General features: G+C 73.8%; 40 protein-coding genes and 1 pseudogene. 29 read left to right on the plus strand and 12 right to left on the minus strand.

The window, feature by feature from the left end; genetic code table 11:
• The first annotated feature begins 179 nt into the window (after positions 1-179).
• The 3 genes from ACIA79_RS32555 (at position 180) to polX (ending at position 3,231) form a co-directional block, all read left to right on the plus strand.
• Positions 180-602, plus strand: coding sequence for a hypothetical protein (locus ACIA79_RS32555; protein ID WP_399432021.1), 423 nt, complete (start codon positions 180-182; stop codon positions 600-602).
• A gap of 349 nt (positions 603-951) precedes the next feature.
• A complete protein-coding gene (locus ACIA79_RS32560) occupies positions 952-1,440 on the plus strand; it encodes a phospholipase (protein WP_399432022.1) in 489 nt (162 codons plus the stop codon).
• Between the two features lie 72 nt (positions 1,441-1,512).
• Positions 1,513-3,231 (plus strand): DNA polymerase/3'-5' exonuclease PolX, encoded by a 1,719-nt coding sequence (gene polX, locus ACIA79_RS32565; RefSeq protein WP_399432023.1) that lies wholly within the window; start codon positions 1,513-1,515, stop codon positions 3,229-3,231.
• Positions 3,232-3,317: 86 nt separating this feature from the next.
• Here polX and ACIA79_RS32570 read toward each other — a convergent pair whose 3' ends face one another.
• Complete coding sequence (locus tag ACIA79_RS32570) at positions 3,318-6,023, minus strand: SpoIIE family protein phosphatase (RefSeq protein WP_399432024.1); 2,706 nt, start codon at positions 6,021-6,023, stop codon at positions 3,318-3,320.
• A gap of 76 nt (positions 6,024-6,099) precedes the next feature.
• Here ACIA79_RS32570 and ACIA79_RS32575 point away from each other — a divergent pair, with 76 nt between their 5' ends.
• The 4 genes and pseudogenes from ACIA79_RS32575 to ACIA79_RS32590 all read left to right on the plus strand — a co-directional run.
• On the plus strand, positions 6,100-6,501 hold the full coding sequence (locus tag ACIA79_RS32575; protein ID WP_031080677.1) for a cell division protein SepF: 402 nt from the start codon (positions 6,100-6,102) through the stop codon (positions 6,499-6,501).
• Between the two features lie 55 nt (positions 6,502-6,556).
• Entirely contained in the window at positions 6,557-7,858 is a 1,302-nt protein-coding gene (locus ACIA79_RS32580) for an AAA family ATPase (RefSeq protein WP_399432026.1), read from the plus strand.
• Positions 7,851-8,219 (plus strand): nucleotide pyrophosphohydrolase, encoded by a 369-nt coding sequence (locus ACIA79_RS32585; RefSeq protein ID WP_399432027.1) that lies wholly within the window; start codon positions 7,851-7,853, stop codon positions 8,217-8,219. Before ACIA79_RS32580 ends, ACIA79_RS32585 begins: the two co-directional genes overlap by 8 nt.
• A 125-nt stretch (positions 8,220-8,344) precedes the next feature.
• Positions 8,345-8,815 (plus strand): annotated as a pseudogene (locus tag ACIA79_RS32590) (DUF6099 family protein); the annotation flags it as partial.
• A gap of 251 nt (positions 8,816-9,066) precedes the next feature.
• Here ACIA79_RS32590 and ACIA79_RS32595 read toward each other — a convergent pair.
• Positions 9,067-9,243, minus strand: a complete 177-nt coding sequence (locus tag ACIA79_RS32595; RefSeq protein WP_399432028.1) for a hypothetical protein — start codon at positions 9,241-9,243, stop codon at positions 9,067-9,069.
• 203 nt (positions 9,244-9,446) lie between these two features.
• On the opposite strand from ACIA79_RS32595, the gene ACIA79_RS32600 reads away from it, so the two are divergent.
• Positions 9,447-10,370, plus strand: coding sequence for an LLM class F420-dependent oxidoreductase (locus ACIA79_RS32600; RefSeq protein WP_399432029.1), 924 nt, complete (start codon positions 9,447-9,449; stop codon positions 10,368-10,370).
• 82 nt (positions 10,371-10,452) lie between these two features.
• On the opposite strand, the gene ACIA79_RS32605 is transcribed toward ACIA79_RS32600, so the two are convergent.
• Together ACIA79_RS32605 and ACIA79_RS32610 are read right to left on the minus strand one after the other, a co-directional pair.
• Positions 10,453-12,999, minus strand: a complete 2,547-nt coding sequence (locus tag ACIA79_RS32605) for a polynucleotide kinase-phosphatase (RefSeq protein ID WP_399432030.1) — start codon at positions 12,997-12,999, stop codon at positions 10,453-10,455.
• Complete coding sequence (locus ACIA79_RS32610; protein WP_399432031.1) at positions 12,996-14,567, minus strand: 3' terminal RNA ribose 2'-O-methyltransferase Hen1; 1,572 nt, start codon at positions 14,565-14,567, stop codon at positions 12,996-12,998. Before ACIA79_RS32610 ends, ACIA79_RS32605 begins: the two co-directional genes overlap by 4 nt.
• A gap of 302 nt (positions 14,568-14,869) precedes the next feature.
• On the opposite strand from ACIA79_RS32610, the gene ACIA79_RS32615 reads away from it, so the two are divergent.
• The 4 genes from ACIA79_RS32615 to ACIA79_RS32630 all read left to right on the plus strand — a co-directional run bounded on the left by ACIA79_RS32615 (position 14,870) and on the right by ACIA79_RS32630 (position 21,011).
• Positions 14,870-16,855, plus strand: coding sequence for a hypothetical protein (locus ACIA79_RS32615; protein WP_399432032.1), 1,986 nt, complete (start codon positions 14,870-14,872; stop codon positions 16,853-16,855).
• A 60-nt stretch (positions 16,856-16,915) separates the two neighbouring features.
• Positions 16,916-18,148 (plus strand): arginine deiminase, encoded by a 1,233-nt coding sequence (locus ACIA79_RS32620; protein WP_399432033.1) that lies wholly within the window; start codon positions 16,916-16,918, stop codon positions 18,146-18,148.
• Positions 18,149-18,369: 221 nt separating this feature from the next.
• A complete protein-coding gene (gene argF, locus ACIA79_RS32625; protein WP_399432034.1) occupies positions 18,370-19,368 on the plus strand; it encodes an ornithine carbamoyltransferase in 999 nt (332 codons plus the stop codon).
• A gap of 170 nt (positions 19,369-19,538) precedes the next feature.
• Positions 19,539-21,011 carry an amino acid permease gene (locus ACIA79_RS32630; RefSeq protein WP_399432035.1) on the plus strand — a complete coding sequence of 491 codons (1,473 nt, stop codon included), beginning with the start codon at positions 19,539-19,541 and terminating at the stop codon, positions 21,009-21,011.
• Here ACIA79_RS32630 and ACIA79_RS32635 read toward each other — a convergent pair.
• A complete protein-coding gene (locus ACIA79_RS32635) occupies positions 20,983-21,414 on the minus strand; it encodes an ATP-binding protein (protein WP_399432036.1) in 432 nt (143 codons plus the stop codon). The genes ACIA79_RS32630 and ACIA79_RS32635 overlap by 29 nt on opposite strands.
• Before the next feature lie 368 nt (positions 21,415-21,782).
• Between ACIA79_RS32635 and ACIA79_RS32640 the strand changes: the two genes are divergently transcribed.
• Positions 21,783-22,610 carry an enoyl-CoA hydratase family protein gene (locus tag ACIA79_RS32640; RefSeq protein ID WP_399432037.1) on the plus strand — a complete coding sequence of 276 codons (828 nt, stop codon included), beginning with the start codon at positions 21,783-21,785 and terminating at the stop codon, positions 22,608-22,610.
• Positions 22,607-24,898, plus strand: coding sequence for a bifunctional salicylyl-CoA 5-hydroxylase/oxidoreductase (locus ACIA79_RS32645; protein ID WP_399432038.1), 2,292 nt, complete (start codon positions 22,607-22,609; stop codon positions 24,896-24,898). Before ACIA79_RS32640 ends, ACIA79_RS32645 begins: the two co-directional genes overlap by 4 nt.
• Here ACIA79_RS32645 and ACIA79_RS32650 read toward each other — a convergent pair.
• On the minus strand, positions 24,879-25,694 hold the full coding sequence (locus ACIA79_RS32650) for a PaaX family transcriptional regulator C-terminal domain-containing protein (protein ID WP_399432039.1): 816 nt from the start codon (positions 25,692-25,694) through the stop codon (positions 24,879-24,881). The two genes, ACIA79_RS32645 and ACIA79_RS32650, sit on opposite strands and share 20 nt — an antisense overlap.
• A 4-nt stretch (positions 25,695-25,698) precedes the next feature.
• The gene (locus ACIA79_RS32655) at positions 25,699-27,324 is read right to left on the minus strand and encodes an AMP-binding protein (protein ID WP_399432040.1); all 1,626 of its coding nucleotides are present in this window, start codon (positions 27,322-27,324) and stop codon (positions 25,699-25,701) included.
• 108 nt (positions 27,325-27,432) lie between these two features.
• On the opposite strand from ACIA79_RS32655, the gene ACIA79_RS32660 reads away from it, so the two are divergent.
• From ACIA79_RS32660 to ACIA79_RS32700, 9 genes are all read left to right on the plus strand, one after another.
• On the plus strand, positions 27,433-28,542 hold the full coding sequence (locus ACIA79_RS32660) for an acyl-CoA dehydrogenase family protein (protein WP_399432041.1): 1,110 nt from the start codon (positions 27,433-27,435) through the stop codon (positions 28,540-28,542).
• The gene (locus ACIA79_RS32665; protein ID WP_399432042.1) at positions 28,542-28,940 is read left to right on the plus strand and encodes a RidA family protein; all 399 of its coding nucleotides are present in this window, start codon (positions 28,542-28,544) and stop codon (positions 28,938-28,940) included. Before ACIA79_RS32660 ends, ACIA79_RS32665 begins: the two co-directional genes overlap by 1 nt.
• Positions 28,941-29,188: 248 nt before the next feature.
• Complete coding sequence (locus ACIA79_RS32670) at positions 29,189-31,525, plus strand: collagenase (protein ID WP_399432043.1); 2,337 nt, start codon at positions 29,189-29,191, stop codon at positions 31,523-31,525.
• A 107-nt stretch (positions 31,526-31,632) separates the two neighbouring features.
• On the plus strand, positions 31,633-32,814 hold the full coding sequence (locus ACIA79_RS32675; RefSeq protein ID WP_399432044.1) for an NAD(P)/FAD-dependent oxidoreductase: 1,182 nt from the start codon (positions 31,633-31,635) through the stop codon (positions 32,812-32,814).
• Complete coding sequence (locus ACIA79_RS32680; protein ID WP_399432045.1) at positions 32,811-33,083, plus strand: (2Fe-2S)-binding protein; 273 nt, start codon at positions 32,811-32,813, stop codon at positions 33,081-33,083. The genes ACIA79_RS32675 and ACIA79_RS32680 overlap by 4 nt, the downstream gene beginning before the upstream one ends.
• Positions 33,073-34,521, plus strand: coding sequence for an FAD-dependent oxidoreductase (locus ACIA79_RS32685; RefSeq protein WP_399432046.1), 1,449 nt, complete (start codon positions 33,073-33,075; stop codon positions 34,519-34,521). Before ACIA79_RS32680 ends, ACIA79_RS32685 begins: the two co-directional genes overlap by 11 nt.
• Positions 34,518-35,423, plus strand: coding sequence for a dihydrodipicolinate synthase family protein (locus ACIA79_RS32690; RefSeq protein WP_399432047.1), 906 nt, complete (start codon positions 34,518-34,520; stop codon positions 35,421-35,423). The genes ACIA79_RS32685 and ACIA79_RS32690 overlap by 4 nt, the downstream gene beginning before the upstream one ends.
• Before the next feature lie 2 nt (positions 35,424-35,425).
• Positions 35,426-36,427, plus strand: coding sequence for a proline racemase family protein (locus ACIA79_RS32695; RefSeq protein ID WP_399432048.1), 1,002 nt, complete (start codon positions 35,426-35,428; stop codon positions 36,425-36,427).
• A 38-nt stretch (positions 36,428-36,465) separates the two neighbouring features.
• Positions 36,466-37,155, plus strand: coding sequence for a GntR family transcriptional regulator (locus ACIA79_RS32700; RefSeq protein ID WP_399432049.1), 690 nt, complete (start codon positions 36,466-36,468; stop codon positions 37,153-37,155).
• 21 nt (positions 37,156-37,176) lie between these two features.
• On the opposite strand, the gene helR is transcribed toward ACIA79_RS32700, so the two are convergent.
• From helR to ACIA79_RS32715, 3 genes are all read right to left on the minus strand, one after another.
• Positions 37,177-39,345 carry an RNA polymerase recycling motor ATPase HelR gene (helR, locus tag ACIA79_RS32705; RefSeq protein ID WP_399432050.1) on the minus strand — a complete coding sequence of 723 codons (2,169 nt, stop codon included), beginning with the start codon at positions 39,343-39,345 and terminating at the stop codon, positions 37,177-37,179.
• Between the two features lie 317 nt (positions 39,346-39,662).
• The gene (locus ACIA79_RS32710; protein ID WP_399432052.1) at positions 39,663-40,160 is read right to left on the minus strand and encodes a GNAT family N-acetyltransferase; all 498 of its coding nucleotides are present in this window, start codon (positions 40,158-40,160) and stop codon (positions 39,663-39,665) included.
• A gap of 177 nt (positions 40,161-40,337) precedes the next feature.
• Complete coding sequence (locus ACIA79_RS32715) at positions 40,338-41,399, minus strand: polyprenyl synthetase family protein (protein WP_399432053.1); 1,062 nt, start codon at positions 41,397-41,399, stop codon at positions 40,338-40,340.
• A 441-nt stretch (positions 41,400-41,840) separates the two neighbouring features.
• On the opposite strand from ACIA79_RS32715, the gene ACIA79_RS32720 reads away from it, so the two are divergent.
• The 4 genes from ACIA79_RS32720 to ACIA79_RS32735 all read left to right on the plus strand — a co-directional run bounded on the left by ACIA79_RS32720 (position 41,841) and on the right by ACIA79_RS32735 (position 47,789).
• Entirely contained in the window at positions 41,841-43,808 is a 1,968-nt protein-coding gene (locus ACIA79_RS32720; protein WP_399432054.1) for an ABC1 kinase family protein, read from the plus strand.
• A gap of 450 nt (positions 43,809-44,258) precedes the next feature.
• The gene (locus ACIA79_RS32725; RefSeq protein WP_399432055.1) at positions 44,259-45,050 is read left to right on the plus strand and encodes a DNA-binding response regulator; all 792 of its coding nucleotides are present in this window, start codon (positions 44,259-44,261) and stop codon (positions 45,048-45,050) included.
• 316 nt (positions 45,051-45,366) lie between these two features.
• Positions 45,367-46,158 carry a LuxR family transcriptional regulator gene (locus ACIA79_RS32730; protein WP_399432056.1) on the plus strand — a complete coding sequence of 264 codons (792 nt, stop codon included), beginning with the start codon at positions 45,367-45,369 and terminating at the stop codon, positions 46,156-46,158.
• 764 nt (positions 46,159-46,922) lie between these two features.
• Positions 46,923-47,789, plus strand: a complete 867-nt coding sequence (locus tag ACIA79_RS32735; RefSeq protein ID WP_399432057.1) for an SDR family oxidoreductase — start codon at positions 46,923-46,925, stop codon at positions 47,787-47,789.
• A 132-nt stretch (positions 47,790-47,921) separates the two neighbouring features.
• Here ACIA79_RS32735 and ACIA79_RS32740 read toward each other — a convergent pair whose 3' ends face one another.
• Together ACIA79_RS32740 and ACIA79_RS32745 are read right to left on the minus strand one after the other, a co-directional pair.
• Positions 47,922-48,773, minus strand: a complete 852-nt coding sequence (locus ACIA79_RS32740) for an ABC transporter permease (RefSeq protein ID WP_399432058.1) — start codon at positions 48,771-48,773, stop codon at positions 47,922-47,924.
• On the minus strand, positions 48,770-49,750 hold the full coding sequence (locus ACIA79_RS32745; protein WP_399432059.1) for an ATP-binding cassette domain-containing protein: 981 nt from the start codon (positions 49,748-49,750) through the stop codon (positions 48,770-48,772). Before ACIA79_RS32745 ends, ACIA79_RS32740 begins: the two co-directional genes overlap by 4 nt.
• Positions 49,751-50,143: 393 nt before the next feature.
• On the opposite strand from ACIA79_RS32745, the gene ACIA79_RS32750 reads away from it, so the two are divergent.
• Both ACIA79_RS32750 and ACIA79_RS32755 read left to right on the plus strand, forming a co-directional pair.
• Positions 50,144-51,700 carry an aminotransferase class III-fold pyridoxal phosphate-dependent enzyme gene (locus ACIA79_RS32750; RefSeq protein ID WP_399432060.1) on the plus strand — a complete coding sequence of 519 codons (1,557 nt, stop codon included), beginning with the start codon at positions 50,144-50,146 and terminating at the stop codon, positions 51,698-51,700.
• 98 nt (positions 51,701-51,798) lie between these two features.
• Positions 51,799-53,013, plus strand: a complete 1,215-nt coding sequence (locus ACIA79_RS32755) for a cytochrome P450 (RefSeq protein ID WP_399432062.1) — start codon at positions 51,799-51,801, stop codon at positions 53,011-53,013.
• Positions 53,014-53,432: the final 419 nt, after the last annotated feature.

Here is a 53,432-nt window from a genome sequence, read left to right on the forward strand (position 1 = left end):
CGTCGCCCAGCTCCTGCTGGAATCCGTCAAGACCCCGGTCGACCCCACGGGCGAGACCACCTCCGAAACGGAACCGGAGCCCGAACCGGTGAAGTAGCCCGACCGTCGGCGCGACGCCCGGTGACCCGCCGGGCGTCGCGCCGGCGCCCCGCGAGGCACCGACGATTGAGTCAGGACAGATGCCTACGAAGCAGGTGCCGCCGCCGTCGGGCGCGCGGCGGCGTTCGGAACGGACCCGCAAGGGCTACGCCACGGACTGGAGCGCCTGGTCGAAGTTCTGCGCCGAGTCCGGCCTCCCCTTATCGGCCGTCACCTCCACCACTCTCGTGCGGTTCGTCGACTGGCTGTGGACGCAGCCGGGCTGGAAGAAGGGCACCCGCACGGCACCGTCCACCATCGACCGGCGCATCGCCGGCACGGTGGTCACGGCCCGTACCGACCACGGGCTCATCCTGGAGAGGAACGTCGCGCGCAGCGCCCGCCGCCGGCTGAAGCAGCTGGTCGCCCAGATGGAGGAGGGAACCGAGACGCGCGGCCGGGGCCCTTGGCCCTGGCGCGAGAAGGACACCCCCGCCCCGCCGGCCGCCACCACCGCCCGCTGAACCAGCGGCGATGTCCGCGGCGCCCACGGTCGACCCTCCTCGAACTGCTGCGGAGCGCTCATGACGCGCACCCCGGCGAGCGGCGCGACGGACAGGTCCACGTGGTGCGGGCGGAGGGCGAGGTGTGCGGCGTTCACGCACTGACCCGCACCGACGAGCCGCCCGGCGAGCCGGGCGCCCGCGCCCCGACCGGCGCCGTACGGCGAAGAGTTCGCTGCGCCCCCCTGGGGCCGTTGGTATGACGTGGCGTCAACTTGCCAGCCGCGTATGGGCAACGACTTCCGTGTCAATGCTCCCTGCGTGCGCCCGGCTCCTCCGGGCTCCCCCTGCGCCCGCCCGGAGGTCACGTATGCCTCGTCGCTCCGTCCGCCGCCTCGCCGCAGTCGCCCTCGCGCTCCCCACGGCGCTCCTCCCGGCCGCCGGGGCGTCGGCGGCCCCGCCGCCGGACAAGGCGCAGGTGCTCAGCTCCTGGACCCAGACCTCCGCGACCAGCTACCGGGCCTGGTACGCCGCCCGGCAGAACCAGGCGGCGTGGCGCGCCTACGCCTTCGACTGGTCCACCGACTACTGCTCCGGCTCGCCCGACAACCCCCTCGGCTTCCCGTTCAAGTACGCCTGCGCGCGGCACGACTTCGGATACCGCAACTACAGGAAGGCCGGCACCTTCACCGCCGCCAAGCAGCGCCTGGACAACGCCTTCCAAGCCGACATGAAACGCGTCTGCGCGGCCTACTCCGGCACCAACCGCACCAGCTGCGACCGGACGGCCTGGCTGTACTACCAGGCCGTCGTCCTCTTCGGCGGCTCCGCGGCCCCGGGCGCCCCCGCCCGCGCCTGACCGGTTCCGCGACCCCGGGCGCCCCCGCCCGCCGCGCATGCCCGCCCCGCCGCGGCGGCGCATCCTGGAGGCATGGCCCGAGCCAACGAAGAGGTGCAGGCACTGCTCCAGGAGTACGCCGACCTCATCGCCATCACCGGCGGCGACGCGTTCAAGGCGCGCGCCTACGAGAAGGCCGCCCGCGCGGTCGGCGGGTACCACGCGGACGTGTCCACGCTGGACGCCGGGCAGCTGCGCGACATCCCCAACGTCGGCAGGTCCATCGCCGACAAGATCGTCGAGTACCTGGCCTCCGGCCACGTCTCCGCCATCGAGGAGCGTCGCGACGCCATCCCCGCCGGCGTCCGCGAACTGATCACCATCCCCACCCTCGGCCCGAAGAAGGCCATGGTGCTCCACGAGGAGCTCGGCGTCTCCTCCGTCGACCAGCTCCTCGACGCCATCCGCCACGAGCGGCTGCGCGACCTCAAGGGCTTCGGCGAGAGGACGGAGGAGAACATCCTCCACGGCATCCGGCTCCTGCAGAAGGCCGGGGACCGCATCCTCCTCGACGCCGCCATGGACACCGCCGAGCAGATCGTCTCCGAACTCTCCGCGATCGGCGGCTGCGAGCGCTGCGCGTACGCCGGGTCGCTGCGCCGCATGCGCGAGACCATCGGCGACATCGACGTCCTCGTGGCCGCGGAGCGGTCGGCGCCGTTCATGGACGCCCTGGCCGGCCTCCCGTACACCGCCGAGGTCATCGCGCACGGCGCGAAGAAGACCTCCATCCGCACCACCAAGGGCCTCCAGATCGACGTCCGCGTCCTGCCCCCCGACTCCTGGGGCGCGGGCATGCAGTACTTCACCGGCTCCAAGGCGCACAACATCCGCACCCGGGAGATCGCCGTGCGCCACAAGCTCAAGCTCTCGGAGTACGGCCTCTTCGAGGCGGAGAGCGGCCACAGGATCACCTCGGAGACCGAGGAGGAGATCTACGCCCGCCTCGGGCTGCCCTGGATCCCGCCGACCCTGCGCGAGGACCGCGGCGAGATCGCCGCCGGACTGCGCGGCGACCTCCCCGACCTGGTGCGGGAGAGCGACATCAGGGGCGACCTGCACACCCACACCGACCTCACCGACGGGCTCGCCCCGCTGGAGGAGATGGCCGCCGCGGCCGCCGCCCGCGGCTACGCCTACTACGCGGTCACCGACCACGCCCCGGACCTCGCCATGCAGCGCATGACCAAGGAGAAGATGCTCGCCCAGCGCGAGCGCGTACGGGCCCTGGACCGGGCCCACCGCGGCATGCGGCTGCTGCACGGCACGGAACTCAACATCGGCCCGGACGGCACGGTCGACTGGCCCGACGACTTCCTCGCGACCTTCGACCTGTGCGTGGCCTCCGTCCACTCGCACTTCAACCAGAGCCGTGAGGCCCAGACCCGCCGCCTCGTCCGCGCCTGCGAGAACCCGCACATCGCCGTCATCGGCCACCCCACCACCCGCCTGCTCGGCAAGCGCCCCGGCATCGACGCCGACTTCGACGCCGTCTTCGAGGCGTGCGCCCGCACCGGCACCGCCCTGGAGATCAACGCCCACCCCGACCGCCTCGACCTGTGCGACGAGGACATCCTGCGGGCCAAGCGGTACGGGGTGAAGTTCGCGATCGACTCCGACGCGCACGCCGTCACCCACCTGCCCCACCTGCGCTACGGCGTGGGGACGGCCCAGCGCGGCTGGCTCACCAAGGACGACGTCATCAACACCTGGCCGCTGACCGCACTGCGCCGCTTCCTGCGCGCGTCGTAGGACACCGCGCGGACCGAGCCGGCCCCGTCGGTGAAGCCCGGCCGGGCACACGGTGCGGCACGCCGTGCGGGCCCTCGGCGAGCCCCTCAGCGCGGCCGGGGGCGCAGCGACAGCTCGGCCCAGACGACCTTGCCGCCGCCCGTGTACCGGGTGCCCCAGCGCTCCGCGAGCTGCGACACCAGGAACAGGCCGCGTCCGCCCTCGTCGGTCTCCGTCGCCAGGCGCAGGTGCGGGGCGGTGCTGCTGCCGTCACCGACCTCGCAGACCAGGGACCGGTCGCGGATCAGGCGTACGCGGATCGGGGCGGTGGCGTGCCGGATGGCGTTGGTGACCAGCTCGCCGATGATCAGCTCCGCGGTGAACGCCTCCTCCGCCAGGCCCCACGCCTCCAGCGTCCGGCCGGCCTGCGCCCGCACCCGCCCGACGGCCTCGGGCTCGGGCGGCACGTCCCACGCGGTGGTGCGGTCGGCCGTCAGCCGCCGGGTGCGCGCGACGACCAGGGCGATGTCGTCCCGGGGGCGCTCGGGCAGCAGGGCGTCCATCACCGTGCGGCAGGTCTCCTCCGGCGTCCGGCCCGCCCGCGCCAGGGTGCGGCCCAGCAACTCCATGCCCTCGTCGATGTCGCGGTCGAGGTCACGGTCCTCCAGCAGCCCGTCGGTGTAGAGCACCAGGCTGCTGCCCTCGGGCAGCCGGATCTCGGCCGTCTCGAAGGGCAGCCCGCCCAGGCCGAGCGGCGGACCCGCCGGCACGCCCGGGAACACCGCGCGGCCGTCGGGGTACACCACCGCGGGGCCCACGTGCCCGGCGCGGGCCATGGTGCACACGCCCGAGACGGGGTCGTACACGGCGTACAGGCAGGTCGCGCCGGTGATCGCCGTGGCACCGCCGGCGCCGTCCGCGGGGCCGGCGTCCCCGTCGCCGCTCTCCTCCTGGTCGATGCGGGCCACCAGCTCGTCCATGTGCCACAGCAGCTCGTCGGGAGCCAGATCGAGCGTGGAGAAGTTGTGCACCGCGGTGCGCAGCCGCCCCATCGTGGCGGCGGCGCGCACCCCGTGGCCCACCACGTCGCCCACGACGAGCGCCACCCGGGAGCCGGGCAGCGGGATGACGTCGAACCAGTCCCCGCCGACGCCGCCCCGCCCGGCCTGCGCGGGCAGATAGCGGTGCGCGATGTCGAGGGCGGTGTGCTCGGGCAGGGAACGCGGCAGCAGGCTGCGCTGGAGGGTGACCGCCATGGCGTGCTCGCGGGTGTAGCGGCGGGCGTTGTCGATGCTCACGGCGGCGCGGGCGACCAGCTCCTCGGCGAGGGACACGTCACCGTCGTCGAAGGGCTCCGGCTCGTCGGCGCGCCAGAAGGTGGCCACGCCCATGATGACGCCGCGGGCGCGCAGCGGCGCCACGATCATCGAGTGGATGCCGTACTCGACCAGCCGGCGGGCGCGCGCCGGCTCCTGCTGCTGCCAGCCGTGGAAGGCGGTCATGTCCGCCTCCAGCACGGCCCTGCCGGTGCCGAAGCCGCGTGCCTGCGGTGTGTCGGGGACGAATCGGATGAGGGTGCCGGGCGGGTGGAGCGGGGTGTCGTCGCGGATGCCGGCGTAGGCGACCCGGCGCATGTGGCGCACGGGCCCGCTGCCCGCCGGCTCCTCGCCGCGCAGGACGGCGTCCGGCAGGTCGACGGTGACGAAGTCGGCGAACCGCGGCACCGCGAGCCTGGCCAGCTCCTCGGAGGTGCGGACCACGTCGAGGGTGGTGCCGACCTCCACCCCCGCGTCGTAGAGCAGCTTCAGTCGGCCCTGGGCCACGTCCGCCCTGCCGCTGACCAGTTGCAGCTCGGTGGTGTCCCGCAGGGTGGCGACGGCGCCGGGCGGGCCCCCGTCACCGCCCGTGAGGCGCACGCTGACGGCGAGCTGCCGCTCCCCGGCGGCGTGCACCCGGTCGGTGACCGGCTGCCCGGACTCCAGGAGCCGGGCCACGCCCGGCTCGATGCCGAGGTCGCGGGCGTGGCGCCCCTCGGCGTCCGGCGGCAGGCCGAGCAGCCGCCGGGCCTCGTCGTTGGCCAGCAGCAACCGGTGCTCGCCGTCCACGATGAGCACGCCCTCCCGCACGGCGTGCAGCACGGCGTCGTGGTGCTCGTACATCCGGCTCATCTCGGCGGGCCCGAGACCGTGCGTCTGGTGCCGCAGCCGCCTGCTGACCAGGGCGGTCCCGGCCGTGGCGAGGCCCAGGGCGGCGGCCGAGGCGCCGAACAGCACCGGGAGCTGCTCCTCGACGACCCCGCTGATCCGCTCGATCGTGACCCCGGCCGAGACCAGGCCGATGACCCGGCCGCTCGCGTCGGTGACCGGGACGACGTGCTGGACGGCCCGGCCGAGGGTGCCGGTGACGGTCTCGGTCACGGTCCCGCCCGCCGCGGCCGGAGCGATGGTGCCCACGAACGGCCTGCCGATCCGCTGGGGCTCGGGGTGGGTCAGGCGCCGTCCGTCGGGGGTCATCACGACGACGTAGTCGACGCCGGACGCCGCACGGAGCTCCTCGGCGCGGGGCTGGAGGTCGGTGGAGGGCGCGGACCCGGACAGCGCGCCGACCATGCCCGGCGTCCGCGCGAAGGTCTCGGCCACCGCCACCGCGCGCTGACGCGCCTCCCGCTCACCGTCGGTGCGGGACTGGAGCACGAGTGCCACCACCGTGGCGACGATGAGCAGCACCACCACCGCCACCTGCAGGGCGAACACCTGACTGGCGACGGCACGCGAACTCAACAGCGAGCGCCAACGGCCGAAAGGTCCGGCCATATCTCATTTTCTCATACGGGCGACACGCTGAGTGTTGAAGTTGGGCCGAACGGGTGAGGCGGGCGAGGATAGGCCCATGAGTAGGTACGAGAGGTACGACGTCACCGACGAACAGTGGGAGGGCCTGGCCCAGGTCGTCCCGCTCCGGGGGCGCAACGAGTGGCCGTCCAGGATCGACCACCGGACGATCCCGCAGGACTACGAGGCCGCCGAGCAGCGCCGCATGGTCGTACTGCGGGTGCAGGTCTTCGCGGACGCGCGCGAGGTCGCCGAGTACCTCATCGCGCAGATCCCGGTCCTGCTGGACCTCACCGGGGCGGACACCGACGTCGCCAAGCGGATCCTCGACTTCAGCAGCGGCGTGGTCTTCGGCCTCGGCAGCGGCATGCACCGCGTCGACCGGAACGTCTTCCTGCTGGCGCCCGTGGGCACGGAGGTCGAGGGAGCGGCGGCCGAGACGGCCGTCCCCCATTCGTAGGAGGCCCATCCGGGCGGAACGGTTCGGCGGGGACGCGTGCTCGTACGGTCCCGCCATGGACTTCCCCCGCCCCGCCGCTCCCGCCCGCCCTGTCGTTCCCGCCGCGCGCACCCGTGCGCCCGCCTCCGGACCCCTCGCGGGTCGCGCCGCCGCTCCCGCCGCCGCGGGTCCCGCCGTCCCGGCCCGGGCCGCCGCCACCGCCCGTCCCGCCCTCACCGCACTGCGGCTCTCCGCCTTCAAGGCGTACCGGAAGGCGGTCCTCCCGCTCGGCCCCGTGACGCTCTTCGCGGGCCCGAGCGGCAGCGGCAAGTCCAGTGCGTTACAGGCGTACGAAGCGTTCGCGCTGCTCGGCGCGGGCGGCCCCCTGCGGAGCGCGTTCCCGGACCCGGCCGGGTGCGTGCCCGAGGGCGCGCTGCCGGACGCGCAGGGCCGGCGGGGCTTCCGCGTCGGCTGCACCGTGGACGGCCCGGCGGGGCCGGTGCGCCTCGACCTCGCCGTGCAGGCGGAGCCCGAACCGCGCATCGTGGGCGAGCGGCTGACGGACGCGGACGGGCGCACCCTGCTGGCCACCGCGCTGCGCGACCCGCGGCGGCGCACGGTGCAGGCCGAGTGGTACACGGGCGACAGGGCGCAGGTGACCCGTGCGCCCCTGCCCGACGACCGGCTCGCCACGGCCCTGCTGCCGCTGCGGGTGGCGGGCAGCACGGAAGGGCAGCGGCGGCTGCTGGCCGCGGCGGAGCAGGTGGTCCTCGCCCTCCGCTCGGTCTTCGCCTGCGACCCCCGGCCCGACCGGATGCGGGCTCCCGTGCCCGTGGGGGAGGGGCGGCTGCGGCGTGGCTGTGACAACCTCGCCGAGGTGCTGCACCGCACGCGGGCCGACTGCGCGCGGCGCCACGCCCGGCTGGTGGCTGCGGCCGGGGCGGGGTGCGCCGGGCCGGTGCGGGGCCTGGACGCCGAGCGGCTGGCGGACGGGACGGTGCGCGCCCTGCTCGACCGGGGTGCCGCCCCGAACGGCGGCGCCCCCGGAGGCGGTACCCGGCGCCCCGGCACGCCGCTCGAACGGCTCGGCGACGGCGAGCTGCGCTACCTGGCGCTCGCCCTGGTGCTGCTCACCGGGCCGGGGGTGCTCGCGGTCGACCAGGCGGCGGAGGTGCCGGGGGCGCTGCAGACGCTCACCGTCCTGGCGGACGGCTTCGACCGGGGCCTGGACCGGCGCCAGACCGGAGAGCTGCTGCGACTTGCGGCGGAGATCTGCGCGGAGCGGCACATGCGGTTCGTGGCGACGGCCGGCGAGGCGGCGGCGGAGGCCGCCCGGCAGGGGGAGGGGCTGACAGTGGTAGACCTGAGGCGTGAGTGAACACGATGTACGAGAACTGCAGCGCCGGCTGGCGGAGTTCGCCGCGTCACGGGAGTGGCAGCCGTACCACACCCCCAAGAACCTGGCGGCGGCGCTCAGCGTCGAGGCGGCCGAACTGCTGGAGATCTTCCAGTGGCTGACGCCGGAAGAGGCGGCGCGGGTCATGGACGACCCGGACGCGGCGCACCGGGTCGCCGACGAGGTGGCGGACGTGCTGGCGTACCTGCTGCAGTTCTGCGGTGTGCTGGGCGTCGACCCGCTGGCCGCGCTCTCGGCGAAGATCGACCGGAACGAGCTCCGCTTCCCCGTGGGACGGCCGCCGGGGCGTGCCGCCCGCGCCGATCGTCACTCTACGGAGTGAGCGAGTTATTCGCACTGAGCTTCCTGTCCACAGATTTCCGAATTCCTCTGGCGTTTGGGTCCATTCAGCTTCACTCTGGGTAGTGAACTAGTGGGCGGACAGTCGTACGAACGGGGGCGGCGTACATGGATGCGGAACGGCTCATCGTGGCCGGGCGGGGTGCCCTGGCGCGCAGTACGGTGGCGCTCGACATCGTGGCGGAGGCATGGCAGGCCCAGGCGCTCGCCCGGGCGATCGGGCACCACCTCGCGCTCTGCGGGCCGAGGGAGCTGAGGAGCGAGGCGCGGGGGCTCTGCGAGACCGGCGGGCGCGAGGTCACGGGGCCGGACCACCCGGCGCTGCTCGGCGGGGGGATACGCGCGGCGCAGCTGACGGGGGTCGCGGATGTGCGCGGCGCGTTACTGGCTCTGGGCGCGCTGCTGGGCGAGGTCGGGATCGCGCTCGTCGGCGTCGCCTGCGCCACCGACGAGGAGGGGCTGTACTGGCAGTGCATCGAGGCCATCGACGCCGCCGACGAGTCCAACGACCGGGTCCGCATGATGCTGCGCCGGCTGACGGTGCGCCAGCGCGGCAGACCGCCCGGCGCCGACCGCGGCGGACCGTGCTGCGACAGGCTGCCCCGCGGCGGGCCGCTGGACCACGACGGGCCGGCGGACGGGCACGTGGACCGGATCCCGGTGGAGCTGGCGGAGGTGACGGCTCCCGACCTCGCGGCTCCGGCGGGCCTCGCGGATCCGGCGGACTCGGCGGCCGGGGCGTCCTGACGGGTGCGCGCGCCGCCGGCGGCCCGGCGTGGTGACCCGGCACGGCCCCGCCGCCGGTGGCCATGGGGTGTGCGGGCCCGGCGTCAGGCGGGGTCTGCGGGGCCGGACGCGTCGGTGCGGCCGCGATCGGCCGAGGACTGCAGGTCGGCGTCGAGCTGCGAGAGGTCGGCGGTGAGCGCCGCCATCAGTTCCTCCATCTGCTGGAGCAGACCCTTGGGTGCGTCCGCGCCCAGCTGCTCGGAAACGGCTTCCTGCGACATGACGGCCTCCTCGGCCCGGCCCGTCCCGCCGGGGAGGGGCCACACGAGAGAACGACGCGCCGACAGCTGCCGCCGGCACGCGGGCCGGGCGGTCCGGCTCCAGCCGGGCAACGACGGCCACCGGCGGCGGGTCACCGGGCAAGCTGATCTTCACCCGGCCGGGCCTGTGAGGTGACGTGCGTTCGAAGGGGCAGGATGGACGCATGGATCTGCGTATCTTCACCGAGCCCCAGCAAGGGGCGAGCTACGACACCCTGTTGACCGTCGCCAAGGCCACGGAGGACCTCGGCTTCGACGCCTTCTTCCGCTCCGACCACTACCTGAGCATGGGCGCGGCGGACGGTCTGCCCGGACCGACCGACGCGTGGATCACACTCGCGGGCCTCGCGCGTGAGACCCGGCGGATCCGCCTCGGCACGCTGATGACGGCCGGCACCTTCCGGCTGCCCGGTGTGCTCGCCATCCAGGTCGCACAGGTCGACCAGATGTCGGGCGGCCGCGTCGAACTGGGCCTGGGAGCCGGCTGGTTCGAGGAGGAGCACCGTGCGTACGGCATCCCCTTCCCCAAGGAGAAGTTCGGGCGCCTCGAGGAGCAGCTGGCCATCGTCACGGGCTTGTGGGGGACGGAAGCCGGCAAGACGTTCTCGTACGAGGGGAAGTACTACCAGCTGACCGACTCGCCCGCCCTGCCGAAGCCCGCGCAGGCGAAGGTGCCGGTGCTGATCGGCGGCCACGGCGCCACGCGCACGCCGCGGCTGGCCGCGCGGTACGCCGACGAGTTCAACATCCCCTTCGCCTCCCTGGAGGACACCGAGCGGCAGTTCGGCCGTGTGCGGGCGGCCGCGGAGGAGGCCGGGCGCAGGGCGGACGACCTGGTGTACTCCAACGCGCTGGTGGTGTGCGCCGGCAAGGACGACGCCGAGGTGGCGCGCCGCGCGGCGGCGATCGGCCGGGAGGTGGACGAGCTGAAGGAGAACGGCCTCGCGGGCTCGCCCGCCGAGGTCGTCGACAAGATCGGCCGCTATGCCGCGCTGGGCTCCTCCCGGATCTACCTCCAGGTGCTGGACCTGCACGACCTGGACCACCTGGAGCTGATCTCCGCGCAGGTCCAGTCCCAGCTGGGCTAGGTCCTGTCGATCGGATCCTGCCGGGCGGAGGGGGCGGGGTCCGAAGATCCCTGCCCCCTCCGGTGGCCGGCGGGCCCGGGCGCTACAGGCGCGGGTCGACCGGTTCGGACTCCAGGGCGAGGACCGCGAAGACCGCCTCGTGGACGCGCCACAGGGGCTCGCCGTCCGCCAGCCGGGCCAGGGCCTCCAGGCCCAGCGCGTACTCGCGCAGGGCGAGCGAGCGCTTGTGGCCGAGGAAGCGGTTGCGCAGGCGCTCCAGGTTGTCGGGGCGGGTGTACTCGGGACCGTAGATGATCCGCAGGTACTCCCGGCCGCGGCACTTGATGCCCGGCTGGACCAGGCGGCCCTTGCCGTCCCGCGCGAGCGCCGCGAGCGGCTTGACCACCATGCCCTCACCGCCGCGGCCCGTCATCTCCAGCCACCAGTCGACACCGGCGGCCACCGAGGCCTCGTCGCCCGTGTCGACGTAGAGGCGGCGCGTGGTGCGCAGCAGCCCGGTGGTGTCGTGCTCCACCATGCGGTCGATCAGGGCCAGCTGCTCGTCGTGGGGGAGCGTGGCGAGGCTGCGGCCCCGCGCGGCCAGTAGCTGGAACGGCGCCAGCTGCACGCCCTCCAGCCCGTCGGTGGTCCAGCAGTAGCGGCGGTACGCGTCCGTGAAGGCGGCCGCGTCCGCGGCCCGCTCCCGCTGCCGGGCCAGCAGCCCGCCGACCTCCACACCACGTCCGGCCGCCGCTTCGAGCGCCCCGAGGGCCGCGGGGAAGGCGGCGGAGGACGCCGCGCCGACCGCCGCGTACTGCGAGCGCAGCAGCCCGGACGCCTTCAGCGACCAGGGCATCAGCTCGGCGTCCAGCAGCAGCCAGTCGGTGTCCAGCTCCTCCCACAGCCCGGCCGCCGCGATCGCGGACCGCAGCCGGCCGAGGATCTCCTCGGTGACGGCGGCGTCGTCGAAGAAGGGCCGCCCGGTGCGGGTGTAGAGCGAGCCGGTCGGACCCGCGTCCGCACCGAAGCGCTCCCGGACCGCCTCCGCGTCCCGGCACACCAGGGCGACGGCCCGCGACCCCATGTGCTTCTCCTCGCACACGACGCGCCCGATCCCGTCGGCCGCGTAGGCGGCGAACGCCTCGGCCGGGTGCTCCAGGTAGCCGTCGAGGCGCGACGTGGCGGTGGGCGCCATCGTCGGCGGCAGGTAGGGCACGAGGCGCGGGTCGACCGCGAAGCGGCTCATGACCTCCAGTGCCGCCGCGGCGTTCTCCTCGCGCACGCCCACGTTGCCCGCGTACCGCGTCTCCACGACCCGGCGTCCGTGCACGTCGGCCAGGTCGAGGGGCCGGCCCTGGTGCCCGCCGGGCGCGTCCGTGGCGAGCGGCTTGACCGGCTCGTACCAGACCTTTTCGGCCGGTACGTCGACCAGTTCGCGCTCCGGCCAGCGCAGCGCGGTCATCCTGCCGCCGAACACCGCACCGGTGTCCAGGCAGATGGTGTTGTTGATCCACGATGTGCTCGGCACGGGCGTGTGGCCGTAGACGACGGCGGCCCGCCCGCGGTAGTCCTCGGCCCACGGGTAGCGCACCGGCAGCCCGAACTCGTCGGTCTCGCCGGTCGTGTCGCCGTACAGCGCGTGCGAGCGCACCCGCCCCGAGGTGCGGCCGTGGTACTTCTCCGGCAGGCCGGCGTGGCAGACGACGAGCCTGCCCTCGTCCAGGACGTAGTGGCTGACGAGCCCGCCGATGAACTCCCGCACCTGCGCGCGGAACTCCTCGCTCTCCCTGCCGAGCTGCTCGATGGTCTCGGCGAGGCCGTGCGTGTGCTGGACCTTCTTGCCGGAGAGCCAGCGGCCGAGCTTGTTCTCGTGGTTGCCGGGCACGCAGAGCGCGTCGCCGGAGGCGACCATGCCCATGACGCGGCGCAGCACGCCGGGGCTGTCCGGTCCGCGGTCGACGAGGTCGCCGACGAAGACGGCCGTGCGCCCGTCGGGGTGGTGGCCGTCGACGTAGCCCAGCTTGGCGAGGAGCGTCTCCAGTTCGGAGGAGCAGCCGTGGATGTCGCCGATGATGTCGAAGGGGCCGGTGAGGTGGCGCAGGTCGTTGAACCGCTTCTCCAGGACGACCTCGGCCGCCTCGACCTCCTCCACGCTGCGCAGCACGTGCACCTTGCGGAAGCCCTCGCGCTCCAGGCCGCGCAGCGAACGGCGCAGTTCGCGGCGGTGGCGCTGGATGACGTGGCGCGGCATGCCGGCCCGGTCGGGGCGGGCGGCGTTGCGCTCGGCGCACACCTCCTCCGGCAGGTCGAGCACGATGGCGATGGGCAGCACGTCGTGCTCGCGCGCCAGCCGTATCAGCTGCCTGCGGCTTTCCTGCTGCACGCTCGTGGCGTCGATGACGGTCAGCCGGCCGGCCGCGAGGCGCTTGCCGGCGATGTAGTGCAGGACGTCGAAGGCGTCGCCGCTGGCGCTCTGGTCGTTCTCGTCGTCGGCCACGAGCCCGCGGCAGAAGTCGGACGAGAGGACCTCGGTCGGCTTGAAGTGCTTGCGTGCGAAGGTCGACTTGCCGGAGCCCGTGGCGCCGATGAGGACGACGAGGGACAGGTCGGTGACCGGCAGTCTGCGGGTGGGGGTCGGGGGCGTGGTCATGCGACCTTCTCCTCGGATGCCGGTGCGGAAGCCGGTGCGGACGCGGGTGCGGAAGCCGCCGCCGGTGCGGGCGCGGGTGCGGACTCGGACTCGGTTGCGGTTGCGGTTGCGGGCGGGGTGGCGGGGGCGGGCGCGGCCAGGGTGAAGACGGCCATCTGGGTCGGCGGGCCGACCTCGGGGTCGTCCGGGCCCACCGGGACGAACTCCACGCCGTATCCGTGCCGTTCCGCCACGGACCCGGCCCAGGAGCGGAACTCCTCGCGGGTCCACTCGAAGCGGTGGTCGCTGTGGCGCACGTGCCCGGCCGGCAGCGACTCCCAGCGGACGTTGTACTCGACGTTCGGCGTGGTCACCAGCACGGTCGCCGGACGCGCGGAACCGAAGACGGCGTACTCCAGCGCGGGCAGCCGCGGCAGGTCGAGGTGCTCGATGACCTCGCTCAGCACGGCCGCGTCGTACCCCTTGAGCCGCTTGTCGGTGTACGCGAGGGATCCCTGCATCAGCCGGACGCGCTCCGCCTGCCGCTCGCCCATGCGGTCGATCCGCAGCCGCCGTGCGGCCAGCGTCAGCGCCCGCATCGACACGTCCACGCCGACGATCTCGGTGAAGCGCGGGTCCTTGAGCAGCTCGCGCACGAGCTGGCCCTGCCCGCAGCCGAGGTCCAGCACCCGGCTCGCGCCCGCGGCGCGCAGCGCCTCGACGATCGCCTCACGGCGCCGCACCGCGAGCGGGACGGGCCGTTCCTCGGTGTCCGCGTCCTCGTCGACGGCGTTGTCGATCTCCTCCACCTCGGAGTCGTCGGCCGCGGCCAGCCGCGCCAGCTCGATGCGCTCCATCGCCTCCCGCGTCAGCGACCAGCGGCGCGACAGGTAGCGGCTGGTGATCAGCTTGTGCTCCGGGTGGGCGGCCAGCCAGCCCTCGCCGACCCGCAGCAGCTTGTCGACCTCGTCGGGCGAGACCCAGTAGTGCTTGGCGTCGTCCAGCACCGGCAGCAGCACGTACAGGTGCCGCAGGGCGTCGGCGAGCCGCTGCTCGCCCTCCAGCACGAGGCGTACGTACCGCGACGCGCCCCACTCCGGGAACCGCTCGTCCAGCGCGATCGGCTCGGCCGTCACCGCCCAGCCGAGCGGCTCGAACAGCTTGCGCACCAGCTCCGCCCCACCGCGCGCGGGCAGCGCCGCCACCTCGATGCGCAACGGCAGCGCCTGCCCCGCCAGCTCGGGCCGGGCGTTGCACTGCCCCTTGAGCGCGCTGGAGAAGACATTGCCGAGGGCGACGGCCAGCAGCGAGGAGGCGGCGTACGGGCGGTCGTTCACGTACTGCGCGAGCGCCTGGTCGGGTGCGCCGCCGCGCCCCTTGCCCTTCCCGCGGCGTATGAGTGCCACCGGATCGACCTCCAGCAGGAGCGCGGCCGTGCAGCGCTCGGCGGACGCCTCGGGGTACACCACGTGCGCCGTGCCGTAGGAGGTGGAGAACGCTTGCGCCTTGTCGGGATGCTTGTGCAGCAGGAAGCCGAGGTCGGTCGCGGGGCGTTCAGGGATGCCGGTGGTACTGATCGTCAGGAACACAGGTCCGAGTATCACCGAGCGTGACCTGTTTCGACCATGGGATTTCGGCCTGCCGACGGTCACCGGGGCGCGTGGGAGGCGCACGGGGAGCACGGGGAGGATCATCGGTTCCGTGCCGTCCGGGGTGTGTTGACGCAGGTCGGGGCAGCCCCTACGTTCATCACCCACATGGCTTCAACTCACCTGGTGAGCTGCGGAGTTGCATGCGAACGGACGCGCGGGCGCACGTCAGTGCGGAGGTCGGCGCTGTCGCGGCGCGGGCAGCCCGGTACGGGCAGGGCAACGGCTTTCGGGGGTGCACGGTGGGTCTTTCCGGTCAGGACCGCTCCATTGCGGAAGCCGTAGTTCCAGCAGGTGGTGCGGCACTGGACCAGATCGTCTTCCGCTGGGACACCGGCGCCGGCCGCGAGGGTGCTTCCGGTGCCACCGGCGGCGGCACCACCGCGCCCGGCCCGGTGGCCTGGTCGCCCGGTGCCGAGGCGGCGAAGGGCGACCTCGGCCGCGCCGCGGCCCTGCTGCGCCCCACGGGCGGGGACAGCGCACCGGCGCTGGTGCGCCTGCGGTACGGCGACGGCGTCCTGCTCGCGCACCGTTCGCCGTGGCGCGACGCGGACGGACGCACCGGCACCCTGTGCCACGCGCTCGTCGGGCCGGCGGACCTCCTCGACCCCGCGACCTGCCTGGGCCTGCACGGCTGGTGCTGGCAGGGCAGCAAGCTGCCGCCCGACGTGCGCGGGCCGCTGCCGCCCGTCCCCGGGGCCGCGTTGCGGCCGACGGCCGAGGAGGGCCGGCTGCTCCTCGCCCGGACCGTGTCGCGCGCCCGGGACGAACTGACGGGCGCCGTCGCCGAGTTCCTGCGGGATCCCGGCGCCCGCTTCACGCTGCTGGACCCCTCGGGCGGCGAGACGGCCTGCCGGGTGCTGTGGGGGCTGTACGGCATCTTCGGCGACCACGCCGGGGACGGCTGGACGTTCGCCACGCACGGCACCGCCGAGCCGGACGACCTGCGGTTCGTGTTCCTCGGACGCTGGGCGGGCCGGCCGCCCGGCGGCGGGCCCCGGCGGCGCACGGATCCCCTGGAGCGGCGCGCGGACCGGGCCGAGGAGGTCGCGCGGCGGCTGGTCTCCCACCACCTGCGCGACCTCGGGGAGGACGGCCGGCCCGGCCGCCGGGTGAGCACCGCGCTCGGCAGCGCCGCCGGGCGGGCGTCGCGGCCCCTGCTGGAGGTGGCGGAGCACGCGCTGGCCCTGCTGGCGGACGAGGACCGTCCCGCCGCCCGGCCGGCGCACCCCCCGGCGCAGCCACCGCCCGTGGCGGCGGGTGCCGGTCCCGAGCCGCCCGCCGCGCCGGAGTGGCCGGTCCCGCGCCGCGGGGCGCGCGGGTGGCGGCGCACCGGGGGCTCGCGGGGCGGCCGCCCCGGCCGCCTGCTCGCGGCGGTGGCCCGTCCGTACGACCCGGCCGACCCGCACGCCCCGGGGGAACCGCTGCCCCGCGAGGTGCTCGGCGGGGCTCCGGACGCGGACCTGCTGCGCGCGCTGCGCCAGCCCGTCCACTACGACGTGCTGACGCAGCTCGTGGAGGAGGCCGTGGAGCGGTGGCCGGCCTGGAGCCGGGAGACGCGCACGCAGTTGTGCGTCGTCCTGCTCGACCAGGGGCTGTTCCTGACGGACCGCGCGGTGGACCTCGGCGACCCCGATGGCGGGGTGCGTGCCGCCAACGCCGCCTCCCTCTACCGCTGGGCGGTCCGCCCGCTGCTCGGCGACCCGCGGATCTCGGACCGGCTGGCCGTCCTGCTGCCGAGGCTGAGCACCGGGCCGCACCGGGCCGCGCAGGCGGCGGTGCGCCGGATCGTGGAGAGCGACGAGCCCCGGCTGCCCGAGGCGGCCTGGCAGGCCCTGCTCATGGCCGCGTACACCGACGGTCCCCCGGCCGTCTCGCAGCCCCCCGCGCCCCCGCCCCCGCACGCCCCGGCACCCGCACCCGCGTCACAGCCCCGCGCGCCCGCGCCCGCGACGCCCGCCCCCGCCCCGGCACCCGTACCGCCGACGCCCGCCGCCGCGCTTGAGCCCCCGACGCCCGCACCCCCGCCCCCGACGCCCGCCCCCGCGCCCCGGCCCGAGCCCCAGGAATCCGAAGGCACCGCGCCGGCATCCGCGACACCCGCCGGCCGCCGGGAGGGCTCCGAGGACCAGCCGGGGGTGCAGGACGGCCGGTTCGTCCTCGTCGGCCTGGGCGCCGCCCTCGTGATCCTCCTGGTGCTCCTCTTGGCGCTGCTGGTGGTCAACTGACGGTACGTCGGTCCCGCACGCGGGGGCGCGCGGAGCGCCCGCCTCGGCCAGGATGGAGGCATGGGATTCCATGTCGACTCCGAGACCGGGCGGCTCCGCCGCGTCATCCTGCACCGGCCCGACCTGGAGCTGAAGCGGCTCACGCCCAGCAACAAGGAGGGGCTCCTCTTCGACGACGTGCTCTGGGTGCGGCGGGCGCGTCAGGAGCACGACGGGTTCGCCGACGTACTGCGCGACCGGGGCGTGGTGGTGCACCTCTTCGGTGATCTGCTGCGCGAGGCGCTGGAGATGCCGGCGGCCCGCAAACTCGTACTGGACCGGGTCTTCGACGAGAAGGAGTACGGGCCGCTCGCCACGGACCACCTGAGAGCGGTCTTCGACGCCATGGAGACGGCCGAGCTGGTCGAGGCGCTGGTCGGCGGGATGACGAAGCGGGAGTACCTGGCCGGTCACCCCGAGCCGACGTCCGTCCGGTTCCACGTGATGGACCTGGACGACTTCCTGCTGCCGCCGCTGCCGAACCACCTCTTCACCCGCGACACCTCCGCCTGGATATACGACGGGGTCGCCATCAACGCCATGCGCTACCCGGCCCGGCAGCGCGAGACGGTCCACTTCGAGGCGATCTACAAGCACCACCCCCTCTTCACCGGCCCCGAGGCGGGCTCCTTCCACCACTGGTCGGAGGGGCAGGACGACTACCCGTCCACCATCGAGGGCGGCGACGTGCTGGTGCTCGGCAACGGCGCGGTGCTCATCGGGATGAGCGAGAGGACCACCCCCCAGGCGGTGGAGATGCTGGCCCGTGGCATGTTCGCGGCCGGCTCCGCGCGCACGATCGTGGCGCTCGACATGCCGAAGAGGCGTGCTTTCATGCACCTGGACACGGTGATGACGATGGTCGCGGCGGACACGTTCACGCAGTACGCGGGGCTCGGCATGCTGCGCTCTTACACCATCGACCCGGGGGACCGGGGCGGCACGCTGAAGGTCTCGGACCATCCGCCCGAGCAGATGCACAGCGCGATCGCGGCGGCGCTCGGGATGACCTCGATCCGGGTGCTGACCGCGACGCAGGACGTGCACGCGGCCGAGCGCGAGCAGTGGGACGACGGCTGCAACGTGCTGGCGGTGGAGCCGGGGGTGGTGGTCGCCTACGAGCGGAACGTCACCACCAACACGCATCTGCGGCGCGAGGGCATCGAGGTGATCGAGATCCCGGGCAGCGAGCTGGGCCGGGGCCGCGGCGGCCCGCGCTGCATGAGCTGCCCGGTCGAGCGCGACGCGGAGTGAGCCCGCCGGGCCCCCGCGCCCGGACCCTCCCGCGGACCCCTTCCGGATGAGCCCCGCCGCGCCGGCCGCCAGGATGGAGCCGTACCGGCCGGGCCGCCCCGCACCGGCCGTTCCGGCGGTGCGGGGCGACCGCGCCGGGTGAGCCTCCCCCTGACTGAATAGAAATTCTGAGCCTCGTATAGACTTCCACGGTCCCCGACCCCGGAACCCAGGAGCGTCCCATGGCCACCGATCTCTCCGGCCGCCACTTCCTCAAGGAGCTGGACTTCACCGCCGACGAGTTCCGCAGTCTGATCGATCTGGCTGCCCAGCTCAAGGCGGAGAAGAGGGCGGGGGCCGAGGTCCAGCGGCTGCGCGGCCGCAACATCGCCCTCATCTTCGAGAAGACCTCGACGCGCACCCGCTGCGCATTCGAGGTCGCCGCCGCCGACCAGGGCGCCTTCACCACCTACCTGGACTCGTCCGGATCGCAGATGGGCCACAAGGAGTCGGCAAAGGACACCGCCCGCGTCCTCGGCCGCATGTACGACGCCATCCAGTACCGGGGCGACGCCCAGTCGACCGTCGAGGAGCTGGCCGCCCACGCCGGCGTCCCCGTCTACAACGGCCTGACCGACGACTGGCACCCCACGCAGATGCTCGCGGACGTGCTCACCATGACCGAGCACACCGACAAGCCCCTGGAGGGCATCGCGTATGCGTACCTGGGCGACGGCCGCTACAACACGGGCAACTCCTACCTGGTCACCGGCGCGCTGCTGGGCATGGACGTGCGGATCGTCGCGCCCCGCGCGTACTGGCCGGCCGACGCCGTCGTGGCGCGGGCGCGTGGGCTCGCCCGGACCAGCGGCGCCCGCATCACGCTCACCGAGGAGATCGCCGAGGGGGTCGCGGGCGCCGACTTCGTCATCACCGACGTCTGGGTCTCGATGGGCGAGCCCAAGGAGGTCTGGGACGAGCGCATCGCCGCCCTCGGCCCGTACGCCGTCACCATGGACGTCCTGCGCGCCACCGGCAACCCGCGGGTGAGATTCCTGCACTGCCTGCCCGCGTTCCACGACCTCGGTACGTCGATCGCCCGCGACATCCACGAGCGGCACGGGCTGACCGAGCTGGAGGTGAGCGACGAGGTCTTCGAGTCGGAGCACTCGGTCGTCTTCGACGAGGCCGAGAACCGCATGCACACCATCAAGGCGCTCCTGGTCGCCACGCTGGGCTGAGCGCGGGAATAGCCATGCGGCCGATTGGGTGAATATGTGATGTACCGGTTAGTCTCGAAGGACATGGCGGGGTTCGGGCTCACATGCCCGGACCCCTTTCGCCTGTGCACCACCCCTGCACCGGCCCGCACCGCCCAGCACAGCCCTTGCATCATCCGGGAGAACCCCCTATGCCGCGCCTCAAGACCCCCGCCCAACTGGTCGCCGAATCCGGCGCCGACCTGGAGGGACACGGGCTGAAGCGCACCATGGGCCTCTTCCAGCTCGTGTGCTTCGGCGTCGGCGCCATCGTCGGCACCGGCATCTTCGTCGGGCTCTCGGACAGCGTCGCCGAAGCCGGCCCCGCGGTCGTCGTCTCCTTCGTCCTGGCCGCGATCACCTGCGTGTTCACCGCCTTCTCCTTCGCCGAGCTGGGCAGCGCGATCCCGGTCTCGGGCAGCTCCTACTCCTTCGCGTACGCCGCCCTCGGCGAGCGCGTGGCGTTCCTCACCGGCTGGTGCCTGCTCCTGGAGTACGGCGTGTCCGTCTCGGCCGTCTCGGTCGGCTGGGGCCAGTACCTCAACGAACTGCTCGACGGCCTCATCGGCGTGGAGCTGCCCGCCGCGCTGTCCGCCCCGCCGGGCGACGGCGGCATCGTCAACATCCCGGCCGTCGTGGTGATCCTGCTCGCCGCGGTGCTGCTGGTGCGCGGTGTGCGCGAGAGCGCCCGCGCCACCGCCGTCATGGCGGTCGTCAAGATCGCGATCCTCGTCGTGTTCTGCGCGCTGGCGCTGACCGCCTTCCGTTCCGGCAACCTCTCGCCGTTCGCGGCGCACGGCCTCGCCGGGGTCACCTCCGGGGCGTCGCTCGCCTTCTTCTCGTACATCGGCTTCGACGCGATCACCACCGCGGGCGAGGAGGTCAAGAACCCCCGCCGGACCGTCCCCCTCGCGATCATGATCTGCATCGGTGCCGTCACGCTGCTGTACTGCCTGGTCGCGCTCGCCGCCATCGGCGCCATGTCGGCCGACGACGTCGCCGGCCGGCCGGCCGCGCTCTCCCTCATCGTCGACGAGGTCACCGGCTCCGCCGTCGGCGGCGGCATCATCGCCTTCGGCGCGGTCGTCGCCATCGCCTCGGTCGTCCTCGCCGTGATGTACGGCCAGACCCGCATCCTGATGTCGATGTCGCGCGACGGGCTCATCCCGCGGGTCTTCGCGAAGGTCTCCCCGAAGACCTCCACCCCCGTCGCCAACACCTGGATCGTCGCCGGCGTCTTCGCCGTCCCGGCCGCCGTCGTCCCGCTCGACGTGGTGATGAACCTGACCACGATCGGCACCCTCGCCGTCATGGCGGTCGTCAACGTCGCCGTGGTCGCGCTGCGCCGCCGCCACCCCGACACCGAGCGCAGCTTCCGGGTGCCGCTCTACCCGGTCAGCCCGGTGCTGGGCGTCGCCTTCTGCCTGTACCTGATGTGGGGCACGGGGTGGACCACCTGGGTGCAGTTCGCCGTCTTCCTGGTGGCCGGGGCCCTGGTGTACGCGGGCTACGGCCGGCGCAACTCGCGTCTGGCCGCCCCTCCCGCCGCGGAGGCGGAGGCTCAGGCGGCCGGGGACACCGGGACGGAGGAGGGCCTCACGCCGTCCCGAGTGCCGGCAGGGTGAACCACACCGCCTTGCCCTGAGCGGTACGGCGGTGCCCGCACGCCGCGCTGAGCGTCCGGATCAGCAGCAGGCCGCGCCCGTGCTCCTGCCACGGGTCCGGCGGCGTGGTGTGGGCGGGCGACAGGTCGCCGGGCGGGTCCGGGTCGCGGTCGTGCACCTCGACCTGGCACCCCGTCTCCAGCAGCTCCACCACCAGCTCGATCGGCGGGTCGCCGGGGTCGGTGTGCTTCACCGCGTTCGCCACCAGTTCGGCCGTCAGCAGCTCCGCCGTGTCGGCGTCGGCCGACGCCGTCGCGTCGCGGTCGGCGAGTGCCGTCCGCACCAGGGCCCGGGCGAGCGGCACGGCGGCCGCGGAGTGCGGCAGCGCGAGACGCCAGGAGGCGGGTCCGGACGCTTCGAGCACGGTGGCGGTCCTCCGTTCGGTTTCCGTTCAACGGTTCGGCGGGTGGGTCCCACCTTACGGACCGGATCCGGCCACACCAGAGGCGGATGCCCGCCCGCCGGGAGACCTGTGCCACAGCTGATACAGGACCTTCGCCGGTCGCGGACAGTGTGACGGCCGCGCGCCCGTGTATCGCGTCTACGTGACGGCGGTCACGTATGAGTGATAACTTCGAGAGGCGGGCACCTCGTGTCCCGCACAGGCAGGCACAGGCACAGATACCGGCACAGGTACGCACACCTGCACCGGTCCAGGCACCGGTACGGATACCGGCACCGGTCCAGGCACCGGCACTCGGGCATCGCGCTCGCCGAGGGAGGCCGCACCCCATGAGCCCGTTCACCAGCTCCGCGCCCCGCACCCCCGAGTGGCGCCATCTGCGGCTCGCCATCGACGACGGCGTCGCCACCGTCACCCTCGCCCGCCCCGCCAAGCTCAACGCGCTCACCTTCGGCGCCTACGCCGACCTGCGCGACATGCTCGCCGAGCTGTCCCGCGAGCGGGCCGTCCGGGCCCTCGTCCTGTCCGGCGAGGGGCGCGGCTTCTGCTCCGGCGGCGACGTCGACGACATCATCGGCGCCACGCTCGCCATGGACACCGCCCAGCTCCTGGACTTCAACCGGATGACCGGCCAGGTCGTGCGGGCCCTGCGCGAGGCGCCCTTCCCCGTGATCGCCGCCGTGCACGGGGTGGCCGCGGGAGCCGGGGCCGTCCTCGCCCTCGCCGCCGACTTCCGGATCGCCGACCCGTCCGCACGCTTCGCCTTCCTCTTCACGAAGGTGGGCCTCTCCGGCGGCGACATGGGAGCCGCGTACCTGCTGCCCCGCGTCGTCGGCCTCGGCCACGCCACCCGGCTGCTGATGCTCGGCGAACCGGTCCGGGCGCCCGAGGCCGAGCGCATCGGCCTGATCAGCGAGCTCACCGAGGAGGGCCGCGCCGACGAGCGCGCCGCCGCGCTCGCCCGCCGGCTGGCCGACGGCCCCGCCCTCGCGTACGCCCAGACCAAGGCCCTGCTGACCGCCGAGCTGGACATGCCGCTGGCCGCGGCCGTCGAGCTCGACGCCGCGACGCAGGCCCTGCTGATGAACGGCGAGGACTACGCCGAGTTCCACGCCGCCTTCACCGAGAAGCGCCCCCCGAAGTGGCAGGGACGATGACCCGCCCCCTGCGGGTCGCCGTGATCGGCGGCGGTCCCGGCGGGCTCTACGCCGCCGCCCTGCTCAAGCGCCTCGACCCGGCCCGGGACGTCACCGTCTGGGAGCGGGGCGCCCCCGACGACACCTTCGGCTTCGGCGTCGTCCTCTCCGACGAGACCCTCGGCGGCATCGAGCACGCCGACCCCGACGTGTACGCCGCGCTCCGGGCGGAGTTCGTCCGGTGGGACGACATCGACATCGTCCACCGCGGCCGCACCCTCACCTCCGGCGGCCACGGCTTCGCCGCGCTCGGCCGGCGCAGGCTGCTGGAGATCCTCCACGAGCGCTGCGCGGACCTCGGCGTACGGCTCCGCTCCCGCACCGAGGCGCCGCCCGCCCCGGAACTGGCCGCCGGGCACGATCTGGTGATCGCCGCCGACGGCGTCCACAGCCGCACCCGCGCGGCCCACGCCGACGTCTTCCGGCCGACCGTCACGACCCACCGCTGCCGCTACATCTGGCTCGCCGCGGACTTCGCCTTCGACGCGTTCCGCTTCGAGATCGCGGAGACCGAGCACGGCGTGATGCAGCTCCACGGCTACCCGTACGCGGCGGACGCCTCCACCGTCATCGTGGAGATGCGCGAGGAGGTCTGGCAGGCCGCCGGATTCGACGAGCTCGACGTCCAGGAGTCCGTCGGCCGCTGCGCCAAGATCTTCGCCGAGGCGCTGCGCGGCCGTCCCCTGACCTCCAGCAAGAGCACCTGGACCGCCTTCCGGACCGTCGTCAACGAGCGCTGGTCGCACGGCGGCACGGTCCTGCTCGGCGACGCCGCCCACACCGCCCACTTCTCCATCGGATCCGGCACCAAGCTCGCCGTCGAGGACGCCCTGGCCCTCGCCGCCTGCATCCAGGAGCAGCCCGCGCTCGCCCCGGCCCTCGCGGCGTACGAGGCCGAACGCCGCCCCGTCGTGGAGTCCACGCAGCGCGCGGCCGCCGCCAGCCTGCGCTGGTTCGAGGACCTGGCCGGCTACCTGGACCAGCCGCCGCGCCAGTTCGCGTTCAACCTCCTCACTCGCAGCCGCCGGGTCACCCACGACAACCTGAGGCTGCGCGACGCCCGCTTCACCGAGGCCGTCGAGCGGGACTTCGGCTGCCCGCCCGGCACTCCGCCGATGTTCACGCCGTTCCGGCTGCGCGGTCTGACGCTGCGCAACCGGGTCGTCGTCTCGCCCATGGACATGTACTCGGCCGTGGACGGGGTCCCCGGCGACTTCCACCTCGTCCACCTCGGCGCCCGGGCCCTCGGCGGCGCGGGGCTGGTGATGACCGAGATGGTGTGCGTCAGCCCCGAGGGCCGCATCACCCCCGGCTGCGCCGGACTGTGGACGCCCGCACAGGCCGCCGCCTGGTCCCGGATCACCGACTTCGTGCACCGGCAGGCGCCCGGCACCGCCATCGGCGTGCAGCTGGGCCACTCCGGCCGCAAGGGCTCCACCAAGCTCATGTGGGAAGGCATCGACCAGCCCCTCGACTCCGGCAACTGGCCCGTGGTCGCCGCTTCCCCGCTGCCCTACCGCCCCGGCGTCAACCAGGTGCCGCACGAGCTGCACCGGGCCGCGCTCACCGACATAAGGGAGCAGTTCGCGGCCGCGGCGCGCCGCGCCGCCCGCGCCGGCTTCGACCTCCTCGAACTGCACTGCGCCCACGGCTATCTGCTCTCCGGGTTCCTGTCCCCCCTCACCAACCGCCGCACCGACGCCTACGGCGGCTCGCTGGAGCGGCGGCTGCGCTTCCCGCTGGAGGTGCTGGACGCGGTACGGGCCGCCTGGCCCGGCGAGCGGCCCCTGACCGTACGCATCTCGGCCACCGACTGGGCGCCCGGCGGCACCACCGCCGAGGAGGCCGTCGCCATCGCCCGCGCCTTCGCCGAGCACGGTGCCGACGCGATCGACGTCTCCACCGGCCAGGTCGTGCCCGACGAACGGCCCGAGTACGGCCGCTCGTACCAGACGCCGTACGCGGACCGGATCCGCAACGCCCTGAAGGTCCCCGTCATCGCCGTCGGCGCCATCTCCTCCTGGGACGACGTCAACTCCCTGCTCCTGGCGGGCCGGGCCGATCTGTGCGCCGTGGGCCGCCCGCACCTGTACGACCCGCACTGGACCCTGCACGCCGCGGCCGAGCAGGGCTACGACGGCCCCGCCGCCCCCTGGCCGACCCCGTACCGGGCCGGCAGCCGCACGCCCCCGACCGGCCGCACCGACGCACCGAAGCCGCGCCTCGGCCTCACGCCGCCCCGCTCCTGACGAAGCCCTCGCCCTTGTCCCGCAGCAGCCCGTGCAGCCCCCCGAAGACCGCGGCCGCCCGGCCGCCCGGCCAGCCCGCCGGGAGCAGCGCGGCCGGCAGGCCCGGGTCCGCGTACGGGAGCCGCCGCCAGGAGTCCAGGGCGAGCAGGTAGTCGCGGTACGCCTCCTCGGGGGACGGTTCGCGCGTCGACCAGGTCCGCAGCACCGGCTCGTGGAGGTCGAGGAACTCCTCGTACAGCTTGGCGATCGCGGCCAGGTCCCACCAGCGGCCCACCGCCTCGGCCGTGGGGGCGAAGCCCAGGTGCTCGCCTCGGAAGAGGTCCACGTACGGGTCCAGATGGAGCCGCGTCAGGGTGTGGCGGGTCTCCTCGTACAGGGCGGCCGGGGCGATCCACACACCCGGTGCCGCCGTGCCGAAGCCGAGGCGGCCCAGGCGCGAGCGCAGCAGGTGCCGCTTGTGCCGCTCGGCCTCCGGCACCGAGAAGACGGCCAGCACCCAGCCCTCCTCGCCGGCCCGCTCCCCGGCCGCGTAGATGCGCCGGTCGCCGTCGTCCAGAAGCTGCCGGGCGTCCGCCGACAGGGCGTAACCGGCGGCTCCGTCCGCCGTGCGGCACGGCTGGAGCAGCCCGCGCCGCTTGAGCCGGGACACCGACGACCGCACCGAGGGGGCGTCCACGCCGAGCACCGCCAGCAGCCGGATCAGCTCGGCCACCGGCAGCGGGGCGTCGTCGGGCGTCCGCCCGTACGCGCCGTACAGGGAGACGATCAGGGAACGCGGGGTGTGCTGCTCGGCCACGTGATCACTGTACGGGCGCGTCCTGCGCGCGCAGCCGGAAGCGCTGGAGCTTTCCGGTGGCCGTGCGCGGCAGCGCGTCGAGGAAGACGATCTCGCGCGGGCACTTGTACGGGGCGAGGCGCGTCTTCACGAAACCGCGCAGCGCCTCGGCCGCGGCTCCGTCGCGCGCCGCTCCCTCCCGGACCACCGTGTACGCCACGGCGACCTGGCCGCGCAGCTCGTCGGGCCGGCCCACCACGGCCGCCTCGACCACGTCGGGGTGGGCCAGCAGGGCGTCCTCGACCTCGGGGCCCGCGATGTTGTACCCCGCCGAGATGATCATGTCGTCCGCCCGGGCGACGTAGCGCAGATAACCGTCCGGCTCGCGGACGTAGGTGTCCCCGGTGACGTTCCAGCCGTGCCGGACGTACTGCGTCTGGCGCGGATCGGACAGGTAGCGGCAGCCCACCGGCCCGCGCACGGCCAGGAACCCCTCCTCCCCGTCCGGGACCGGCCGTCCGGAGGCGTCCACGACCCGTGCCTGCCATCCCGGCACCGGGACGCCCGTCGTGCCGGGCCGGATGTCTCCGTCGGCCGCCGAGACGAAGATGTGCAGCAGCTCGGTGGCGCCGATGCCGTTGATGATCCGCAGCCCGGTCCGCTCCTGCCACGCCCGCCAGGTGGCGGCGGGCAGGTTCTCCCCGGCCGACACGCACCGGCGCAGCGAGCCGATGTCGTACCCGTCGAGCTCCTCCAGCATCACCCGGTAGGCGGTCGGCGCGGTGAAGAGCACCGAGACCCGGTGCTCCGCGATGGCGGGCAGCAGCTGCCGGGGCCCGGACTGCTCCAGCAGCAGCGCCGACGCGCCCGCCCGCAGGGGGAAGATCACCAGACCGCCGAGGCCGAAGGTGAAGCCGAGCGGGGGGCTGCCGGCGAACAGGTCGTCCGGACCGGGGCGGAGCACCTGCGCCGAGAACGTGTCGGCGACGGCCAGCACGTCGCGGTGGAAGTGCATGCACCCCTTGGGCCGCCCGGTGGTCCCGGAGGTGAAGGCGATCAGCGCCACATCGTCGGCGGCGGTGGCGACGGCGTCGTACGTGCCCTGGTGACGGGCCGCCAGCCGCAGCAGGTCGTCGGGCGCGTCACCGCCGTACGCCGTCACGCGGAGCCCCGGCACCCCGGCCTTCACCAGGTCGTCGACCGTGCGGACGTCGCACAGCGCGTGGCGGACCTCCGCCATCGCGCACATCACGGCCAGCTCCCGGGCCCGTGCCTGCGCCAGGACGGTGACGGCCACCGCGCCGGCCTTCATCACCGCGAGCCAGCAGGCGGCGAGCCACGGGGTCGTCGGGCCGCGCAGCAGCACCCGGTTGCCGGGCACCACGCCGAGCTCGCGGGTGAGGACGTGGGCGATCCGGTCGACCCGGTCGCGCAGTTCGCCGTAGGTCCACACGCCGCCCGTGCCGTCCCGGAAGGCCGGCCGGCCGGGACCGAACCGCTCCGCCGTGCGGTCCAGCAGCTCAGCGCCGCAGTTGAGCCGGTCCGGATAGCGCAGCCAGGGAAGTTCGAACAGGAGGTCGGGCCACTGTTCGCGGGGCGGCAGGTGGTCGCGGGCGAAGGTGTCGAGGTGGGCCGATCCGGTCAGCTCCATGGTTCGCCCCCTGGCAAGGCGGAGGGGTGGTGGGAACGCCCATCGAGCGTATCGTGATGGTGACGACAGTCAATGGTGCGCGATACGACTCGGCGGCGGAGGGCGCGAATGCCCGTATTCTCACTCGAACCGGAACGCACCGCGTGGTGCGAAGAGCTGCGTGTCCTGGCCGCCGAGCGGCTGCGGCCCCTCGCGGAGAAGGGGGAACCCGGCCGCGTCAACCGGCCGCTCGTCGCCGCCCTGGGCGAACTGGGGCTGCTGGCCCGGGTCTTCGGCGCCGGAGCCCTCGACCTGTGCCTGATGCGCGAGTCCCTCGCCCGCGAGTGCACGGAGGCGGAGACCGCGCTCGCCCTCCAGGGGCTGGGCGCCCATCCGGTGGCCGCGTGCGGCACGCCCGGGCAACGGGCGCGCTGGCTGCCGGAGGTGACCGCCGGGCGGGCGGTGGCCGCCTTCGCCCTCAGCGAGCCGGACGCCGGGTCGGACGCGGCCGCGCTCGCCCTCGAAGCCGCGCCCGACGGGGAGGGCTGGCGGCTGACGGGGGAGAAGTGCTGGATCTCCAACGCGCCCGAGGCCGACCTCCACACCGTCTTCGCCCGGACGGCACCGGGCGCCGGGGCCCGCGGCGTCACCGCCTTCCTGGTCCCCGCCGACCGGCCGGGCCTGACGGGCCGCCGGCTAGACATGCTGTCGCCGCACCCCATCGGCAGCCTGCGCTTCGACGGAGTGCCCGTCACGCGCGCGGACGTGCTGGGCGAGGTGGACCGGGGCTTCCGCGTCGCGATGACCACCCTGAACCTCTTCCGGCCCAGCGTCGGGGCCTTCGCCGTCGGCATGGCGCAGGCGGCCCTCGACGCGACCCTCGCCCACACCGCCCGCCGGCCCGCGTTCGGGGGCGTGCTCAAGGACCTCCAGGCCGTCTCCCACCAGGTCGCCGAGATGGCCACCCGCACCGAGGCGGCCCGCCTCCTCGTGTACGCGGCGGCCGCGGCGTACGACGAGGGGGCCGCGGACGTCCCGAAGCGCGCCGCCATGGCGAAGCTGCTGGCCACGGAGACCGCGCAGTACGTCGTCGACGCGGCCGTCCAGCTGCACGGCGCCCGCGCCCTGGAGCGCGGCCACCTGCTGGAGCACCTGTACCGGGAGGTGCGGGCGCCGCGCATCTACGAGGGCGCCACCGAGGTGCAGCGCACGATCATCGCGAAGGAGCTGTACGCCTGATGAGCCTCGAACGCATCAACCCCTCCGAGCTGTCCCCGCCGACCGGCTTCTCGCACGCCGTCACCGCCACCGGGTCGCGGCTGGTCTTCCTGGCCGGGCAGACCGCGCTGGACGGGGACGGCCGGGTGGTGGGGGAGACCCTCCCGGAGCAGTTCGAGACGGCCCTCGGGAACCTGCTGGCCGCGCTGAAGGCCGCCGGCGGCACGCCCGCCGACCTGGCGCGCGTCACCGTGTACGCCACGGACGTCGCCGACTACCGCGCCCGGGCGCCCGAACTGGGCCGCGTCTGGCGGCGGCTGGCGGGCCGGGACTACCCGGCGATGGCGGTCGTCGGGGTGGTCCGCCTGTGGGACGAGCAGGCGCTGGTGGAGCTGGACGGCTTCGCGGTCCTGGACTGACGCCCGCTCCGTTCCGGCTCCCCGGTCCCTGTCGCCGGGCCTCCCGTCCCCGCGGGGGCGGGACGCCCGGTTCCTCCGGGTTCGGTCCCCCGATGCGCCTCCGCGGTACAGCGAAAGGGCTCTGACGGGTTGTCAGTGCAATATCACATTACTATGTTACGCATCGCACACCAGTGGCATGCACTCGACAACCCGGCCCGTCTTCCCTCCAGGAGCCGTAAGTGCCCCAGCCGTCACCGCACGGACCCGTGCGCAGAACCCTCCTCGCCGCAGCACTCGCCACCGCGACGCTGCTCGGCGGCGCACCGGCCTTCGCCGTGCCCTCCACCCCCACCACCCCCACAGGTCACACCGCCCCCGCCCCCGTCGCGGCCGACCCCACCGATCCCGCCGATCGCGCCGTTCCCCGCGACTCCCGCGCTCCCCGCGACGAGGTGCTGCGCCTCGCCACCGCACCCCGGACCGGGCCCGCGCCCGCGCCCGCCCCCGGCAGGCGCACCACCACCCGCGTCCCGGGGCCGCAGACCCCGGCGCCGGCGGCGCCCGGCGCCACCCTCGCCCCCGACTGCACCCTCGGCGCCGTCACCGGGTTACGCCCCGAGGAGTTCGCCGACTTCCTCGCCGACCCCGCCGTCACCGCCGACGGCTGTCTGCGCACCCTGATCTGGACGTGGGACGCCCGGCTCGCGCCGGTCATGTCGGACGCCCACGTCCAGGCCGTGTCCCGCCGCGTCTCCGCACTCGCTCCCGGCCACGACGGCCTCAACGGCACCCACCTGCTGGAGATGCTCACCTACCTGCACGCGGTCGTGTACCACGACTTCTCGCGCGGCGAGATAGACGTCACCGACCCGCCCACCGCCGAGGCCATGCGCCGCGCCGTCCACGCCTTCGGCTCGGCCGCCCGCTCCTTCCGCGCCACCCGCACCAACGCCGAGAGCCTGCGCGAGGCCCTCTACACCGGCAGCGGCAGCGGACTGCGCCACTCCCAACTGGGCCTGATCCAGAAGGTCCTGGCGACGATGGACAAGTACCACACCACCACCTACCGCGACCCGGCCTGGGGCGGCGCGGCCCTCGCCGCGCTCTCCGTGAACTACCTCGGCGTGTACCCCGGCAACCGCGACACCGCCTTCCACACCCTGGTCGCCCGCAACACCGCCTACCGCGCCGCCTTCCGCGCCTTCGCCCAGTACACCCACCTCAAGGGCACGCCCAACGCCTGGGTGGTGCGCGACGCGCTCGCCGAGTACGGCCGCTTCGGCCAGATCGACGCGATCAGGGCCGCGATCGTGCCCGACGTGGGCGCGCTCCTCGACCCCGTCGTGCGGAACTTCGGTGAGGGCAGCGCCCCGTGGGCGCGGCTGGCCGGCTGGCTGGTCTTCTACGAGGCGTGCAAGCCGTACCGCGTCTGCAAGGAGGACATCGAGCGGCGGATCTTCCCGCACACCTACCGCTACGACACCGGCGGCATCACGGTCCGCACGGGCCTCGACACCCCCACCGTCGACCAGCTGTACTACGCGAGCAAGCAGGTCAAGGCCCAGTACCACCGCGTCCTCGGCGCCGCGACGCCGCTGACCGGGGACACCAACACCGCGCTGACCGTCGTCCTGTACGCCTCGCGCGCCGACTACGAGAACTACCACCCGCTCCTGACCGGCATGGGCACCGACAACGGCGGCGTCTACATCGAGCGCGGCGCCACCTTCTACACCTACCAGCGGCGCGTCCCCCAGGACTCCTCGCTCACCCTGGAGGAGCTCTTCCGCCACGAGTACGTCCATTACCTCAACGGCCGGTACGCCGTGCCCGGTTACTTCGGCGAGGGGCCGTGGTACCAGGGCGACCGCACCACCGCGATGGACGAGGGGACGGCGGAGTTCTTCGCCGGAGCCACCCGCGACGACGGCGTCGCCGTGCGCAGGTCCCTCGTCCGCGGCATCATCGCCGACACCGCCGACGGCAGCCCGCGCATGAGCGTCGACCAGCTCCTGCACGCCACGTACGAGGGCGACGGCTTCCGCTTCTACAGCTACGCGGGCACCTTCTTCTCGTACCTGTGGACCGAACGTCCGGCGCTGCTGCGGGAGATGTACCGGCACCTGCGCGCCGACGACCCCGCCGCCTTCGACGCCTGGCGCGGCCGGCTCGGCCGGGACGCCGGGCTCCAGCGCGGGTACGACGCCTTCCTCGACGTGCAGACGGCGAAGGCGGACGACCTCTTCGTGCCCGACACCCGCTACGTCCCGAACGACCGGCTCGACCACACCGGCGCCGACGCGGTGCGGGCGGCCTTCGCCGCGGCCACCGCGGCCGACCCGCGCTGCACGGACAACGGGGACACCGCCAAGCGCCGCTTCGTCTGCACGGGACGGATCACCGCGCGCCTGACGGACGCCGGCAACCCCGACCTGGTCTTCCGGGACATGGCGGAGACCGTCGACCACTTCCTCCTCGACCGCGCCCGCCCCGCGGCCACCAACCTCGCCGACATGAACTGCCACTTCGGCGAGGCGGAGATCTGGGCCGACCGCACCGGCGCGACCTCGGACTACACCTGCGAAGGGCCGCTGCGCAGCTGACCCGGAAGGCCGCTCCCGAGGGGTCCGGCACCAACTCGACGGAAAGGGAGGGGATTTCCCGTGCCGGACCCTGTACGGGCAGCAGTAGTACGTGAAATATTATTGCTGTGCCCACGCGACATGTGAGTCATCCGCCGGACGTCCTGGACGCCGTGATCATCGGCGCCGGAGTCGTCGGCGCGGCCTGCGCCTACTACGCGGGCCGCAGTGGACTCGCCGTCGCCGTCGTCGACCGCGGCCCCGTCGCGGGCGGCACCACCGGCGCCGGCGAGGGCAACCTGCTCGTCTCCGACAAGGGGGCGGGCCCCGAGCTCGACCTCGCGCTGCTGTCCACCCGACTGTGGCGCGAACTCACCGACGTCCTCCCACCGGAGGCCGAGTACGAGCCGAAGGGCGGTCTCGTCGTCGCAGCCGACGAGACCGCCCGCACCGCGCTCCGCGCCTTCGCCGCGGGCCAGCGCGCGGCCGGCGTCGAGGCGCACGAGGTCCCCGCCGACCGGCTGCGCGATCTCGAACCCCACCTCGCGCCCGGCCTCGCCGGAGGCTTCCACTACCCGCAGGACGCCCAGGTCCAGCCCGCCCGCGCCGCCGCCCACCTGCTGCGCGCCTCGCGCGCCGCCCTCCGCCTCGGCGAGGAGGTGACGGCCGTGCTCACCGACGCGCGCGGCGCGGTCCGCGGCGTGCGCACCCCGCGCGGAGACCTCCACGCCCCCGTCGTCGTCAACGCCACCGGCACCTGGGCCGGGCAGGTCGCCGCACTGGCCGGCACCCGCCTGCCCGTCCGGCCGCGCCGCGGCTTCGTCCTCGTCACCGAACCGCTGCCGCCCGGCCTCGTACGCCACAAGGTGTACGCCGCGGACTACGTCGCCGACGTCGCCAGCGACTCCGCCGCCCTGCAGTCGTCCGCCGTCGTCGAGTCCACCCCCGCGGGCCCCGTCCTCATCGGCGCCACCCGCGAGCGCGTCGGATTCGACCGGACGCTGTCCACGGAGGCGCTGCGGCGGCTCGCCACCGCGGCCACCGCACTGTTCCCGGCGCTCGGCGGGGTACGCGCCCTGCGCACGTACTGCGGCTTCCGCCCCTACCTGCCCGACCACCTCCCGGCCATCGGCCCCGACCCGCGGGTGCCGGGCCTCTACCACGCCTGCGGCCACGAGGGCGCGGGCATCGGGCTCGCCCCGGCGACCGGCCTGCTCGTCGCGGCCGCCCTGCGCGGCGACCCGCCCCCCGTGGACCTCCGGCCGTTCGACCCCGGCCGTTTCGACGCTCAGGAAGGAGCCGACCGGTGACACCCGTGCCGTTCACCTTCACGTTCGACGGGCGCACCCTCACCGCGCTGCCCGGGCAGAGCGTCGCCGCCGCCCTCTGGGGCGCCGGCGTCCTCGCCTGGCGCACCACCCGCGCCGGCGGCGCTCCGCGCGGCGCGTTCTGCGGGATCGGCACCTGCTACGACTGCCTCGCCACCGTCAACGGCCGCCCCAACCAGCGGGCCTGCCTGGTCCCCGTACGCCCCGGCGACACCGTCACCACCCAGGAGGGCACCGGACATGCCGGCTGATCCCCGCCCCGCCCCCGCCGCGGACCCCGCGGGCGACCCGCCCACCGCCGACCTCGCCGTCGTGGGCGCCGGACCCGCGGGGCTCGCCGCCGCGGGCACCGCCGCGGCCCACGGGCTGAACGTCGTACTGCTCGACGCGGGGGAGCGGGTCGGCGGCCAGATCCACCGGCACCCCGCACCCGGGGAACCGCCCCGCGCCGCCAGGCCCCTCGTCCGCCGCCTGCGGAGCGTCGACCACCGGCCGGCCCACCACGTGTGGACCGTCGTACGGGACGGGGACTCCTGGCTGCTGCACTGCGTCGCCGGGCCCGAGGAGGGCGCGGCCACCGTCCGCGCCCGCGCGGTCCTCCTCGCCACCGGGGCGTACGAACGCCACCTGCCCTTCCCGGGCTGGACCCTGCCCGGGGTCGTCGGCGCCGGCGGCGCCCAGGCGATGCTCAAGTCCGGGCGCGTACTCCCCGGCCGCCGCGTCGTCGTCGCCGGCAGCGGCCCCCTGCTGCTCGCCGTCGCCACCACGCTCGCCGGCGCCGGTGCCCGCGTCCCGGCCGTCGTCGAGGCCGCCGGCTACACCGCCTACGCCCGCCACGCCGGCACCCTCGCCCGCAACGCGGGCAAGCTCGCCGAGGCGGCCCGCCACGGCGGCTCCCTCCTGCGCCACACCACCCGCCTGCTCACCCGCCACGCCGTCACCGCCGCCCACGGCACCGCGCGCGTCGAGGCCGTCACCGTCACGCGGCTGGACCGCGACTGGCGGCCCGTCCCCGGCACCGGCCGCCGCGTCCCCTGCGACGCGCTCGCCGTCGGCCACGGCCTCGTACCGCAGCTGGAACTCGCCACCGGGCTCGGCTGCTCCGTCCGCCGCACCGCCGACGGCACCCCGGCCCTCGCCGTCGACGCGGAGCAGCGCACCTCCGTGCCCGGTGTCTGGGCGGCCGGGGAGACCTGCGGCATCGGCGGCGTGGACCTCGCCCGCACCGAGGGCGAACTCGCCGCGCTGTCCATCGCCCGCGCCCTGTCCCCGGGCACATCCTCGGCCTCGGTCGCGTCGCCGTCCGCGGCCCGGGCGGCGGCGCCCGGTGCGCCCCGCCGCGCCGCCGCCCTCACCCGCCGCCGCGCCCGGCTGCGCGCCTTCGCCGACGCCATGGCCGCGGCCCACCGGCCCGGACCCGGCTGGACCGCCTGGCTGGACGACGGCACCGAGGTGTGCCGCTGCGAGGAGGTCACCGCCGACCGCGTCCGCGAGGCCGTCACCACCCTCGGTGCGCGGGACGCGCGCACCGTCAAACTGCTCACCCGCGCAGGAATGGGCTGGTGCCAGGGCCGCATGTGCGGCCAGGCCGTCGCCCGCCTCGCGGGCGAGGACCCGGCGCCCGACCGGCGCCCGCTGTCCTGCCCCGTCCCGCTGAGCCATCTGGCACAACCACCAGGAGCCGCATGATGGACCACCGCACCGCACCCTGGCACGGCATCATGGTCGCCACCGCCCTCCCGCTGCGCGACGACGACACCCTCTCCGTCGACTACGACGCCTACGCCGAGCACGTCGCCCGGCTCGTCTCCCAGGGCTGCGACGGCGTCGTGCCCAACGGCTCGCTCGGCGAGTACCAGACGCTCACCGACGACGAGCGGGCCCGTATCGTGCGCGTCGCCGTCGAAGCCGCCGGCGACGGGGCCCGGGTGATGCCCGGCGTCGCCGCCTACGGCAGCGCCGAGGCCCGACGCTGGGCCGAGCAGGCCGCCGAGGCGGGCGCCGGCTCGGTCCTGCTGCTGCCGCCCAACGCGTACCGCGCCGACGAGCGTTCCGTCCGCGCCCACTACGCGGAGGTCGCCCGGGCGGGGCTGCCCGTCGTCGCGTACAACAACCCCTTCGACACCAAGGTCGACCTGACGCCCCGGCTGCTCGCCCAGCTCCACGCCGACGGCAGCATCGTCGCCGTCAAGGAGTTCAGCGGGGACGTGCGCCGGGCCTACGAGATCGCCGAACTGGCTCCCGGGCTCGACCTGCTGACCGGCGCCGACGACGTGCTCCTGGAGCTGTCCGTCGCCGGTGCCGTGGGCTGGATCGCCGGCTACCCCAACGCCCTCCCCGCCTCCTGCGCCGCCCTGTACCGCGCCGCCACCGCCGGCGACCTCGGCACCGCCCTGCCGCTCTACCGGGCCCTGCACCCGCTGCTGCGCTGGGACTCCAAACCCGAGTTCGTCCAGGCCATCAAGGTCTCCATGGACGTGGCCGGCCACCGCGGCGGACCGTGCCGCCCGCCCCGGACCCCCCTGGACGAGGAGCAGTACGCCGCCGTCCGTGCGGCCACCGAGAAGGCGCTCGCGGAAGGACTCGCCTAGCCATGCGCAGCCGGCACGTCTACCACGCCGTCGACTCGCACACCGAGGGCATGCCGACCCGCGTCATCACCGGTGGCGTCGGCACCCTCCCCGGGGCCACGATGGCCGAGCGCCGCGAGCACGTCATGCGCCACCTCGACCACGTCCGCACCCTGCTGATGTACGAACCGCGCGGCCACGCCGCGATGAGCGGCGCGATCCTCCAGCCGCCCACGCGCCCGGACGCCGACTACGGCGTCCTGTACATCGAGGTCTCGGGACTGCTGCCCATGTGCGGCCACGGCACCATCGGCGTGGCGACCGTACTCGTCGAGACGGGCATGGTGCCCGTCACCGAGCCCGTCACCACCGTCCGCCTCGACACCCCCGCGGGCCTGGTCTCCGCCGACGTCCGGGTGGAGGACGGCGCCGCGGTCTCCGTCACCCTCACCAACGTGCCGGCCTTCTGCGCCGGGCTGGACCGCACGGTCGAGGTCCCCGGGTACGGCACCGTCGCCTACGACCTGGCGTACGGCGGCAACTTCTACGCCGTCGTGTCCCTCGACGCGCTGGGCCTGCCCTTCGACCGGGACCGCAAGGACGAGCTGCTCGCGGCCGGCCTCGCCCTCATGGACGCCGTCAACGCCGCCCAGCGCCCCGTCCACCCCGAGGACCCGGCGATCGGCGGCGTCAAGCACGTCTACCTCGCCGCCCCGGGCTCGGACGCCGTGCACTCCCGCCACGCCATGGCGATCCACCCCGGCTGGTTCGACCGGTCGCCGTGCGGAACCGGCACCTCCGCGCGCATGGCGCAACTGCACGCGCGCGGCGAACTGCCCCTCGGCCGCGACTTCGTCAACGAATCGTTCATCGGTACGCGGTTCACCGGGCGCCTGGTCGGGGAGACCACCGTCGGCGGCCTGCCCGCCGTCGTCCCGACCGTCACCGGCCGGGCGTGGATCACCGGCACCGCCCAGTACTTCCTCGACCCGGCGGACCCGTTCCCGGCGGGCTTCCTGCTGTGACGACCGCCCCGACCCGCAGTTCCCCCGGAGACAGAGCCATGGCAGAGCGCACCCTGATCACCACCCTCACCAGTCAGGAGCGGCTGAGCGACCGGGTCGCGCACGCCCTGCGCGCGGCGCTGATCTCCGGCGAACTGCGCCCGGGCGAGGTCCACTCGGCGCCCGGCCTCGCCGCCCGCTTCGGCGTCTCCGCGACCCCGGTGCGCGAGGCGATGCTGGAACTGGCCCGCGAGGGCCTGGTGGAACCGGTACGGAACAAGGGCTTCCGGATCACCGAGGTCAGCGAACGGGACCTCGACCAGTACGCGGAGCTGCGGGCCCTCATCGAGGTGCCCACCGTCGGCGCGGTCACCGCCACGGCCGACCGGCAGCGGCTGGAGGAGCTGCGGCCGGTCGCCGAGGAGATCGTCACCCGCGCGCAGGAGCACGACCTCATCGGCTACCTGGACGCCGACCGCCGCTTCCACCTCTCCCTGCTGGCCCTCTCCGGCAACGACCGCCTCGTCGAGACCGTGGGCGACCTGCGCAAGCACTCCCGCCTCTACGGCCTGACGGCCCTGGACGAGCGCGGCCTGCTCGTCCCCTCCGCGCAGGAGCACATCGAACTGCTCGACCTCATGCTGGCGGGCGACGCGGCGGCTGCCGAGGCGTGCATGGCCCGCCACCTGGGCCATGTGCGCTCCCTGTGGGCCCGCTCCCGCCAGGAGACCGGGCCGGGGGGAGGGTGATCCGGCCCGCCCGGGCCGGTCTCAGGAGCTCGTGAGGACGACGAGCTGCTGGGTCGCCCGGGTCATCGCGACGTAGCGGTCGACCGCTCCCTCGACCCCCTCGCCGAACGCCTCCGGGTCGACGAGGACCACCAGGTCGAACTCCAGCCCCTTCGACAGCTCCGGGGTCAGCGACCTGACCCGCGCGGTCGCCCGGAACGCGGGATCGCCGATGACGCAGGCGGTCCCCTCGGCATGCGCGGCCAGCCAGGCGTCGAGGACCGCGTCCAGATCCGCGACGGATCCGTGGCGGACCGGGACGCCGCTGCTGCGGATGGAGGACGGCACGTTGGCGTCCGGGAGCGCGGCCCGGATGACCGGCTCGGCCTCCGCCATGACCTCTTCCGGCGTGCGGTAGTTGATGCCCAGGGAGGCCACCTCGATCCGGTCGAGGCCGATCCGGGAGAGCCGCTCCCGCCACGACTCCGTGAACCCGTGCCGCGCCTGGGCGCGGTCCCCGACGATGGTGAGGCTCTTGGACGGGCAGCGCCGCAGCAGCATCTGCCACTCCGCGTCGGTCAGCTCCTGGGCCTCGTCCACGACGACGTGCGCGAACGGACCGGTCAGCAGGTCCGGGTCCGCGATCGGCAATTCCGACTCGTCGACCAGGCTGACCTGCGCGTCCCGGCCGCGCAGCATCGTCACCAGGCCCTCGCCCTCGTCACCGTCGGCGCCCGAGTCCGCCGCCGCCTCGATCAGGTTGTCGACCACCTGCGCCATGCGCTCGCGCTGGGCGGCGAGGGCGGCCTCGTGCCGGCGCTGCCGCCGCGCCGCCTCCGGGTCGCCGAGCCGGTGCCGCGCCGCGTCCAGGACCGGCAGGTCGGACACCGCCCAGGCCCGGGGATCCGCGCGCTGGAGCCGCCGTACGTCGTCGGCGCCGAGCCAGGGGGCGCACATCCGCAGGTAGGCGGGGACCGACCACAGGTCGCCGACCACGTCGGCCGCCTCCAGCAGCGGCCACGCCCGGTCGAAGGCCGTGCGCAGGTCCCTGTTCCGCGTCAGCGACCTGCGGAGCAGCTCCGGCGGGGCGTCGCCGTCGTGCTTCTCCTCCAGGATCGTCAGCAGCTCCTCCCAGACCTGCTCGCGCGCCTCGTTGTGCGGGGTGCCGGGTTCCGCCGCCTCGAACGCCACGGCCCAGTCGTCGGCGGTGAGCCGGACGTCGGACCAGTGGGTCTCGACCGTCATGTCCTCGGCGGGCGGCTCCTCGTAGAAGCGGACGGCCGTCTCGATCGCCCGCACCATGCCGGCCGACGACTTCAGGCGGGCCACCTCCGGGTCGGTCTCGGCCGCCGCGGCGGCTCCCTCGGCGACGAGGTCCCGCAGGACGCAGGTCTGCACGCCCTCCTCGCCGAGGCTGGGCAGGACGTCGGCGACGTAGGCCAGGTAGGGCCGGTGCGGGCCGACGAAGAGCACACCGCCCCTGCGGTGGCCGAGGCGCGGGTCGGAGTGGAGGAGGTAGGCGGAGCGGTGCAGGGCGACCACGGTCTTGCCCGTGCCGGGGCCGCCGTCGACGACGAGGGCGCCGCGCGACCCCGCCCGGATGATGGCGTCCTGGTCGGCCTGGATGGTGCCGAGCACGTCCCGCATCCGCGGGGACCGGCCGGCGCCCAGGCTGGCGATGAAGGCGGACTGGTCGTCCAGCGCGGCGTGCCCGGACAGCCCGTCGGCGGTGAACACCTCGTCCCAGTAGTCGCCGACGCGGCCGTCGGTCCAGCGGTACCGGCGGCGGCTGGCCAGGCCCATCGGGTCGGCGTGGGTGGCGCCGAAGAACGGCTCGGCCGCCGGGGAACGCCAGTCGAGCAGCAGCCGGCGGCCGTCGCCGTCCGTCAGACCGAGGCGCCCCACGTACACCGGCTCGGGGTCGTCCGCGCCGACCATGCGGCCGAGGCACAGGTCCAGCCCGAAGCGGCGCAGGGTGCGCAGCCGTGCGGACAGCCGGTGGATCTCCGCGTCCCGCTCCATGGCCTCCCGGCCCGTGCCGCCGGGCGCCCGGCGCTCGGTGTCCAGCCGCGCGGACAGTTCGGCGATCGACTGCTCCAGGCACCGCGCCACGGCCGCGAAGTGCCGCTCGTCGCCGGCGATCAGCGCGGGGTCTGCCTTGGCGGCGAGGCGCTCGGACAGGTCGAACGCGCTGGTGGTCACAGGGCTCATGTCAGCGACCCCGTTCCGTCGGAGTCTTCGCGCGGACCGGCGGCGCACTCACCCGCAACCCCGGCGCGGGCCGCGCCGGCGGCCCGGCCGCACCCCGTACTTCATGAACCGACAACACCGCACGCACGTCGCGTATCTCCCGTTTTTTCCGCAACTCCTGGCTTGAGCCAGTGATTCTGCGGCACGGGAGGGGTCTTGCCGCAAGCCCCCCGGTGCGCTATACGTTGAGAGTGGCGAGGAGTGGGTACACCTCCTCGCCCCGGCGCCCGCCCGGGCGGATCACCCCTTCTCGAAGCCGGACGCGCCTCACCCCGCCCTTATGACCACCGGCCCTCGCGGTCCGCGTCGGTGTGGGGGCACGCTGCGCCGGTGGCCGTCGTGGGGACGCGCATGCGGCGGAAGAGGTCGCGCGTGGCGCGCTCCTGGGCAGTGGTGTGCCAGGAGACGTCCGGGTAGCGGCTGCGCAGGTGGGACAGGGCCCGGGTGCCCAGACCGCTGGACCGGAAGCGCTCGTCGACGGCGACCGCGGTGATCAGGCCCGTGGAGCAGGTTCCGCACACCCGGTACGTCACCTCTCCGACGACCTGGCGGATGTGCACGAGCAGCAGGCACTGCGCCCCCGGCCCCGCCGGAGCGGCGGCGTTCTCGAAGGTGACGTCGCGGTAGGCGAGCACCCTGCGGTGCCAGCGGCCCCGCACCGGTGTGGGGCGGCGGTGTTTGGGCCGCCGGCGCGGAAGGAGGAGGTGCCGGCCCGCGGACAGCCAGGGCAGTGGACGCGGGGCCGTCGGCATGGCGTGCGCATGGTGTCCCTGCATGCGTCCCGCCTGCCCCGGGACCGGCCGTGCACGCACACCGCTTTCCGGCGGCCCCTCGCACCCGGCTACCACCCGGCACGATCCGCACGGCAGGCCGCCGGGCCCTTCCGGGTGCGTGGCCCCCCGGCGGCCACCGGCGCAGCCGGACGCGAGGGGAGGGCCGGACGCGAGCCGGGTTCAGCCGGTGCGCAGGGCGACGTAGTCGCAGAGGGCGAGCAGGGCGCCGCGCTGGGCGGGGAGGTCGGGCAGCGCGGCCGAGGCCGCACGGGCACGGTCGAGGTGGCGGTGCATGACGGCCTCGGTCTCGGCGAGGGCGAGGGAGTGCTCGAACAGCTCCAGGGCCCGGGGGACGTCGGCGGCGGGGACGGGGCCGGCGCCGAGCAGGACCCGCAGCTCGGCGTCGGCCGGGTCGGTGCTCTCCCGGGCGAGCAGCACGGGCAGGCTCTGCACGCCGGCCAGCAGGTCGTTGCCGCGCTTCTTGCCGGTGAGCTCGGTGGGCGACCTCAGGTCGAGCAGGTCGTCGGCTATCTGGAAGGCGATGCCGAGCTGCTCCCCGCACGCGGTGAGCGCGGCGACCGCCGCGGCGGGGGCACCCGCCTGGACGGCGCCGATGCCGAGCGCCATGGCGAGCAGGGCGGCGGTCTTGCCTGCCGCCACGTGGAAGTAGTGGGTGACCGGGTTCTCGCCGGGGCCGGGGCCGGCCAGTTCGCGCAGCTGTCCGGCGACCAGCCGTCCTGCGGCCTCCGCGTGGAGGTGGACGGCTGCGGGCCCGAGGCCGGCGGCGAGCCGGGCGGCACGGGTGAAGAGCCAGTTCCCGCCGAGGACGGCCGCGCGCTCGCCCCAGCGGGCGTGGACGCTCGGGACGCCGTGCCGGGTGGCGGCGCCGTCCATCACGTCGTCGTGGTAGAGCGACGCGATGTGGACGAGTTCGGTGATGGTGGCGGCCTCGGCGATCCCGTCGGCCCAGGGGTCGCCGAACTCGGCGCCGAGCAGGACGAGCAGGGGGCGCAGGCGCTTGCCACCGGTGGCGGCGAGGTGGCCGGTGAGGGCGGCGACCCGTGGGTCCGGGGCGTCGTGGGCGGTTGCCTGGATCAGTTCCTCGGCGCGGGCGAGGGAGCCCCGCAGGCGCGCCTCGAACTCGGGTTCCGTCAGGGCAAGCCGCTGGAGCGGGTCGGCGGCGGGAGGGCCGGGCGGGAAGGCCGTCCCCGCCTCCGCCCCGTACAGCTGTCCGGTACTCATCGGGTAACCCCTCCGCGACCCAGGCGGCCAGTCGTCTCTCGTCCGTGTCGACAGCATTCATCCGGTCACAAGCGCCTTACAACAGAGGTGACATGAAGGTGTCACCGCGCTCCCCGCCGCGGCACTGGGCAGGAACCTGTCAGCTTCCTGCTGACTTTCCCGGCGCACGCCGCCGGTCCGTTGCCGGCCGCCCCGACCCCGACCGGACATCCCGGACAGCCGGCGGGCCGGTCCGCGGAGGGACGTATCACCTGCCCAGCCGGGTGCGTTCGGCCGGGCCGGCCGCCGGCCCGCACGCGGGCAGCGCGGCGCTCCTCCCGGCGGCGGGCGGGTGCGTGACAGCAACCGGACATCCGCGGAGCACCCCGCGCCCCCGCTCCCTAGCCTCGGGGGACACATTCCTCCACCAGCACGGGGCGTCGGAGAGGCCGGCGCACGCTCATGGAACTGACCCTCTACCTCTTCATCGCCGCCATCACCCTGGTGCCGACCGTCGCGGTGCTCGCCGTCGGCGCACGGCGCCTGCTGGGCCTGCGGATCGGCACGGTGCGGGCGGCGCTCACCGGACTGGTCGCCATGGGGGCCGGCGCACTGATCGGCGCGGCGATGGGGGAAGCCCGTCGCGGGGCCCTCGTGTCGGTGCACATCGGCCTGACGGTCCTGGTGGCGGTGGTCTTCCTCGCCCTCTCGCACGCCCTGGTGCCCGCCGGTTCCCTCTCGGAAGTGGTGCGCTGGCCCCAGGCCCTGCGCGGCCGGGTGGCGCGGGCCCGCCGCTACACCGAGCTGAGCCGGATCGCGATCCGGCACGGCCTGGGCGGGGCGCTGCGCGGCCGGGGCCGGGGCGGCCCCGAGGCGGTCGCCGAGCGGAAGCAGCTGGCGACCGGCGTACGGCTGGCGCTGGAGGAGGCCGGAGCCACCTTCGTCAAGCTCGGCCAGATGCTGTCCACGCGCTGCGACCTGCTGCCGGGCGAGTTCGTGGAGGAACTCACCAAGCTCCAGCACCAGGTGCCCGCCGAGCCCTGGACCGACGTGGAGCGCGTACTGACCGAGGAACTCGGCACGGACCCCGGGGTGTTCTTCGCCGAGTTCGACCGCGAGCCGCTCGCCGCGGGCTCGATCGCCCAGGTGCACCGCGCCCGGCTGACCACCGGCGAAGAGGTGGTGGTCAAGGTGCAGCGGCCCGGTGCCCGGTCGGTGGTCGACCGGGACGTGGACATCCTGTTCCGGATGAGCCGCAAGATCGAGGAGCACACCGCGTGGGGCCGGGACTTCGGCGCGGTGGACCTCGCGGTGGGCTTCGCCAACTCCCTCGCCGAGGAGCTGGACTTCCGCATCGAGGCCCGCAACATGGCCACCGTCAGGGCCGCGACCGAGCGGCGTGACGCGGTGTCCCCGGTCCGCATGCCGCACGTCCACGAGGAGCTGTGCACGCGCCGGGTGCTGGTCCTGGACTGGCTGGCCGGCGTGCCGCTGAACGCGGCCGGGACGCTCATCGAGGAGCGGGGCCTGGACCGCACCGGGATGGCCCGGCAACTGCTGGAGTGGATCCTGGAGCAGATCCTCATCGGCGGTGTGTTCCACGCCGATCCGCACCCCGGCAACATCATGCTGCTGGAGGACGGCAAGCTGGGCCTGCTCGACTTCGGCTCGGTGGGGCGCATCGACCGGGTGCTGCGGGCGGCGCTGCGCAACCTGCTGCTGGCGGTGCACCACAACAACCCGGTGGCGCTGTCGGACGCGCTGCTGGAGCTGGTGGACCGGCGCGAGGACATCGACGAGATCCGGCTGGAGCGGGCGCTCGGCCGGTTCATGGCCCGGCACCTGACGCCGGGGGTGCGGCCCGACCGGAAGATGTTCGCCGATCTGTTCCTGCTGGTGGCCCGGCACGGGCTGACCATGCCTGCGGAGATCGCCGCGACCTTCCGGGCGCTGGCCACCCTGGAGGGGGCGATGGAGCAGATGGTGCCCGGCTTCGACATCGTGGCGGAGGCCAGGGCCTTCGCCGCCGGGCACCTCGAACGCGAGCTGAGCCCCGGCTCGATCGGCCAGGTCATCGCCGAGGAGGCCATGGCGCTCGCCCCGATGCTCCGCCGGCTGCCGCGCCGGGTGGAGCGGATCACCGACGCGCTGGAGCACGGCCGGCTGGGTGTGCAGGTGCGGCTGCTCGCCGACGAGCGGGACCGGCGCTTCGTCCGTACGCTCGTGCACGAGACGCTGCTGACGTTCCTGGGCGGGATCACCGGTCTGATCGCCGTCCTGCTGCTGGGCACGGACCACGGCCCGGTGCTCCACGACTCCCTGACCTTGCTTCAGCTGATCGGCTACAACCTGCTGGTGCTCAGCTGCGTGGTGGTGACCCGCGTGGTGTTCGGGATCTTCCACGCGCAGCGGAGACTGCCCGGCCGGTGAGCCGTGGCCGGGGCGCGGTCCGCGTGCGGCGCAGCCCCGTGGACCGGCCCGGCCGGTGACGGCCGAAATCCCGTAACCGGAATCCGCGGTACGGATCCATGGTGAAACCACTGACCGCGAAGACCGGCCCTGGTGGAACTCCTCGCCGGGAATGCGCGGCACGGCAAAAGGTCCGTACCGGTCGAATCAGCGGGCGATGTCTTCTCACCCCGATAAAGCGGACTGCCCGGTTCAGTAGTTGTCGTCATGTGCGGGGCGGTGGGCGGGGGCGGAACCGTACGAGGCAGGATTGCCCTAGCGTCCGCCGGACATTGCGAACTAGTGTCTGGCCTCGCGGAGCGTCCGAAAAGCAGGGAAATACTTCTTCATTGAACAGTTGAAGAAGCTATCTCATTTCCGTGCGCCGACCGACCGGACGCCGATCGCTCGCATATGACAAAGGGGGATGCAGTGACAGGTGATGATGCCATCAAACCCGCGGCCGCGGACCGGGAGGACGCCTCCGACGCCATGCCGCTGGACCACGCCGCGCACGTGGAGCGGACCCTGCTGCAGGCACGTGCGCTCGTCGAGTCGACGGTGTCCATGTACCGGGAGCGGCCGGCCTCCGGCCCGGCCGTCCCGCACGCCGATGTCGCCGTGCTCGGCCCGGCCGTCGAAGACCTCGCCCGCGCCGCACGGCACTCGGTCTGCGTGGCCATCACCGGAAGCGAGACCTTCCTGTACCTCACCCGCAAGGCGCTGAAGACCCTCGAACCCGGTCTCGTGGTGCGGATGATGTGCACCCCGGAGGTCGCCGACGCCTCTCTCGCCCTGCTGACCCGCATACCCGAGCTCCGCTTCGAAGTCCGCGTGTCCGAGGCCGAGTTGCGCGACATGGTGGTCGTCGACGGCTCCTCCGCCCTGGTCCTCGCGGTCACGGGCAACGTCAAGGGGCAGGCGACGCTCGTGAACGACACCGCGGCGGTGCGCGCCCTGGAACTCCTCTTCGCCGGGGCCTGGTCCCGCGGCCGCAGGCTCGACGACCACCTGGCGCTGAGCCCGAAGCTGCGCAGCGAGCTGAGCCGCCGGATCCTGGAGCGGCTGCGGGACGGGTGCACCGACGCCGCCGCCTCCCGCGACCTCAACGTGTCCCTGCGCACCTACCGGCGCCATGTCGCCGACATCATGCGGGAGCTCGGCGCCGGCTCCCGGTTCGAGGCGGGCGTGCGAGCGGTGGAACTGGGTCTGCTCTCGGAGTAGCCGACCGGCACGGCACAGGACGGACATCGGGCGGACCCGGCCGGCAGGCCGGGTCCGCCGTTCCGTTCATCCCGCACTCGGGCCGTTCGTCCCGGACAGGCCCGGAATTTCCCATGCCTTGCCTCCGGGCTGTGCTCTACTTCACTTCTTTTCCTCTCGTTTAACTAGTCTTGGTGATTCAAGTACTGTTCTGCAGGCACGGGGGGAGCACTCCCTGACTGCGGCGTTCCCGTCCATATGGACCCGACCAGGTCCGGGGCGTCGGTCCGGAGGCTCCGCGCAGCAACATGAACACCAACGGGGATGGTGGTGCCGCGTGTCGCACGCGACCAAGGACGAGCTGGAACAAGCACTGTTGGACGTACTGGCCCTGATGGAGTCGACGGTGGCCATCCACCGGGACCGCAGCATCCGGGAACAGCAGATCGCCACGGTCGACGGGGGCTACGCGCCCGTCCTGGAGCACGCGGCGAACCTCATCCGCGGCGCCGTACGGACCATCGACATCGTCGATGCCCGGGTGCCCGGCGTGGGGGAGGAGGCGGCCCGCCGGGCGCGGGCCGAGCGCAACCTCATCTACTCGGCCCCGGCCGGGGTCTCCGTACGGCTGCTGACCAGCCCGGTCCTGGTGGACGAGGACTTCGTCCGCGAACAGCTGGCACTGGAACAGCCCGTGGCCATCCGGGTCGCCCGCGTCCCGCCCCTGCAGGCCCTGCTGGTCGACGGCAGCAGCGCCCTGGTGATGGCCGAGTCCGCGGGGGGCGTACGGGCCTCCCTGATCCGCGCCCCGGAGGTCCTCCACACCCTCGGCACGCTCTTCGAGAGCATCTGGCGCAACGCCGTGCCGGCCGGCGAGCGCATCGTCTTCGGCGACCGGGAGCGGGCCTCGCTGGCCCGGCAGATCCTGGGCGCGCTCCGCACCGGGGTCACCGACGAGGTGGCCGCACGCGAACTCACCGTCTCGGTGCGCACCTACCGGCGGCACGTCGCCGAGATCATGGCGCTGCTCGGCGCCCAGTCGCGCTTCCAGGCCGGGGTCCGGGCCGCCGCCCTGGGCCTGCTGCCCCCCGCCGACATGGCGTCTCCCGGCGGCGGTCTCCGCGTCTGACCCGGTGCCCGGCACCGCACCCGGCCGTGCGCCGGGTCAGGCCGGCGTACCTCGGGCTGGCAGCTTCCTGAAAGCGGCGTTGCAGCCCGCCGGTGGCTGTACTTGAATATTCGTCAGGAGAGCGCACGGGCCTTCATATCCCCCGAGCCCTTGCCCTTTCCGGCGGCTGCGGAGACCCCGATCCGTAAACCCGCCCTTGCACGGGGATCCGAATGCCGAATCGGCGTCGTCACCGGATCCCCGTGCACCACAGCCGGAGATCCGGTGGCAGTCCGGGGCGTCGTCGCCGGGCGTGATGGCCCCGGTGACGGCCGAGCAGATCCGCGGGGTGGTGTGGACGCTGTGCATCGTGAGGCACCGGGTCCGCTCCGCCTGACGCGGTCCGTACCGACGTGGCCGCCCCGAGCGGCGATCCGGGTCCACCGCAGGTCACCGATGACCTCTGCCGGCAACCGGCCGGGGTTCCGGCCGCCGATCGTCGACCGCTGCCATCCTGCGTCCGGCCCCACGCGGGCCGGCTCGTCCCCGCACCGAGGTGTGCGTCCGGACCCGGGCCCGGCCCCGCACCTGCACCCGCACCCGGGCCCGCCCTCACCACAGGACCCGGCCGGAAAAAGCGGGCCGGAATTCTCAGGTCCCCCTTGTTCCGTTCACGCCCGGGAGCGCTGTGCCGCCGCAGGATGCGGAATTCGCTCCGCTCCCGTGATATCTGCGGACGGGCGGCTGCCGGCGGTCATTCCTACAAGTCCAGAAAGGCGACGGAGTTGACGCGGAAGAAGGACTGGCTGCGGCCGGGTGAACACGTCATCGTGACCGGAGGCTCCAGCGGCATCGGGCTCGCGCTGGCCGAGGAGTTCGCCGCGCGGGGCGCGGTGGTCTCGCTGCTGGCGCGAGACGAGCGCCGGCTGTCCGCGGCGGCGGACCGTCTGCGGAAGGCCGGCGCCACGGTGCACACGCGGAGTGCGGACGTCACCGACCCGGCGGGGCTGGCGTCGGCCGTCGAGGAGCTCGAAGCCGAGGCCGGGCCCTGTGCGGTGCTGGTGACCTCGGCCGGCCAGGCCAGACCGGGCTACTTCCTCGACATGCCCGACGACGTGTTCCGCACGATGATGGAGGTCGACTACTACGGCACCCTCTGGGCGGTGCGGGCCGTGGCGCCCGGCATGGTGCGGCGGGGCCGCGGCACGGTGGTCACCATCGTCTCGACGGCCGCGCTGATCGGCGTCTTCGGCTACACCGCCTACGGACCGGCCAAGTCCGCGGTACTCGGCCTGACCCAGGCGCTGCGCAACGAACTGTGCCCGCACGGCATACGGGTGGCCGGCGTCTTCCCGCCCGACGTGGACACCCCGCAGCTGGCCGAGGAACTGCGGCACCGGCCGGCCGAACTGAACGCGATCCCCGGCCCCGGCCGACCGCTTCCGCCACGGACCGTCGCACGCGGGGTCCTGCGGGGGCTGGACCGCGGCCGGCCGTTGATCTACCTCGACGGCTTCACCCGGATACTGGCCAGCTGGGGCGGTGTGATCGACCCGCTGATCCGCCGCTACCTGGACGGAACGGTCCGCACGGCAGCACGGCGGAGGACGGCCGGCGCCCCCACCGGCTCCCCGGACGACCGGAGCACATGACGGCGGCGGCAGGACGGTGCGGACAGCACCCCGCCCAGGGGTGCTGTCCGCACCGGTCGGCGGCGTACCGCCCGCGCCCCGCCACGCCCAGGTCCTGGCGGGCCCGGCCGGGCCGTCACCCCGGGGTGCCGGTCACCGCCGGTTGTAGAAGCGCATCGTCAGCGTGCCGAACACGGCGACGAGGACCACTCCGGCGATGAGCACCCAGGTGATCTCGCCGCCGTCCGGGTCGCCGTGCATCAGGCTGCGCGTCGCGGTGACCAGGTGGGTGACCGGGTTGCACGCGGTGACCGCCTGCAGCCATCCCGGCATGGTGTCCGACTCGACGAACACGTTGGACAGGAACGTCAGCGGGAACAGCACGTTGATGCTGATCCCCATCACCGACTTCTCCGACTTCATCAGCAGCCCGACCATCGTCCACAGCCACGAGAGCGCGAACGCGAACCCGACCAGCAGCGCGATGCCCAGCACCACGCCGGTCACACCGCCCTGCGGCCGGAAGCCCAGCGCCAGCCCGAGGCCCAGGACGACCAGTGCCGCCGTCAGGTACCGCAGGACGTCCCCGAACAACGCGCCGAGCAGCGGCGCCGGGCGCCAGATCGGCAGCGTGCGGAACCGGTCGAACACACCGCGGTGGCTGTCGGTGTTGACACCCGCACCGGTGTACATCGTGATCATGACGACGCTGGTGACCATGATGCCCGGCAGCAGGTACTGCAGATAGTCGGTCACCGACCCGGCCAGCGCCCCGCCGAACAGGTAGGTGAACATCAGCACCATGATGATCGGGAAGGCGGTGACGTCGAACATCTGCTCCGGCAGGTGCTTGATCTTGAGCATCGCGCGCCACCCGAAGGTGACCGACGCCGACCAGGCGGACGGCCGGGGGGGCTTGTGCGTGGAGTCGAGCAGGGCGTCGAGGTTCGCCACCACCGACGTCTCGTCGCGACTGCCGACGGGTTCCGTACCGACGGTCGTCATGCCGCTGCCTCCTCGGTCCTGGCGGGGCGGTCGGTGAGGGCGAGGAACACCTCGTCGAGGGTGGGCTGCCCGAGGGCGAAGCCGTCGATGGCGACGCCCGCCGAGGCCAGCTCGGCGAGGGCCCGCGAGGCCTGCTCGGCCGCCGCCCGGTCGTCGCCGGTCCCGCGCAACTGGGCGGTGAGGGCGACGGGTTCCTGATCGAGCTGCACCGCGGCGCCGAGAGCGGTGGCGAGCACCTGCTGCGCCGTCCCCCGCTGCCGGGCGTCACGGACCCGCAGGCGGAGCCTCCCGCCGCCCACGGACGCCTTGAGCTCACCGGGCGTGCCGTCGGCGATGACCTTCCCCCGGTCGATCACCGCGATACGGGAGGCCAGCTGGTCGGCCTCCTCCAGGTACTGGGTCGTCAGCAGGACGGTCGTCCCGCGCGCCACGATGGCCCGGACGATGTCCCACACCTGGCTGCGGCTGCGCGGGTCGAGCCCGGTGGTCGGCTCGTCGAGGAACAGCACGTCGGGCGTGCTGAGGATGGACGCGGCGATGTCGAGACGCCGCCGCATGCCGCCGGAGTAGGTCTTGGCCTGCCGGTCCGCGGCCTCGGTGAGGCCGAAGGCCTCCAGGAACCGCGCGGCGCGCTCGCGCGCCTGCGGCTTGCGGTACCCCAGCAGGCGGCCGAGCAGGACCAGGTTCTCCGTGCCGGTCAGGTCCTCGTCGACCGAGGCGTACTGGCCGGTGAGGCTGATCCTGGAACGCACCGCGTCGGCCTCGCGGACGACGTCGTGCCCGAAGATCCGTGCCTCGCCCCCGTCCGGCCTGAGCAGGGCGGTGAGCATCCTCACCGTCGTGGTCTTGCCGGCGCCGTTGGGACCGAGCACCCCGTAGACCATGCCGGCCGGGACGGACAGATTCACCCCGTCCACGGCCCGGGCGTTGCCGAACTTCCTCACGAGTCCGGTGGCCTCGATTGCCAAGGCGGTCATAGCTGACTCACTTCCGTCTCCCTTTCGTGTCCCCGTCGCACCGGATATGCCGGGCCGTCCGGCGTATTCACGCGGCGGCCGGCCGACTCACGAACAGACGCGTTCCGGGGTAACCACAACCACCGGCCCGGCGATGGTCCACGCTGCGGGCAACAGGACTTTAGTTTCCCGGCGTGACGACGGCTCCGCCGTTGTCCGCAAACTGCCATGCGCGGATCCTGATCTGCCCTGAACCTGCCACACCGGAGAGAGCGCCGGAGATTCCCGTGATAGGGCTACAGGCCAGGGCAACTCGGCGACACGGCGCCGGGTCAGACCTACCCACGTCCCGAAGTCCGGAACCAGACGGAACCCGGCAGACGCAGATTTTCGACCTGTCAATCGGAGAAAACGATGCGCCCCACCATTGGTTCGCCCGAGTTCGCGGACTCGTTCATGATCGAAACCCTGGACGAGTTCGGCCTCGCGGTGCGATACGTGCGCGCCGAGGGCAACACGCTGTACTACATCGCCGAGGACGGCACCGAGGTCGGGGTTTTCGACGCTGCCAGCGGGTTCGGCTCCCTGATGTTCGGCCACAACAACCCGGAGATCGTCGCGCACGCCAAGTGGCTGCTGGACCAGCAGGTCCCGGTGCACACGCAGTTGGCCGGCTACACCTTCGGCATCAACCTCGCCGCCGAGCTGAACAAGATCGTCCGGCGTGAGCTGGAGACCGAGGACAAGTTCTTCGCCCACTTCGGCAACACCGGCGCGGAGGCCGTCGAGATCGCCGTCAAGCACGCCGAACTGGAGCGCGGCGTACGCATCGCCGCGCTGCAGGAGGAGATCGAGGCGCACGTCGAGCAGGCGCGTCAGGCCGTGACCGAGGGCGCCACGGTCTCCGAGGCCGCCGCGGCGATCGCGGGCGGAGCCGGCTTCGAGCACCTCGTCACCGAGGTGAAGCGCCGCAACGCCGAGACCGAGGCCCGCCCGCCCCTGCTGCTGGCACTGGAGGGCGGGTTCCACGGCAAGCTCATCGGCAGCGTCCAGCTGACGTACAACGAGGTGTTCCGGGCCCCGTTCAAGGCGCTCGCCGCGCAGACCCGGTTCATCCCGCGGGACCGCCCCGAGATGATCGGGAAGGTCGCCGACGAGGAGCGGGCCACGCTGCTGGACGTCGTCGTGCAGGACGGCGTCATCGATGTGGTGGAGCGCGACTTCCCGCTGTTCACGGCGTTCGTCGTGGAGCCCATCATGGGGGAGCGCGGCATCGTCCCGCTGTCGGCGGAGCTGGCCCGCGCGCTGCGCGCGGCCTGCGACACGCTCGGCGTGCCGCTGGTCGCCGACGAGATCCAGTCCGGGATGGGGCGGTCCGGCACGTTCCTCGCGGGCACGCAGATCGGCCTGAAGCCCGACTACATCGTCCTCGCCAAGGCTCTCGGCGGTGGTATCGCAAAGCTCGGCGTCGTGCTGATCAACGAGCACCGGTACCAGAAGGAATTCGAGATGCTGCACACCTCCACCTTCGGCCGGGACGGCTTCTCCAGCCTCGTCGCCGTGAAGGTCCTGCAGATGCTGGAGGCCGAGGACGGCAAGGCGTACAAGCTGGCCGCGGAAGCCGGCGCGAAGGCCAGGGCGATGATGGAAGCCATCAAGGCCGACTACCCGGACGTCGTGAAGGACGTCCGCGGCAAGGGCCTGATGCTCGGGTTCGAGATCCACGAGCAGTCGGGCTCGGCGTCGCCCGAGATCCGCGAGGCGGCCGAGCACGAGGCCCTGTCGTACATCATCGGCGGGCACCTGCTGCGCAAGCACCGGGTCCGCATCTTCTCCACGGCGAGCAGCGACGAGACCATGCGGTTCGAGCCGTCGATATATCTCTCGGACGAGGAGATCACCCAGCTGGACACGGCGTTCCGCGACGTGTGCCAGATCCTGCGGGACCAGGACGCGAGCCGTTTCGCATAACAACGCGGCATTTCCATGCGAGAGGCACCGGGAATGTTCGCGCACACCCCGCACCGCGTACGCCACTTCACCACCGACACTGCACAGGGGGAATCACTGTGACCACCACTGAGCCTTTGTTCGACCCGTCGTTGCCGGGACTGGCCGACGACCCCTATCCGCATTACGCGAGGCTGCGCACGACCGACCCTGTGTACGAGCACCCCGCCGGCTACTGGATGGTCGCCCGGCACGATGACGCGACCGCCGTGCTGCGCGCGCCGCGCATGTCCGTGAACGAGAAGAACCTGGCCGGTGCCGCGGACGCTCCCCAGCCGGAGCTGCCGCCGGCGATGGTGGAGGCGGCGAACGTCATGAGCCTGTCGCTGCTCGACGTGGACCCGCCGGACCACACCCGGCTGAGGTCGCTGGTGACCAAGGCGTTCACGCCGAGGTCCGTCACCGCGCTCGAACCGGTGGTGACCAAGCTGGTGAACGAGGGACTGGACCGGATCGCCGACGGCGGCCGGGTGAACCTCATGGACGAGCTGGCGTTCCCGGTGCCGTTCGCGGTGATCTCGCACATGCTCGGCACACCGCCGGCGGACAGCGACCGGATACGCGAACTCACCGGCAAGATCCACCGCTCGCCCGAGCTGCTGGACGAGGCCGAGCTGATCGAGGGCATGGCCGCGATCGAGGAACTCGTCCGGATCACCCGCGAGATGATCGACTGGAAGCGGGCCAACCCGGCCGACGACCTGCTCACCGCGCTGATCGCCGCCGAGCACGAGGGCGACAAACTCACCGCCGACGAACTGGTCGCCCAGGTGCTGCTGCTCTACGCGGCCGGGCACGAGACGACGGTGAGCCTGATCGGCGGCGGCGTGGTCGCGCTGCTGCAGAACCCCGACCAGCTGGACCTGCTGCGGCGCCGGCCGGAGCTGGCGGAGAACGCGGTCGAGGAGTTCCTCCGTTACGACCCGCCGATCCAGCAGACCAGGCGGATCACCACGGGGCCGTACCCGTTGCGGGGCAAGGAGATCCCCGGCGGCTCGCTCGTGATGGTGGCCATCGCGGCCGCGAACCGCGACGAGGACCACTTCGGGAAGGACGCCGACAAGCTGCGGATCGACCGTGCCGAGGCACGCCAGCACGTCTCGTTCGGTGCCGGCGCGCACCACTGCTTCGGCTCCGCGCTGGCCAAGATGGAGGCCCGGATCGCGATCGGCGGGCTGGTCGAGCGGTTCGACTCCCTGGAGCTGGCCGGCGACGTGGTGTGGAGCGACCGTGTGGAGCTGCGCAGCGCCAAGGACGTACCGATCACGGTCTGACTCCACGGCCGGGGCCGTACCGCCGAGGCGGCGGCCCCGGCCGGTCCGTTCCCGCGGAGACCGCCGCGAGCGGGCCGCCGCACGCGCACCGCATGACGCGGTGCGGCGGTGCGGTGTCAGGCGCACAGATGTCAGTTCCGATGAGCACGTCGTGAGGCAACGGGGTTTGTGGTGTGGATGTGGCCTGCCCCGGGAGGTTCGGTGGACCGGCTCCTCCCGTGCCGCGGCATCGAGGGAGGTCCAGTTCAGTGACCAGTCAGGTCAGCAGTCCGGCGGAACCGGCCGGCGGCACCGGGGCCGCCGGGCCGTACGCACCGTCCGGACAGAAGGAAGTACGCCGTCTGGATCGGGTGATCATCCGTTTTGCGGGTGATTCCGGTGATGGTATGCAGCTGACGGGTGACCGTTTCACGTCGGAG

It is taken from the genome of Streptomyces sp. NPDC051310 (assembly GCF_044455245.1).
Taxonomy (GTDB): Bacteria; Actinomycetota; Actinomycetes; order Streptomycetales; family Streptomycetaceae; genus Streptomyces.

Excerpts from the sequence above, each read along its gene's own strand:
- ACIA79_RS32715 (WP_399432053.1), bottom strand. The coding sequence starts at position 41,399 with ATGAGTACCGGACAGCTGTACGGGGCGGAGGCGGGGACGGCCTTCCCG.
- ACIA79_RS32605 (WP_399432030.1), bottom strand. The coding sequence starts at position 12,999 with ATGACCACGCCCCCGACCCCCACCCGCAGACTGCCGGTCACCGACCTG.
- ACIA79_RS32555 (WP_399432021.1), top strand. The coding sequence starts at position 180 with ATGCCTACGAAGCAGGTGCCGCCGCCGTCGGGCGCGCGGCGGCGTTCG.
- ACIA79_RS32560 (WP_399432022.1), top strand. The coding sequence starts at position 952 with ATGCCTCGTCGCTCCGTCCGCCGCCTCGCCGCAGTCGCCCTCGCGCTC.
- ACIA79_RS32595 (WP_399432028.1), bottom strand. The coding sequence starts at position 9,243 with ATGTCGCAGGAAGCCGTTTCCGAGCAGCTGGGCGCGGACGCACCCAAG.
- ACIA79_RS32575 (WP_031080677.1), top strand. The coding sequence starts at position 6,100 with ATGAGTAGGTACGAGAGGTACGACGTCACCGACGAACAGTGGGAGGGC.
- ACIA79_RS32570 (WP_399432024.1), bottom strand. The coding sequence starts at position 6,023 with ATGGCCGGACCTTTCGGCCGTTGGCGCTCGCTGTTGAGTTCGCGTGCC.
- ACIA79_RS32640 (WP_399432037.1), top strand. The coding sequence starts at position 21,783 with ATGAGCCCGTTCACCAGCTCCGCGCCCCGCACCCCCGAGTGGCGCCAT.
- argF (WP_399432034.1), top strand. The coding sequence starts at position 18,370 with ATGGCCACCGATCTCTCCGGCCGCCACTTCCTCAAGGAGCTGGACTTC.
- helR (WP_399432050.1), bottom strand. The coding sequence starts at position 39,345 with ATGAGCCCTGTGACCACCAGCGCGTTCGACCTGTCCGAGCGCCTCGCC.
- ACIA79_RS32630 (WP_399432035.1), top strand. The coding sequence starts at position 19,539 with ATGCCGCGCCTCAAGACCCCCGCCCAACTGGTCGCCGAATCCGGCGCC.
- ACIA79_RS32660 (WP_399432041.1), top strand. The coding sequence starts at position 27,433 with ATGCCCGTATTCTCACTCGAACCGGAACGCACCGCGTGGTGCGAAGAG.
- ACIA79_RS32580 (WP_399432026.1), top strand. The coding sequence starts at position 6,557 with ATGGACTTCCCCCGCCCCGCCGCTCCCGCCCGCCCTGTCGTTCCCGCC.
- ACIA79_RS32655 (WP_399432040.1), bottom strand. The coding sequence starts at position 27,324 with ATGGAGCTGACCGGATCGGCCCACCTCGACACCTTCGCCCGCGACCAC.
- ACIA79_RS32740 (WP_399432058.1), bottom strand. The coding sequence starts at position 48,773 with ATGACGACCGTCGGTACGGAACCCGTCGGCAGTCGCGACGAGACGTCG.
- ACIA79_RS32720 (WP_399432054.1), top strand. The coding sequence starts at position 41,841 with ATGGAACTGACCCTCTACCTCTTCATCGCCGCCATCACCCTGGTGCCG.
- polX (WP_399432023.1), top strand. The coding sequence starts at position 1,513 with ATGGCCCGAGCCAACGAAGAGGTGCAGGCACTGCTCCAGGAGTACGCC.
- ACIA79_RS32645 (WP_399432038.1), top strand. The coding sequence starts at position 22,607 with ATGACCCGCCCCCTGCGGGTCGCCGTGATCGGCGGCGGTCCCGGCGGG.
- ACIA79_RS32690 (WP_399432047.1), top strand. The coding sequence starts at position 34,518 with ATGATGGACCACCGCACCGCACCCTGGCACGGCATCATGGTCGCCACC.
- ACIA79_RS32700 (WP_399432049.1), top strand. The coding sequence starts at position 36,466 with ATGGCAGAGCGCACCCTGATCACCACCCTCACCAGTCAGGAGCGGCTG.
- ACIA79_RS32710 (WP_399432052.1), bottom strand. The coding sequence starts at position 40,160 with ATGCAGGGACACCATGCGCACGCCATGCCGACGGCCCCGCGTCCACTG.
- ACIA79_RS32695 (WP_399432048.1), top strand. The coding sequence starts at position 35,426 with ATGCGCAGCCGGCACGTCTACCACGCCGTCGACTCGCACACCGAGGGC.
- ACIA79_RS32685 (WP_399432046.1), top strand. The coding sequence starts at position 33,073 with ATGCCGGCTGATCCCCGCCCCGCCCCCGCCGCGGACCCCGCGGGCGAC.
- ACIA79_RS32745 (WP_399432059.1), bottom strand. The coding sequence starts at position 49,750 with ATGACCGCCTTGGCAATCGAGGCCACCGGACTCGTGAGGAAGTTCGGC.
- ACIA79_RS32620 (WP_399432033.1), top strand. The coding sequence starts at position 16,916 with ATGGGATTCCATGTCGACTCCGAGACCGGGCGGCTCCGCCGCGTCATC.
- ACIA79_RS32600 (WP_399432029.1), top strand. The coding sequence starts at position 9,447 with ATGGATCTGCGTATCTTCACCGAGCCCCAGCAAGGGGCGAGCTACGAC.
- ACIA79_RS32665 (WP_399432042.1), top strand. The coding sequence starts at position 28,542 with ATGAGCCTCGAACGCATCAACCCCTCCGAGCTGTCCCCGCCGACCGGC.
- ACIA79_RS32750 (WP_399432060.1), top strand. The coding sequence starts at position 50,144 with ATGCGCCCCACCATTGGTTCGCCCGAGTTCGCGGACTCGTTCATGATC.